This is a genomic window from Mycobacterium sp. DBP42 (genome assembly GCF_005924235.1).
Classification (GTDB): Bacteria; Actinomycetota; Actinomycetes; order Mycobacteriales; family Mycobacteriaceae; genus Mycobacterium; species Mycobacterium syngnathidarum.
This window is the reverse complement of the sequence record NZ_VCMY01000030.1, coordinates 1-57,671: the sequence shown is the minus strand read 5'-3', so window position 1 is coordinate 57,671 and position 57,671 is coordinate 1. Positions and strand designations below refer to the sequence as shown.

Sequence of the window (57,671 nt, the reverse complement as noted above, 5' to 3'; positions counted from 1 at the left end):
CGCCGATGCGATCGTGGCGCAGCTTCCGGGTGTGTTCAGCCCGGTCCCGTTGACGGCAGCGCAGATGGTGTGGCTGTGGAATCGCGGCATCTCGCGTGGCGGTGTGCCCGAGGTGTTTCCGCCGGCGGTCGCCTCGAATGTGTCCTCTCCGGCCGGGGCGTTCGGGATGGCCGAGTTCGACGAGGGCGAGCGTCGCCCAGATGTGAAGCGGTGGAAGCCGAGTAGTTTCGCGCCGCTGCTGAAGATTTCGCAGCCGGGGCGGCTGGGTGCGCAGATGTCGTGGCAGACGCTGCTGGCGGTTGAGAGTCTGCCCTTGGACGGACTGGAGTTCCCGGGCAGCGAGTTCTTCACGATCGCTGATCGGGCCAGCATCGAGCGCACGATCGACGGGAAGAAGGTTCACTTCCCCATCGACGACATCGACTGGGCGGTGCGGATCAGCCGGACCTCCCGTGAGGTGACGATCGCTCGCAATACCAAGAACTTGCGGCGGCTGTCCGAGCAGGTTGTCGAGCGTGATACCGAGGTGTCTTTTGCTCAGGACACCCTCGCCGAGCAGGTTCATCTACTCGGCGAGTACAACGCGCTGCTTGAACAGCGTGACGACGAGGTCGAGGTGTCGCTGTGCCCGATTTTCGTGGTCAGCGGCACGAATCGTGCGCAGTGCGAAGAACGAGCGTTGGCGCTGACCCGGGAGTTCGAGGCAAACCGGATCAAGCTGGTTGCGCCGCTGGGTGGTCAGCGTGAGCTGTGGGCGGCGATGAATCCCGGTGGTAGCACGCATCGGGTGGTGTCGGATTACGCGCACAACACGATCAGTGAGTACGCCGCGTCGTGTGTGCCGTGCGCGGCTGACTCGGTGGGCGATGCCCGGGGCCCAGTTATTGCGCTGAACTTGTCCGGCCGCCGCAATCAGCCGGTGTATTTCGAGTGGTGGCGTGAGGCGCTCAAGGACCGCAGCCCGTCAGTGGCGATCGCCGGTGAGCTGGGCGCGGGCAAGACGTGGCTGATCATGACGATGCTCTACCACTTGGTGGATATCGGTGGTCAGTTCTTGGCGATCGACCGGACGGACAGCGGTGAATATGCCAGGCCGGCCGCGCTGCTACCGACCGCTCAGATTGTCGACCTGATGGATCCCAGGGCGACCTTGGATCCGCTGCGGACGTTTCCGGCCCATCTTGGTGCCGACTCCGCGGTGGAGCTGTTGACCCCGCTGTTTGATTGCGAGGCCAACGATCCGATGGGAATGGCGCTGAGCGAGTTGCTGCGTCCGGAGTGGGGTGTGCGGTCCATCCCGGAGTTGCTGAAGGAATTGGAGAAGGGGATTGAGACCGGCCGCACGCCGGATGACAAGCCGTTGCCCTTGGGGTGGGAGGCGCTGCACCGTCACCTTTCTTACTGGCAGAACCGGCGCTACGCACGGGCTCTGTTCGATCCGAATTTGCCGCCCCTGGATCTCAAGGCCGAAGGCATCGTCATCCGGACGAATCGGGTTGAGGTTCCTACCGCTGAAGAAATCGCCGGCGGCGAGAAGCTCGGTCCGAGCAAGATTTTCGGTCGTGCCATCTATGGGTTGGCGCTTGAACTGGGCCGGCAGGCGTTCCAACTCGACAAGCCGCGGCCGGCGGCTGTGGCGATGGACGAGGCATACCACGTGACCTCGTCACCGACCGGACTGTCGCGGGTCACTCGCGTTGTTCGCGACGGCCGCAAGGACAACATTGCGATGCTGTTGGGTTCACATGACCCGTTGAATGACTATCCGCCGCAGACGGCCCTGGATCTGATCTCGATGCGGATCGTGATGCGCCACCGTACCGAGACGCTGGCCCAGCGGTCGCTGAAATGGCTGGGCATTGACCCTGAGACCAATCCGCACATTGTCCGGGACCTCACCGAGCGGACCTCCCCGGCGGGCCCTGACGGAAAGACCGTGAAAGGCCGCGAGGGCGAGGGCTACATGCGTGACGCGGCTGGAGGGATCGGTCGCATCAAGGTGCTCGGCCCGTCGGATCCGGCGCGGCAAGCGGCAATGCGGACCACTCCGGTCGACCACGCCGAGATCACCCATGGCGACTTCGCCGTCGCCTGAGTTCCCCTAACAGTCGAATTTTTGAGGAGCGCCTGCGATGAGGATGTCGATGAGGACGAGGCGGCGGCTAGCCGCGGTGTTCGGGGTGTGCCTGCTGGGCGGGCTCATTTTGGTGGCGGCAGCGTCGCAAGAATCGGTGGCTTGTGGGCAACCGGTGCAGACCGGGCCAGTGGCCAACGGACAGGCGGTCATCGCTGCGGGTATCTCCAGGAAGGTGCCCGAGCAGGGCATCGTCATCGGCCTGACGGCCGCGCTTGCCGAAAGCCGGATGCGCAATCTGGCGAACCCGAATGTGCCTGCGTCGCTGCTTTTTCCGAACGACGGAATCTCCGTTGAGCGGACTGCGGTGGGGATCTTGCAGCAGGAACAGGACTGGGGGTCGGCGGCAGAACGCATGAACCCGCGCATCGCGGCGGATCGGTTTTTCGCCGAGATGATGGCGGTGCCGGGATGGCAGTCGCTGCCGGCCGGACAGGCCGCTCAGATGGTGCAACGTTCGGCTTACCCGGGTCGGTATGCAGGTGCAGTCGCAGCCGAAGCTGACCAGTTCTACCGCGAGCACCTCGGGGAAGTCCTTGCCGGCCAGCCATGCACCGCAGGGCACACGCAGGTGGCGGCATGACAACGGCGATGTGGATCGCTGCACGCGAGGACCAACTGCTGTGGTGGCGTGACGAGATCCGCGACTGGACTCCCTGGTCGCCGGTGCGGTGGTGCTGGCGGCATCGCTGGATCACGGCGGTGCTGCTCGCGGCTGCGGCGCTGCTGTGGGGTGCAGCTGTGGCATGGGCCGACCCGGGAACGGGGTCGGCCGCAGGTGAGGGAAACCCGATGATCTCGTGGATGGGGATCACCGATTCCCAGGGAGCGCCGGTTTCCAAATACACCCTGACCCTCAACGAAGGATCGATCGCCAGACCGGACATGGTGCCGTTCGCAGTGCTCGCATCGTGGGCGTATGAAACCTATGTCTGCCTGATCGCCACCGCGTTGTGGCTGATCAAGTTCGTCTTGAGCTTCGAATGGCTGCAGATCTTCACCGACCCGTTTCAAACCATCGGTGACGGCATTACCGATGCGATGGACAAGTTCGGGCTGGCTCCGACCGCGCTGGCTGTGCTGGCGATCATCGTGGCTTGCACCGCGCTGGCCGGCAAGGTGGCCAAAGCGTTCTCCAACATTGCGTTGGGAATGCTGATGATCGGTGTCGCCGCAACGATTTTCGCCCATCCGCTCGGTGAACTGATCGGCCCGGACGGCATGTTGGCCAAGGGCCGCGACACTGGCCTTGAGATCGCCTCGTCGGTCTCAGGTGGAGCGCTGCACACCAAAGCCGGCGGCGCGGACACCGATGCCCTGGTCAGCAGTCTGGCCGACCGATTCCTGCGCAAACCGACCCAGATGATCAATTTCGGTGAGGTCAGCGACTCCATCTCCCGTAAATGCGAAGAGGCATGGACCAACGGCATCAAGAAGGGCCGCGGCGACGGACTCAAAGATGACATGAAGCAGTGCGACGACAAAGAAGGAAAACGGCTGCACGCCAAGGCTATGGCCAGCCCGGCCGCCATCCTGGTGAGCCTGAATGTGTTCGGCTGGGTCAGCCTGTTCCTGATCGCGTTCGCCTGCTACTTCGTCTGGCACGTCGTGCGCACCGCCGTACACGCGATGCTGTTCGCCGCGCTGGCCCCGCCGGCCTTCGCGATCGGGGTGGTCCCCGGCGGGCCCCAGACCTTCGCCTGGAAAACCATCTTGGACTGCGCGATGGCATACATCGCCATGATTGTCTACGTCGCGGGGTTCGGCGCCTACAACGTGATTTTGGACAACGTGTTCAAATCCACCAACAATCCAGCCAAAGCCATCTTCATCACGGCGCTGGTGCTGGCGTTCGCGTTCGCGTTCTTCGGTCCCTTGCGCCGCATGTTCGATAACACCCGCGACAAGATGGCCGCCAAACTCGGCGGGGCACCGGCAGCCGGCGGGCCATCGTTTAACCCCGGTCTACTGTCGAAAGCTGCCGACGTGTCGCGGCTGGCCGAAGACATGCGCCGACGATTCGGCAAGAGCGACAAGAACTCTGAGTCTGACGGTGATCCCGGCCGGCGCCCGGTCAAGATTGACGACGGCGCACCGTCGGGATCTGGCGCGACCGCTGGTGATGATGGTGGCTCGAAACCTGTGAGGGTCAGCGATGACTTCGTGACCCAGTCCGCTGGCACCGGCCCCACCGGATCAAGCCCCACCGGATCGAACTCGGCTCCAACTGGCGCACACGCGCCGGTCTCACAGCCCGTCGCGGACTCCCCCGGCAGTCACAAGCGCACCAGCGATCGGTTGGCCACGGCCATGCGGATCTACCAGGCCACGAGCGGAGGTTCTGGAAGCAGCAGCGTGGGGCCGCGTCACGCGATGTCTGAATCGGCGGCCTGACACGCCATGTGGGGAAAGGTCGCCCTACTGCTGTGGCAGCACCGGCACAAGCTGGTAGCCGCGGGTGCTGCGGTGATGCCGTTTGTGTTCACCGCAGCGCTGGTGCTGTTCACCGCGCTGACAGGGGCGGGGTCGACGCCGGCGGCGGCGGTGCTGACCCCGCAGTGCCAACAGCAGCTGCAGACCCAGGGCGTCAGCGCCGATCCAGGCGTGTCCTTTGGTGCGGGCCCGGTGGCCAACGGCAAAGCCGTCATCGCCACCGGCGCCCAGATGAAGATCCCGGAAAAGGGAATCATCATCGCATTGGCCACCGCGATGCAGGAGTCCAGCCTGCGCAACTTGGCCAACCCCAATGTGGCTGAGTCCATGTCGATTCCGCATGAAGGGGTCGGGCACGACCACCTGTCGGTGGGCATCTTTCAGCAGCAGCCCTGGTGGGGCACCATTCGCGATCTGATGACCCCAGGGGTCGCAGCCCGCAAATTCTACGATGCGTTGCTCAAGGTGGGCGGCTGGATCAATATGGCACCCACTGTTGCGGCGCAGTCAGTTCAGCGGTCGGCGTTTCCCGACGCCTACGCCGATGATGTGGCTGCCGCGACCGTGTTCTATCGCAACCACGTCCGCGAGGTCCTGGCCACCTCTGGGGCGCCCGCACCCCCGGCTTCGGTACAAGACGACAACGGCCGCGACGTGTGCGGGGCGCTTCTGGACCCCAACGCCGCGCCGCCGCTGGCCGAATCACGGCCAGGCACGGCGATGGGAGTGGCCGCGGCCCGGGCGGCAGAACGCCAAATCGGATTGCCCTACGTGTGGGGTGGGGGATCTCTGGATGGCCCCACCGGCGGTGGATTCGACTGCTCTGGCCTGGTGCGATACGCGATCTACCAGGCAAGCGGGCATCGGATCGTGCTGCCACGGGTCACCTGGGACATGGCGCGCGTGGGCCGGCTAGTGCCTCGCAACGCTGTGCAGCCCGGAGATCTGGTGTTTCTGAACCCCGAGCCCAATCCCCAGACCGGGGCCATCGGGCCTGGACACGTCCAGATGGTGGTCAACCCCACCACCGTGGTGGAAGCCAGCACTTTCGGTGTGCCGGTGAAGCTCACGCCGTTTCCCACCAACTACATGGCCATCAAACGGGTCCTCTGACGGAGAAAGAAAGAGAAGGGAGAACGGCGGTGCCGAATCTACAAACGCTGGCGACAGCGAACGTGAGCACCCTCGCCACGGATGCACAAGGGGCTGCTGTGGGCCTGTTGTACTTCGCCGCGGGAGTGCTGGCCGTGGCGGCGACATGCGTGTGGGCCGCCGCAATGTTGGTGCACCGGCACCGATCCCCAGAGGGGGACGGCCCGGGTGAACGGGGCTGGCGCACCACAGTTGAGAACGTCGCGACCATGTGGCTGGCGCTGAGACTGGGCGTGGCAGCTCTCGTGTTGGCGATGACGGCCATGTGCCTGCCAGCCCTGACAGATCCCACCTTCGTCCACGTCTGCGCATGCACACACACGGGAACGTTCTCATGAGCGCGCTGAGTGCGCTGAGGATGCGGTGGCGGCGTGCCCGTCGGGTATGGCGCAACATTCCCCTGCGGATGCGCATCGGTGTGCTGATCGGCCTGGTCGCCGTCGCCGGCCTGATCTGGCAGCACACCACCACTGTGCCGGCCTCGGAGCGGACCGAGTCGACAGCTACTGCCACATCGGAGCCCTCCGAACAGGCGCCGGCCAGTGCAGGTGCCGACGACTCTGTCCCCGCCGGAGGGCAGCCGCAGCAAGATCCCGCGGTTGCGTTGCCGCTGCCGGACACCTCGGTGGACGCTGCGCGTGCCACGGTGCAGCGTTTCGCCACCAATTTCGCTTCCCCCAACGGCGATTTCGATGATTGGTTCGGCCGGATTTCCCAGGATGTGGCGGCGCAGCTGCAGGAGCAATACCGACTCACTGACATTCGCAACGTGGCCCAGGCTGCGGTGACCTCGGTGACCGGTCCGGTCAACCAAACGCCCGGGGCGATGGCGTTCCGGGTGACCTATTCCGATGGAACACAGGTCGAAGTGCGAGTGGAAATGGGTGTGCAGGCTGAGGGGTGGAAAGTCATCAACGTCATCCCGGTCCCTGCTGAAGCCGCTCCGGCGCCCAGCGACCAGGATGGGCAGCAGCCTCCGGCCGCGGCCACCAGCGAGGGAGGTGGTCGGTGATGGCGGGGACCAAAACCAGCGGTGAGGGGAAGGCGCCTGCCGCAGCGGATCAAGCCGGGCGGGCCTATGCCACCCACACCACCGAACTCACCCGGCCCTACATCCCCGGGGAATCAGCCAGTGATCAGCGAGAAGCGGCCCAAGGATGGCGGTGGATCAGCCTGGCCGCGGTCGCGGCCGCGGCGTTGCTCATCTACACCCGGGTATGGCCGCTGATCTCCGGACAGATCTACCGGCCCTCGCCAGTGCGGGATCTGCTGCTGCCGCCGTCAGCGAACCCTCTCTACGTGGTGGCCGGAGTCGGTGTGGGGTGGGTGTGGCTGTTGTTCGTGATGGCCCCCTTGGCGCTGGGTGCATTCGCGGGTCTGTGGTGGGTCGCGCTGGTGTTCAACAACCATCGAGCCCGCGCCGGACACCTGGGCCATCTGCGGCCCGGCCAGAAATGGCAGGGAGAGAGCTACCCGGTGGGTCCGCTGATCCTGCTGGGTGCCGCGGCGGCCCTGGTCGCCGGTGGCAGCCTGCTGAGGTGGGCCGGCCCGGCGGCGGCCACGGTGGTTGGCGGCACCATCCTGCTGGGAGTTTTCCTTGTTCTGGGATGGGTGTGGGTGCAGTTGATCAGCTGGGCCCGCGCCCGGGGCGATGTGATCAGGCAGATCAACGAGATCACGTTTCTGGCGTCGCCGGCGCTGGGCTGGAACGATTTCCGGGCTGGGCGGGTGCGTGTTGTGAAGGCCAGCTGCCCCCGCGGTGCGGCGCCGTACCCGCGAGTGCTCAAGCTGCGCTACGGGCAGCATCCGCGCCGCATCGGCGAGGACCTCACTCGTGAGGCCGCCGAGATCCTCACGCAGGTGACCGGTCGAAACTACGTGTTCGACCACGATCCGCTGACTCGTACATTGACTGGGACCGAAACCGTGGCGGTTGAGCAGGCTGCTGAGCTGACTGCCGAGGCGGTGCTGGATCCGCTGGTGGCTCATTGGTTCGATGCCCCGTCAGCGGGCGCCAAGAAGGCCAGCATTGTCTCTGTCAGTGTGGCCGAACCGAAGATCGTGGTCGACGAAGACGGAAATCTGGTCGACGAGGACGCATTTCCTGTCGACGACGCGGATGCCGCGGCCGAGGAGAGCGCCAATGCTGCGCATACCGAGAACGACAAGATCGCTGCACGAATCACCAGTTTCACGGTGGAGTTCGCCTACAACACCAAGGTCGCCACGCCCTACCGGCAGGGAATGATCGAAGGGTCAGTGACCCATGCTCTGGGCGGATCGTGGAACGCTGACTGGAGTCTGCCGTCGCGGAGGGTGCAGTTCCGACGGTGCCCGGGGCTGGAGAAGTTGGTGGATCCTCCACTGGAATTCCCGGTCGTCAACCGGGCGGTGATCCGGTCTCTGTACAAGCAAGCCACCATCCCGTTCGCTGTCGATGCCTACGGCAATGTCATGGTGTGGGACTTCAAACAGAGTCCGCACATGTTGGTGGCCGGCCAGACCTCCAGCGGTAAGACCTCACTGCTGATGACGGTGGCCACCCAGTGTGCTCGGCGAGGTTTCAATGTCGTGTGGATCGACCCGAAGGGGTTCGACTCCCCCGGCATGCGGGACTGGCCGAACGTGTCGCTGGTGACTGCGGGCACTGACGAGGACGGCATGGTCGGACACACTGCGGCGCTGCGGTTCATCGCCGATACGATGCGCGAGCGGCTGGCGCTGGTGAAAATCAATCCCAATAGGGCCGACGACTTCGATCCGATCGTGGTGATCACCGACGAGTTCTCCAACCTCGTGGTGGCGCTGACGGAGTTCTATTCGACGTACCGGGCCAAGAACGAAAAGGGAGCCCCGCCCACGACAATCGACGTGGGCATCATCCTGCGCACCGCTCGTGCTGTGGGCATCCATATGGCGATCGGCATCCAACGTCCTGACACCATGTTCATTGGCGGTGAAGCGCGCGACAACACCGCGCTGAGGGTCGCCTTGGGCCGGCTGAGGTCCAAGGATGCCGCGATCATGATGTTCAACGATGCGGTTGCCGGAACCCGGGTTCAGCCGGGCATCAAGGGGCGTGGCACGCTGCAGCTGCCCGATGGGACATTCCGAGAGATCCAGACGTTCTACACGCCGAAAGTTCCTGCGACTCCTGAGCAGTGGTCGGCCCTGTCTGATCATGAACGGCACATCTTGGATTGCCTGCGCGATGTGGACAGCTTCTGGCAGCGTCGCGTGGTGGACAGTGCGCTACGCAACTACAACCCCGAAGACGACAAGCAGAAGGCAGCAATGTCATTCCGGGTGATCCGTGATTCGCCGATCGTGCCGGCGGCCGGCCGACCCGATCTGGACCCGCTCAGCGATGAGTATGTGATGCCCTTGGGTACGGTGCGCAGGCCCACGATGGATGACGATCATGACGATCACACGAGCGTCATGTTGAGCCCGGCCCGTGATGATCGTGGACGGCCGATTCTCAACCCGGATACGACACCGGTATCGGGTGCATTCGCCGGTCCTGTCGATGGGTTCGATGACGAGTACCTGCCGACAACCGAGGACGAGTACGGCGAATCGATGCCAGCGACAGCAAACGAGATCGGTCAGGGCGATTTGATCGAGGTTTCCGTTGACGGTGTCGATGTGTGGCGATACGTTCACGCTGAGCCATACCTCAGTGAGAACGAAGATGGTGAAGACCTACTGGTCATCCCCTATCGCAATCTCGAGGACGGCCAGGATATGGGTGACATTGAAGTCGACCCGTACGAAGTAATGCACGTCCGACAGCTGAACATGACCTGACCGCACCAGGAGGCGTGATGGCGCCGAGCACATACCCGGTAGGCGGGACCGCCAGCAAGACGGCCCCGTCTACCGGGCATGTGCACATGGTGCGGCCGGGAAACCGCGCCAGAACACCAGGCGCGACACCGTCGAAGTTCCCCGCTGGATTCGCGGCAACTGAGCATCCAATGAACCGACCTGAAGGAGACGCTATGGCAGGCAGGAAACGATCCGGGCGCGCAGCGGCCGAGGCCGCTTTTGCCGATCTGATGAAAGAGCACAGTCGACTGGTAGGCGACGTCGGTGCCACACATGAGGCGATGCTGTCGAAACTGGCCGAGGCCGCCGCCGAAGTGGAGCGCTACGAGAACGCGCGGGCGGCAGCGATCAAGGCGAGCGCAGTCACCGAGCGTCAGCTCGACGCGATGGGATACAAGAAGGCGCCGAAGGTGCCCGCGCTGAACATCGCGACCGGCCGCGATTCTGGCAAGAACACCAAGAACGGTGCGCCGCCGGCCGCACAGGAATCCGAGGCTTCTTCGGGTGATTCGAGTGAAGTCGAGCAGCCGCGCGAGCTGGCTGTCACCAGTGGTTTGTAGAGAGGACACTGATGAGCATCGAGAGCCTGGAGATGTTCTCCCAGGATATGCATAAGCAGTACCACGAATTGTTCGGAACCGAACCGGTCGACGGCACCGGTTTTCGGGACCTGGGGAACTATTCGCGCAACCTCGGTGGGCAAGCCAAGCAGTCGCGCGACGGGGTGATTGCTTTGGACTTCTCACCCGCAGTGAGTGGTCCGTTTGCGGCGTCGACCGGGCTGGATCATCTACCTCTGGACAACCTGGGTGGCGGGGCCGACAACGCCGGCGGGGCCACCGACACCAGTGCTCAGGTCAATGTCGACGGAGCCAATGATGTCGCGGGGAATTCACAAGCCGAAGCCGCCGAGATCGCGGCGGTGCCCGACCCTCAGTCCCCGGCTGGGCAGGCCGCGATCCTGGCGATCATCCAGAAGTACCAAGCCAAGTCCGTGGGCACAGTGGAAGAGTCGGCTGCCGCTACCCAGGCTGCGGGTGTCAAGGCAGCCGATGACAGTGGCGATGGCGGCGACGAGGATTCCAAAGGCAGCAGTGACAGTCATGATGACCACGGCTCAGACGACCTCGGCGGCGGGATGGGCGGCACCAGCCTGATGGACATTCTCGGGTCATTGCTTGGTGCGGGTGGCAGCGGGATGGGCGGGATGATGAACCCGATGAGCGGCGGCAGCAGTCCGTTGGGAAGTCAAGGCGCCAGCCCGTTTGGCTCCGATCCGTACGCGATGACCGGTGCGTCATCGCCGGCGGCGGCCAATCCGTTCGCCGACCCGTTCGCCAGCTCGCCCAGCGGCGGTGGGACGCCGGCGGTCAGCGCGGCCAGCTACAGCCCCGCTGCGGATCCGTTCGCGTCCGCTCCCGGCACGGGCAGCACAACGTCGCTGACCGATCCGTCGCTGACCGATCCCTCGGAGTCGGGATCCGGTGAAGGCTCCTCTGAGGAACATTCCGGATCCGCCAGCTCGGAAAGTTCGAGCGAATCGAGTGGATCGGGCAGTGAAGGAGCCGCCGCGGCATCCAGCGACAGCATCGACTTGTCCGCATTCGGGTTGAGCACCGACTCGGCATCGGGATAGGTCGAACGATTGAGGGTAGGGAGCCGGGGATGACCGCAGCTGTAGTGGGTGCAAATTCGTCGATCACCTCGTGGTGGTACGGACAGAATCGAGCCGCTGACACCACGCGGCGATTGGAGTCGGTGCTGGCACTGAATCCGTCGCCTGGACCGGTGGGAGCGGTTACGGTTCGCCAGGGCGAGCTGACCGCGGCCTTCCTGACCGGATTGAGCACCCCGCTGCCCCATCCCTGGCAGCCTGCCGGGCGACAGGCCAGCATTGCGTGGGAGGCAGTCGACCCCGGATCGGCGCCGGATCCCGAACACCCGGTGTATCTGGTGGTATTGGGCACTGGGGAGAACCCGTCGGCACTGTTCGTGCTGAACTTGGCGGCATTCTCGCGCATCCGCGTTCTGGGGGACAGCTCCACCGCTGGTGGGATCGTCAACCGGTGGGTGCTGGAGCTGCTGAGCACGCATCCCGGCACGACAATCGGCATCACCGACGATGTGTGGCCGGGCCCATTCACCAGCCGCGTGCGGCAGGTGAGTGCAGGCAACGTCCCCGATGTCGACGTGCTGTTTCTGGGAGCCGGGTACAGCTATGCCGATAGGTCCCAGATCGTCAGCTCGTCAACCAGCCGGATCGTGATCGATCTGGGCCAGGACGCCGCAGTCAGTGCGACGTGGACACTGACCTGCGGCGCTGACCTGCAAGGGGAACTCAGCAACGGGTCAGAACGCACGATGAAGGCCACCCTGATCGGTCTGTCCCCAAACTCTTTGGACCTGTGGCGCGGTCTGATGGACCCTGGTCGGCCGACACCGCAGCAACCAGCGGACCACGTCGAAGGCGCCGAGACCACCGGCACGGCTGTCCCGCCCCCCTGGGATACCGAATCCGACGACGCATTCGACTTCCCCGCGAACGATGACATGGCCGAATGGACGGCTCCCCCGTCCCCCGAGGACCTGCTGTTCGGGCAAGAATCCGACCACTCCACCAGCATCGGCACCGACGACGATTCCGACGTAGACCCACACATCGAGGAGAGCGCCGCCACGGTTCCTGCGGCGCAGGAACCGCAGACACCGCTCCCCGTGACACCCATCGTGTCCGCGCCGCCAGCCACCGACAACAGCGCCGACATGCTCATTGGTGCCGACGATGGCGATGAAGGCCCATCGGAATCCACCGGCGCCGGCAGCTCCGAAGCCGCCGAGGACCTCCCCGGGCCGCCTGCGGCTGCAGGAAGCGATCATGGCTCTGCCTCGACACCGACCATCTCGGTGAACACCACGGCGGTGCCTGCGCGCCTGGCCGTGATCTGGAATCGCATCCTCGGCCCGGTCACCTTGTGCCCCCCGCATGGAGGCCCAGAACACCCACGCGACAAAAGACTCAACGAGCTCACCGTGTTTCTGCAGACACAGCGAAATGTCAAGCGCAGCGAAATCGTGGACGCGATCTTCAGCGGAGTCGCCGAAGAACAGACAGTGACCGGGCAGTTGTCGATTCTGCGGAAACGTTTGGGCCGGGTACGTCCAGATGGTGACGTTGCATTCCCCACCCTGGCGGGCAGTTACTACCGGCTGCATCGTCAGGTGATATCAGACTGGATGGAGTTCGACCGGCTTATCGGAATCGACCCCGACCACACCGCCCAAACTGCACCGGCCGACCTGATCGCAGCGATGGAGCTGGTGACCGGCGCGCCCCTGGACGGGATCAAAGACACCGAATGGTCCTGGTCGAAATTTCTGCGTGACGATATGAAGACCCGGGTGCCCAACGGTGCACTCGCCCTAGCCAAGCGCTACTTCGACAACCACGACTACAGCGCCGCCCTCGGCGTGGCCCGCAAAGGTCTCTGGTACGACAGCGCACGCAACGACCTGTGGGCCGTGGCGCTGCGGTCGGCCGCCGCTGACCGCCAGGACGACACATTCCGGGAACTGCGATCCGATTACATCGCGAAAGTCCCAGAAGCGGAACGTAATTCAGAGGTGTTCGACCTCACGTAGATAGGGAGTCCCGATGTTTGAGATCACCGTGAAGCAATACCGAGACGACGATGACGACATCATCACTACCGCGTCCACCGACCCCGAAGCCGTGGAAGTTTCGGTGATGACCACCGGGCGAGTCATCGATGTCAATCTGCGGCCCGAAAGGGTCCGCCCATTGGGCGGGGAGGGGTTCGCGGAAGTGTTCGTTGCCTGCGCCCAGGCCGCGTACGGGAGTCGCTACGACTCGCTGCTTGCCGATCATCTGGTCGACTAACCCACAGCTGGCCACACATTTGCCGCACACTGGAAACCACGTAGGACCTCACGAAGGAGAAACCCCATGGCCACCACTTCCGCCGCCTCGGGCGCCCTCAATGTCAATCCAGCTGACCTGACCGCCGCGGCCGGAGGCTACGAGGAATTGGCGCAACGCGCGCAGATGATCTCGCCTCAGGCCGTCGATCTGGTTCAGAAGGTGATCGCCACCCACGGTCCGATGGGCTACTCGACGGCGATCGGCATCATCGCAGGGCTGCTCGCGAAAGTAGAGAAGGTCGAGGCTAAATCGGCAGATTTTGTGCTGTATGCGCAGCGGCTCACCGAGCACGGCGTCTCCTATCGCAGCGGTGACGGTGCGATGGCCGACGGCCTTTCCAGCATTCAGATTCCCTCGGTCTGACCAGCGCCGTACGTTTCACGGGGGAACCATCGCCATGCTCGACATCAACACCGACAGATTGCGTGCGGTAGCAGAATCAGTGCGCAATGCCGCAGCAATGCTCAACGTCGACCTTCCCAGCGCCGAGGTGCAGGCGTGCGGTGGCGATGAGACATCGCACGCCATCATGGGCAACCTCAACACCCGCCAACGGTGGCTGACAGATCAGCTGAAGGCTGGCCACGGACAATCCCTCAATGCCGCCGACGGTGTCGAGGGCACCGCAGTGTCCTACGAATCCGAAGACAGCGCGATCGCCGAGAAATTCGGCGGTGACGGATCGACGGCGCGAGCAGTGTCCAGTGAAGGATCAACCGCCGCCCCCGCGGTCTCGGCAGCCCCGGCGATGAATGCGATCCCGGACATCAGCGATCGCGACGGGGAATCTCTGGCGACGCAACTGGAAGCCGGCGCTGGGCCAGGTCCGGCGTCCATCGCGGCTGGCCGCTGGTTCACCGTGGCCGGCCAAGCCAACGCCGCGGCGCTGCACTACTCCGAAGCTCAAGGCCACTTGATGGCCAGTGGAGAATCCGGGGCGCATCATGGCCTGCTGACCAAACTGGTGAAGGCGCAGGCATGGTCGGAAACGATGTCCGCACACTCCCTGTCCCTGTCCGATAGCTATGCCACTGCGGCCAGCGCGCACACCGCCGTCCAGGAAACGGTGGGGACCTCGATAGGGTGGCGGACGCTCAAGACCGCCTATGACGAAGCGCAAGCCGAAAACAAGGCTACTTTCGGGGCTGCGCAGCCTCGCGTGGATGGCCTGGCCAACGCCTTGAACGTCAAGCAACAGACCGCCGAGAGCGGGATGAAAGGGTTGCAGACAACCGGAGAAGCGCTCAGTACGGTACCGGCAGGTGCGCCCGATCCGAACCTGGACCCGAACGGGAAGAGCAATCCGGCTGACGCGGGTGGCCCCGAGGACCCGATGCGCGACAAGAAGCACGACGATGCGAAAGAGCCAACCGGGGAAGGCTCATCTGGCCTGCTCGGCTCCGTCATGGGTGCGCTTGGTCCCGTTGCTCAAACCGCCAGCCAGGCCAACCCGCTCAAATCCGTTGGTCAAGCCGTGCAACAGGTCGGTCAACAAGTCGGCCAGCAGGTTGGTCAACTGAGCAAAGCCGCGCACCCGGGGGCTGCACCGTTGAAACCCGCGGCCCTGGGAGCCCCCCATGCCGGTATCGGCAAGGGAGGCAAAGGTATTGGAGGAGGAAGCGGCATCAAAGGTGGGGTGGGCATCAGTCCCTCGATGCGGCCGGCCGCTCTGAGCAGTCCGACCGCCACGCCCGCTAGCGCGCCCGCAGTCACCGCCAAGGCTGACTCCTTGCGCGGCGGAACCACCCCCAGCGCAACCGGCGGCATGGGCATGATGCCCATGGGTGCACGGCCCACCGGCGACAAATCGGCGGCAGTGACGTCCAAGTACCCCGAACAGCCCGCACCAGAAATCAAAGGCACGGGCCGGGCCGGGGTCGTCGGAAACACCACGCCGGCCACACCTGAGCCGGTCGTCAATCCCGAGGCAGCCGCCAAACGGCGCGATCGCATCGCGCAGCGCAAAAAGGACATCGCCGATTCCTCAGGGTCGTAGCGTCGGTTCGTGCCAGTTGGGTGTCCGAATTGTGTGTCACTCTGACGACATGAGCGCACCGCCATCGACACCGTTTGCCTATACCGTCTGCTCTGCGGCTGTGAGGTAACCCCACCATGGACATCCCCAACCATCCCCTCGTCGACGCCTCGATAGGTAAGGGCCGGGACTTCATCAGCCGCCTGGACCATTCCCAGCACGCCATCGAGACCACCAAGGTGGTAGCGGAGTGCCCCGACGGCGACAACACGATCGTGTTCGACGGTGCCGCCATGGTGGTCGAGGCCACCTTCACCGACGACGTGTTCGACCGCTACCCACGCGACGAGCTCGCCGACTTGCTGCTGGACATGTGCGATGACGGCTACGAAAAGGTGAAGCGTCGCTCAGATTCGGCTGTGGACTACGCAGAAGGACTACCGACGGAACTCCATGACTGACATCGACAGTGAGGCTCGCCGACTCTTCTCCACCAGCTGCGCCGCGCTAGGGGCTGAGGTGTTCGGCCGCCACCAGGTGGCCGACAACGCAGTCGCGCGCAACGGCTTTGCGCGGCTGGCGGCCGAACTTCCGGACCACTGCGACGCATGGCGTGGATTGATCGCCGCCGGCGTGAATGACCGAAACACTCTGGAGAGCGCCTACCGCACGATCGGTTCCTACGGCGAACTGATGTCGTTGAGCGAAGTGGACTCCGACGGCCTGGATTTCGACTTCGATACCGGCCTGTATGTGAATCTGCATGCAGCAGGGGTCGACGGACTGCGCATGGCTGTGGCGGCCGCGAGGGCCGCGGACAAGGACTTCCAGGGCGCCCGGGATCTCGTTGATGACCGGATGCTGGATGCGTATCCGCTGGCTGCGGGCTGGATTCTGGCCGTGATCTACTTTCGCGCGCTGCGCTGGCCCGATGTGCGCCGAGTCCTGGCACCATTGACCACGCTGTCACACTCGGATCAGCCTCTACGCCAGGCTGTCGAGGTCGCCTACTGGACAGCAGGCGCACATCTGGGCATGTGGGATGACGCGCTGATCCACCTGGAATCCCAGGGCAATGGACCTCTCAACTTCGCAAGCGCTGACGCGTTGATGACCGCGGGTCTGTGTGCGCGGCTGCTCAGTGAAACTGATGACCCCGAGATGCGCGCTGAGCGGCTTCGCCACGCCAACCGGCTCTTGAACAGCGCATACTCTGTGCCCGGGATCAACGAGGCGATGCGATCACGTATCAACGACGCTATTCGTGATCCTGACTTCGGGATCTTCACTACCACGGCGGCGCGTATCGACGCGCGCACTGACTACTGGGACGCGGCCACCGAACCCGATGAGCGTGAACATTTCCGGGCATTGGGAGCCGATCGGCGTGCCGAACTGAAGACCGAAGCGTTAGCTGAACTGGACGAGTTCGTCGGAATGACAGAAGTCAAGGCCGAACTCATGCGTCTGAGCTCGACGGCCCGGGCCGCTCGTCGCCGTGAGGAATTGGGTCTCAAGGTGCGCCGTAAACCCTTGCATACAGGCATCAAAGGCCCGCCTGGGGTTGGCAAGAGCACGATCGCGCGTGTTGCTGGCAAGCTGCTGTGTGCAGCGGAGGTCCTGCCCGGTGACGCTTTCATCGAGGTGACCCGAGCCGACCTGGTCGACGACAAGATCGGTGGGACTGAAGTCAAGACCCGCAGAGTGCTGAATCAGGTTCTCGCCAAAGGTGGTGGCGTCCTGTTCATCGATGAGGCATACACGCTGACCAACTCCGGATCCAAGAATGACTTTGGTCCCAAGGCGGTCGAGGAATTGCTGACCGCGATGATCGACTACCAGGACAAGCTCATGGTGATCGTGGCCGGCTACGTGAGAGAGATCGACGAGTTCTACGGGTCCAACCCGGGGATCTTCTCCCGGATCGGGCGTGAATTCGTTCTGCCCTCCTACAGTTTGGACCAAATGGTGGAGATCGCCGAACGCGCGGCGGCCAAGGGCGACAGTGTGATTGCTGATGTCAGACCTCTACGCGAGGTGTTCACCACGCTGGCGCACGCACAGGCATACGACAAGAACGATGTGATGCGGCCGGCCCTCGATGTTGCCGGCAATGGGCGCTTCGCCCACAACTTGATCGGATTCGCCGAGGAGGAACGCGAATACCGGCTCGACATGGCAGGTCGACTCGAGGAAGCCACCCGCGAGGAGATGCAGACCTTGACCGTCGAGGATCTCCAGTCGGCCATTACCCGCCAGCTCGCCAGGATCGACCTGGTGCCCGTGGCCGGCAGTGACATCGAGGAGGTGCGCTGATGACGATGCCCACCATGCCGCCGACGCGGCGCGGCTTCAAATCAAAGAGCCCGATTGAGGCGCGGAACCGGCCATGGGGTGTGGTCACCAAACACCAGGTCAGTGGTTGGCGATTCCTCTTGCGGCGGATCAGCAATGGTGTCGCGCTGCGTGATACCCGAATGCTGGCCGATCCCCTGCGCCGACAGGGACGGGCGCTGGCAGTGGGCGGCGTGTTTGGTGTGGTGGTGCTGTGCGGTGGAGCATTTCTCCTGCACATGTGGAGACCCGCCGGACTCACCGGCAATCACCCGATCCTGGCGGAGCGGTCGACCAACGCGCTCTACGTGATGATCAACGAGCAGCTGCATCCCGTATTGAACTTGTCCAGCGCACGGCTGATCGTCGGGAAACCCGAGGAACCGACAGTGGTCAAAGCCGGTGAAATCGACAAGTTTCCGCTCGGCAATAGCGTGGGTATCGAAGGCGCACCCGCCCGGATGGTGCAAAGCCCGGTCCGCGATGCCAAGTGGATGGTCTGCGACGCTGCTGGCGGGCCCGACGCGGGCACCACAGTTATTGCCGGCGCCGACCCCGTCGGCGGGCCCGGGCACGCCTCGGTGATGTCGGAGGACGCGGCAATCCTGGCCAGTGCCGACGGTGGAGAAACCACGTGGCTGATCTGGGGTGGCAAGCGCAGCGAAATCGATATGAATACCCCCGCGGTGACCGCGGCGGTCGGGATCAACGCCGATACCCCCGGCCCACGGCCGATCAACCGTCAACTGCTCAATTTGATTCCTCCGACGCGGCCGCTGGTGGTGCCGTTCGTTGCCAACGCCGGCGATCCTCCGCGGTTCATCTGGCCTGCGCCAGGTCCTGTCCCGGTCATCGGGTCGGTAGTGGTCGATCACGAAAACAACCAGTCGCGCTACTACGCGGTCACAGCTGAAGGGCTGCAACCGATTACCCCTGTTGTTGCAGCGATGCTGCGGGCCAGTAACGCTCACGGATTGGTGGATCCGCCGGTCCTGACTCCCGATCAGGTTGCCAAAGCGCCGACGGCTCGCCCTATCGCGGTGGACGGCTATCCGTCAACCGCGCTGAAGGTGATCGATCCGAACACCGACCCTGTGGCCTGCGGGCAGTGGGCCAAACTCGACGGAGCGCCGACATCGAGTCTGAGGTTGCTGTCGGGGCAGAGCTTGCCGGTGGCCGATGATGCCCAACCTCTGTCGCTGACGCATCCGGGTCCGATGACGGCTTCCCGGGTGATCATGCCCAAGGGATCGGGGTTCTTCGTTCAGGTGACCGGTCAGCAGCCTGAGTCGACCACCAAAGAAGCGCTGTTCTGGCTGTCAGACCTCGGCGAACGGTTCGGATTGGAATCGGGCCCCAACGAGACAACGGCGCCATCGGCGGCGTTGGGAATGACTGCCGGCCCGCTGCCCGTGCCTTGGTCGGTGCTGAGCTTGTTTTCAGCCGGCCCCACCCTGTCCAAATCCGACGCGCTCGTTTCCCACTAGAAAGTCGAGCTACCAGTGATGAGTGCCAACACATCGGAGAACCCCCGAAGCGATGTCGAGGAGTTGAGCAGCTGATGCGCAAGCGATGGGAACAGCGGCGCCGCATCGACGTGCCCGACGCTATCAAGAAGGTCTTCAAGTTCGATCCGCCGCCGGAACTGCCGCGGGCGATCGAGCGCAACTGGATCCAAAAGGCTCTCCCTTACATCATCGGGGTGGCTGTGGTGGGCATCGTGGTCCTGATGTTTGCCACCGGCTTCCGCCAGCTCAACCCGATGTACATGGTGATGATGCTGGTAATGGCCACCGCCGCGGTCGGATCAGTGGGTGCCGCCGGCGGTGGGCCGGCGCAAATGTCCACCAACGAAGTGGATTCCGAGCGCGGCGAGTACCTGAGGTATCTGTCGGAGAGCCGTGTGACGATCGGCGAATCCGCCGCGTCGCAGCTGGCTAATGCGGAGTGGTCTCACCCAGATCCGGGAGAACTCGATGCCTACGTCGGCTCGCGAAGGATGTGGGAACGCGGCGCTGCAGACAAGGACTACCTGAAGATTCGAATCGGGCGTGATGAGGTCAGACTCATCAGCACAGTGGGCGTTAAGAGTCATGAATCGCAGCTGGATCTAGAACCGGTCGCCAAAACTGCCCTCGAACACCTACGCCAAGTCCAGCAGTCCATTCCCCATTGCCCCAAGGCGGTGGATCTGGCTCAGTTCGGCCGGATAGCGGTCTATGGGGACCGTGACTTATTCGAAGGAGCTGTGCGGGCATGGGTGAGCCAGTACGTGACCTGGCACCCTCCCGTTAACACCGTGCTGGCGGTGGCCTCCCCCCGCCTGGAAGAGCTCTGGGGATGGACAAAATGGTTGCAGCACACTGAAAGTAACAAGGTCGATGGTATCGGTCCGGCCCGCTACCTGAGCCGCTCGCTGCGTGACCTGCACGCGAAGTTGGACACCGTGCTGGCCGGCCGGGAATCACTGCTTACCGTCTCGGGCGGCCGGGAGGTCGTCACCGGCGAAGCAACCAAGTCCACGAACCGCAAGCATCTGCTAGTCATCGTCGATGATCCAGGTGCAGAGGTGTCGGTGATGCGCAAACTGGAGGAACTCGACGGCGTCACGGTGGTCTCCTACCGCGACGGCGCTGGACCCGGCCGCGAACACGAATCGCACGATCGGGAACTGCTGCTGCGCCTGGACTCGACGACGAGCGGCGCTCATATGCGGGCATGGCGGAAATTCCGATGGGAGCTCACCCCGGAGGCTGACGGGGCCTGCGAGGAACCAGATCTTCTGACACTGCCGATTGCCGAGCATCTGGCCCGACAAATCTCAGGGCATGACGGCGGTATGTCAACCAGCCAAGACGTTGCCTCTGCAGCAGCACAGACACAGCTATCGCTGCTGAACATCGACAATGCTGCGGCGCTTGACATCAAGACGCTGTGGGCGCCGCGCCGGCACGAGGACTACCTGAGGGTTCCGCTGGGCTTGGCCCCTGACGGCGCTCCGGTGTGGATCGACTTCAAAGATGAGGCAGAAGGCGGCATGGGCCCCCACGGCCTGTGCATCGGGATGACCGGCGCCGGGAAATCCACCACCCTCATCGGTGCGCTTCTGTCGCTCATGCTGACGCACACGCCCGACGACGTTGTATTGCTCCTGAGCGACTTCAAAGGCGAGGCCGGCTTCGACACGTTGGCCGACTTCCCGCACGTGCTATCGGTGATTTCGAACCTGTCAGGCAAAACGTCGCTAGTCGACCGCTTCGGCGACATCTTGCGGGGGCTCATGGATCGCCGCGAGGCCACGTTCAAAGAGGCAGGCCGTCGGGTGCAGGGATCGGCGTTCGCGAGCCTGAGCGAGTACAACCAAGCCCGCGCCGAAGGCCATGATCTTCCCCCCATCCCCACCATCATGGTCGTCGTCGACGAATTCTCGCTGATGATCGACGAACGCGCCGAGATCGTTGAACCGCTCGACACGGTTGGCCGCAAAGGCCGCACGCTAGGGATGCACCTCTTGCTGGCCAGTCAGACCCTCGACATCGGCAAGATCAAATCCATCGACAAGAACATCCAGTACCGGATCGGGATGAAGGTGTCCAGCCCGTCGATTTCGCGGCAGATCATCGGCACCGAGGACGCCTACAACATCGAGGCGGGCCGAAATTTCAAAGGCACTGGATACCTTGTGCGAGCCCCCGGTGCCCAACCGGTCCGTTTCCGCGGATTCAACCCGCCCAAACGCTACGAACCCCCGCGGATCGTTGTTCACCGTCGCATCAAGCGCGCCGATAAGTACCAGGCAGTGTCGCGGACGGTCGTTAACGGTGCGCCTGTCGTCGTGAGTGGATTGAGCGGAGAACTCGCTGTCATCGAGAAGAACTACCCACCATCGCTGTGGACGTTGGAGAAGTACGACCTGCGGGTGCGCAGATTCACCGCCGAGCGGGTCGAACCCGAAGACGGGGATGAAATCGAAGAAACCGAGGTATCCGAGACGAAGATCGAGGGTGCGCCGCGGTCGTTGGCTCTCACCGTCGGCGCTCAACTGCTCAGCCATTGGGGAGAGCAGTCAGAGCAGCTGTGGTCGCCGCCGCTGGACGAGCCGATTTCGCTGGGCGCGGTGTTGTCTGAGTCCGCTGCCGGGCCTGACCGCTCGCGTTTCCCGTGGTGGCCGTTGGGCAAGATTGACCAGCCGCGACGACTTTCCCACGACCTGCTGACCTACTCCATCGAAGATGGCAGTGTGCTGATCCTCGGCGGTCAGCAGTCGGGCCTGTCGACGGCGTTGCAGACCTTCGTGTTGTCAGCGGCCTCCCGCTACTCCAGTCGCGACGTGGGGTTCTACGCGCTGGCCTACGGTGGCCCCCCACTGGCTAGTCTGCGGCAGCTCCCCCACGTCGGCGCGGTGGCCGGCGCGGACGATATTCCGCTCATCCAGCGGACGCTTCGCGATCTGGATGCGCTTGTCGTCCGGCGTCGCCGCCAGTTCAAAGAACTCGATATCAACTCCGATGCCGAGTACCGCAGATTGCGCGCCCAGGCGGATCAGCGGCTCGACGATGGCTACCCCACAGACATTTTCGTCATCGTCGATGGATGGGAAGAATTTCTCAAAGACAACAAAACGCCGATGGACAGCAAGAACCCGTTGCGCGACAACATCATCCGATTGGCCAACGCGGGTCATGGCGTCCATGTGGTGATCACTGCCCAAGACTCCGTTGGAGCTAGCGATGTGCAAGGAGCAACAAAAACGAGGTGGGAACTCAAGCTGCCCCCCATGACATATTCGTCGGTGAGGCCTTCGGTCGAAGATGGCATGCGCCGTCCCCAAGACAAGATCCCCGCCGGACAACCCGGGCGAGGCATCACTGCGAGCGGAGACAGCCAGGGCGACACGATCCGATTCGCTGTGGGGACCATGGACGCGGAGGTCAGCGTCGAGGATCTCGATCTGAAAGTGCGTGAGGTCGTCGCAGCAATCGCGGCTGCCCACAACGGGGATCCAGTCCCGCGTCCGGAGCTGCTGCCGGCAGTCGTTGCCCCCGAGGCAATCGGTCAGGAGCGGCTCGGTGGCGAACAGATCGCGATTGGTCTGCGCGATACCGGTCAACCGTTAGTGGTGGATTTCGACAGGCATCCGCTGCTGGCAATCTACGGTGACGCCAAGCGAGGCAAGAAGACAACGCTTCGGCATCTGATCGAGGTGCTCGCTGATCGTCGCGAAACTCCCGAGCAGATCAACGTCATGGTCTTCGACTACAAGGAAGCAATGCGCGATGCTCTGCCGCACCTGGTCGAGGGGAAGGACTTCTATACCAGCGACCCTGCAGCGATGGCGATCGCCATCTTGCAACTGAACGCGGTTCTGGCCCAGCGCAGGGCACCGAAAGGTCTCACATGGTCCGAGCTGGAGTCGTGGAAGTTTCAGGGGGCACCGATTTACTTGCTCATCCCTGATCTGGATGTTGTCCCTGACCATGTCGACGTGCCCACTGAAGATCTTGTCGCGGTCGGTGCCATACCGGCTGAAGGCGCTGGCGGCGTGCCCCACCCCCCGGTCATGCAGCTGCCGGTACTGGCTCCGCTCATTCAGCACATGGCCAAGGCTCGTGAGATCGGGCTGCGGGTGATCATGACCAATAAGGCGGCGCTGTCCATCGGCGTTGAGATGAAGGAACGCACGGTCGCCGGGCAGATGGGTGCGCAGCCCTCACACCGGATCCTGATGGGGTCGCGCAACACCCAAGACAAGATCGGCGGCCGCAAGTTCGAGAACCTGCAACCCGGTCGGGGGTACGTCTTGCCGCCGCCGGATGCACCGGACAACGAGGGCGTGGTGCAGTTGGCAGTTCCGCACAACCATGTGTTACGACCATGTTAAAAGACCACGGCAGCGCTGTAAGAAGTTGTAATACGCGTGCTGCAATTGCTGGCAATCGAGGGTTTGCTGACGGTAGTTTGTGCTCAGCACTGAAATGGGGAAAGGGGATTGTTTCCCATGTTGGATGTCACTCCTGAAGCACTGGTAGCAGCCGAGGCCCAGGTCACGGCCATCACGGCGCGCATGGTGGCGGCCAATGCCGCCCACGCCGTCGCCTGCGCCATGATCTTGCCGCCGGGATCGGATGCTCCGTCGGTCCGGACAGCGCTGTGTCTGCAAGGCGGGGCAGGCGCGCACCAGGTGTCGGCGGCGATGGGCAACGAAGAGCTGGGTCGGTCTGCAATCGGTATCGGCGAGAGCAGCGCCAGCTACGCGGTAGGCGACACGCAGTTGGCGACGGCATTCGGAGCTGTCGCCGTCTGATCGGCAACGACGGAGTCTTGCATCCATGATCCCGCTGCCACCGATCTACATTGCTGCACCGCCGGAGGTCCACTCCACGCTGCTGAATTTCGGCGGCACTCCGGCGGGTATCGCCTTGGCGGGCACGTCCTGGGCTGATCTTGCCGCCCAGTATCAAGGCGCCGCGGCCGAGCTGGCTTCCACGATCGGCACAATCCAGGCCAGCTACAGGGGGCCGTCAGCTGAACAGTTCGTTGCCGCCCACCAGCCGTATCTGGGGTGGCTCGAACTTGCCGCGGTCAAAGCGGTCCTGGCCGCCGAGGCGCACGGTGACGTGGTGGCTTCCTACGAATCGGCGGTTGCGGCGATGCCGACACTGGGCGAGCTGGTCACCAATCACGTCGTCCACGGCGTTCTGGTCGGCACAAACTTCTTCGGTTGCAACACGGTTCCCATCGGTGTCAATGAGGGTGACTACACCCGGATGTGGATCCAGGCCGCAAATGTCATGACCGGCTGGGACAGTGCATCGGCACTCTCAGTGGACCTGATTCCACCGACGACAACGTCACCGGTGCTACTCGTCCCGGGAGTGGGTGAGTCGGGTAACGCGGCAGCCACCGCCGCTGGATTCACCACCGTTGCCGAGGGGCAAGGCGCCGGACTGATGCTCGATACCGCCGACATGCTGAGCACCAAACTGGCTGCCGGCAAGATCGCCAGCAGTCCGGCGACGGCAGCCGACGGTATTCCTGGTTCAGCGCACGAGGAACAGGCCAGCGGACACAAGGACGAGCTGGCCCAACAACTCAAGCCTGAGAGCATGGGCAGTTCCCTGTTGAGCAGCGCGACTTCAGTTGGCCCGCAGGCTGCCCAAGCGGCGACCTCGGTGACTCAGGGCGCGGGGCCCCAACAGCTGGTATCCACCGCGCCGCAACTGCTCGGCTCTGCTCCGCAGGCGTTGGGCCAGCTGCTCACCAATTTCTCCGGGGAAGGCCTCGCCCAGAATGGGTCGAACGCCATGCCAGTGGGGTTTGCCGGAACCGGGGCGATCCGTGGGGCCAACCCCGCGGGACTGACGAGTTTGGCCGGCGGAGCGTTCGGGAGCAGTACAGGACGTCCGATGATGCCGTCGACATGGGGTGCGTCGCCTACCACGGCCACCGAAAACCTGGGGTCCACACGCACACTCGCCCCGGTCGGGGCAACGCTGCCGGGCGGGGCGGCAACATCGAGTGGATCTGGTGCCGGTGGCGCAATGATGGGTGCCGGTGCCCGCAACCAGCGGTCGGGCCGGTCCCGGCAGGTCACCACCTACGACAGCGACAGCGCTATCGACGAAGACGAGGACGCCGAGATGAGGGGGCGTTCGCCATGATCCATTAGCACCACTGCTGACGCGTATCTGATTTTCATCACAAGCCAACTGCAACAACATATTTCTGCGAGAAAGGATTCGAATCGTGGCTAGTTTTCTCGATACGAACGCCGCGCAACTGGTGAGCTCTTCGTCCGGAATGGGCGATGCATCCGCAAATATGCGTGGCACGATCGCCCAGGCCGAAGCCAACGCTCAAGCCGCCATGGGGTTCCACATGGGCGAGTCTTCAGCGGCTTTCCAGGCCGCCCATGCCCGCTTCGTCGAAGCGGCCGGCAAGACCAACATGCTGCTGGATGTGGCCGCGGCCCAGGTGCACGAAGGAGCCACCTCCTACGTCACCGGCGATTCTGAGATGGCCGACGGCGTGTCCAGCGCGTCCGGCATCATCCCGACCTAACCCGGGACACCGACCAGCATCAGGAGGACAGACGTATGAGCCAGATCATGTTCAACTACCCGGCGATGATGGGGCATGCCGAAGGCATGCACGGCGGTGCCGCCCAGCTCGCTACGGCCGCAGCAGCGGTGTCGGCCGAGCAGTCGGCGCTGCAAGCCGGCTGGCAAGGCGACACCGGCACGACCTATCAGGCGTGGCAGACCCAGTGGAACTCCACCACCGAAGAGCTGATCAACGCCTACCGGGCAATGAGCGACGCCTATCAGCAAGGCACCGGTCAAATGCTGGCCCGCGACGCCGCAGAAGGCGCCAAGTGGGCCTAGATGCTCTAGCCTGACCGAAAACGTGTGGGCGGCACCTGATTACAGGTGCCGCCCACACGGCGTTGATGCCCCATGGTTCAGACGCGGACGTTGAGCCACACACCTCGCGCCTGCTGTTCGATGTCACGCAACTGCGCAGGCCCGGGTTCACGCTGCGTGCGAGTCCGAAACGCCTCCAGCAGGCGGCCCAGCCGCATAGGAGCACTCTCACGCAACTGCGGGGTGATCACGTGGAACCATTCCGGATCGTTGGGAACTTGGGTGATCACAACGGCGGTGGAGGGCGGCGGGCCAGACTGAGGGGTGCGCAGGGTCACCAAGATGGCACCGCCGCTGGGCGGTTCGACGCTGCCATCAGCCACCACGATGGCTCCGTCGGGCGGGGCGGGCAGTTCGGCGCCGGGCTGGCCGACGGCGATACCGATCTGTTGGGGCGCGGCGTAGTTGGCCAGCCGCTCCCACTGCGCGGGCCGGTTGGTGTAGACAGCCACCGGCAGCCCTGAAAGAGCCAGTCGGCCAACAATGCGCAGGTGGAACTGAGTAGTTCCGGTCACCGTGATACGTACCGATTCAGCTGATGCCAGGGCCAGATAATTCGGGCGGCGCTGTGGATCGGATCCCAACGGTATGCCTGACTCGGTGGTGCGCCACGGGACCGTGTCGAGCCCGACATCAGACAGCGGTGCGGTGGGCAGGTCCAGGTTTGGATGTCCGCCCACAGACAGGGCATCCGCGGCTGTGTGGTGTAGGCCGTGGAACCCGGTCAGCCCAGGCAAGAGGTGACGGCCCGGGCGAGCGGCCGTCAGGACTCCGACTGCAGCGCTGACTGCTGCACCCTGAGAGCCCCGTGAACGGACGGACAGGCTGACCCAGGTGGTCTTGGCAGTGACCATCGGGAGCGCGTCAAGAACGGACTTGAGCGACTCTGGATCGATCGCGTAGACGGCGCGGAAACCATCGGCGTACTCCGCCCCGGTCCAGCACTCGCGGCGCAAGTGTCCACCGGCGGTGACGAATCGCGGCAGCTGCGCAGGATCGTCGCACAGCGTTGCCTTCCACCCCTGCTCACGAAGCTCGGAGGAAAATCGGCGGGCCGTGACGTCGGCGAGCTCAGCGATCGACGTCCGAGCCTGCAGCGCCGCGTCCTCGTGGTCGTCGAAGCCACGGCGACCACGGCGGCCAGCGGCGATCGCGGCCACATTGCTTGGTGCGCTGAGAGTCATCGTCAACCAGGTGTCGCGGCGCTGAGGGGTCTGTGGGGTCAGCAGGGGCGCGACATCATTACGCAAACTCGAGTTCGGCGGAGTTCGGGTTACCGCACAGACCGTGAGGTCATCGACACGGATGGAATACCGATCCAGCCACGCAGTGATGAACGCCCACGGCAACTGGTCGCCGTTGGTCGCGGCGGTGGTCAAAGAGTGAGGTTGAGGGCTCAAATGGACCACGATGGTGGCCGTCTCGGAGGGAGACCCTGACGCCACATCGGGCATTGAATGACGTTGCGGTTCCGGCGGCCGGCCAGTGCCGGCTACAGGCCGGCGAGCCCGTCGAGTGCGCAGCGCCATCGGTACCCAGCGAGTGACAATGGTGGACAGGTGCTGTCCGTGCCAGCTACCGACAAACGCCACGACGATGGCCACGGCAACGAGCAGATGCCACCACTGCGGATGGCTGTGCCGTGGAATCAGGACCGCCCACGCCAGCAGCAGTGTGCTGGCCATCAACGACATCCGCAGCCAGCCTGGGCGGGCAGGAGAAATGCGTGGCGGGGAATCAAGAGTTGTCGTCACGGCGCATTCCAATCAGAGTGACTGCGGTGACCGCAGCCGCGATAGCCAGAATTCCGACGCCGAAGGCCACAAAACGGGGCCAACGATTGTCCGGTGGCGCCGGCGCGGGCGGGGCTACGTGCACCACCGGCGCATTCGACGGTTTGACCTCACTGTCGGGGATATCCCAAGTCAAGGCCGCAACAGGGTCGATGACGCCAGCGCCGACCAGGTTGGACGGGGATCGGGCAGCGTTATGGGCTGAAGCGACGAGCCTGTTGATCACCTGGTGGGCCGACAAGTTCGGGTATTTCGACCGGATCAAGGCCGCGACACCCGACACGTAGGCCGCTGCGAACGAGGTTCCGTTGATGGGCACCATGGGCTGCTGCTGGGACGGCTGCCCATTGACCAAGCCTGAATTCGGACCGTTGCCCAGTGAGGTGATCTGCTCCCCCGGCGCGGCGATCCCTACCCACGGGCCGGCCATAGTGAAACCAGACGGCTGCCCAGAAGGGTCTAAGCTGCCCACCGACAGCACGTAGGGCTGCCAGTAGCTGGGTGTGGAAATCACGGTTGCCCCAGCCCAATTGCGTGAGTCATCAGGATTTTTCGGGTCCGACAACGGGTTGCTCTCACACATACCCTCACGGTTGTTGCCGGCCGCAGCCACAACCACAATGTCTTTGTCCAGCGCGGCGTAGCGCACCGCGGCGCCCAACGGTGCCTGGTCGACGTTCTTGTAGGTCGCGAAGCAATCGACAATGGACAGGTTGATCACCTTGACTCCAGGCATATCGGCGGCCAGGCGCACAGCGCGCGCAGCAGTCAGGATGTCGCCGGCTGTCTTGATCAACGTCGGATCATCCCCAGAAGGGACTTTGGGGGCCCATTGGGCCGAGGTCTGCCGGATGGAGATTAGATCGGCCTCCGGTGCAACTCCGGCGAAACCATCAGGACCCGGTGCGGCGCCGATAATTCCGGCGACCACGGTGCCGTGGCCGTCGCAGTCGGTGAGTCCATTGGCAGGCGGGTCAATGAAATCCCCACCCCCGGTGAGATGAGGTAGCCGGGGCTGCGGGGTTACCCCGGAATCGATGATCGCGACGGTGACGTTCGCGCCGCGGGATGCCTTCCACGCCTCGGCAAGATTGAGCATGGCCTGGCTGGGCGGAACGGCGGCCGGGTCGAAACCGGGCAAGACACCGTTGAATGAGCACGGACTGTTCTGCCGCATGCCTTCGGGCTCGTTGGGTCCGGGTGGGCCGGCCGGCGGCAGAGCCGCAGGATCAACGACAGGTTGCGGTGCGGCGCTGGCGATCGGTGGAGGGCTGCACAGGCACAGGAATACCCCGACGCAGAGCAGGGCGCTGATCCGGCGAATCATATGCTCCCCCAGTTCCGCAGCATGCTGACGATTCCGGTGAGCCAAAGCACCGCCGGCAAAATGGTGAATAGCAAGAAATTTTCGAGCAGATCGAGATAGCGACGCTGAGGGATCGTCCCGTCCTTGCCGCCGATGGTGGCAGCTGCGATCAGAAGAATCGTCAAGGCTATGAGCACCCCAGCGGCCCCCATTCCCGCCCCGCGATAGCCGGTTGCCGTGAAGGACACAGCCAGAGCCACCGTGGTCACCAGCGGTGCGGCCACAAACCACAGTGCCGCCGTGGCCGAGTCCCAGATCCTGGCCTTGAGGAGGTTGACGATCGCGGTGACAGTGACCAGCCACCACGCTGCCAGCGTGTCGATGAAGCTGATCGTCGCCGGTTGGTCGGGGAGCCAGAGCACTAGCACTGACCCGACCGCAGCCAGAATGACCGACGCAGCGACGTATCCGTTCTGGTATGCGTGACTGACCGCGACCTTGCGGGGCAGCGCTTCGAGCGCCGAGCGAGAAGGGCGCTCAGGTGTGCGCTCCCCCGGTGCGGGCACGTTGGGTAGCGGATAGCGCGCGGAAATCGCTGCGGCGATCGGAGCCCTATGCGCGACGTAGAGCGACAGTGCGATGACGCCGCTGCCCAGGGCCACATACGGCAAGTGGATTAGCCCGCGCAGGGCCGCCGCGAGGAGCACGATAGCGCTGACCACGATGATCGTGGTGTGTACCGCCACCCACTGGCTGGTTGTCACGACGATCAGAACCGACCACGCCAAGACGAGCGAAGTCGCCAAGAACACTGCTGGTGTAGCGCCGGAGTCGGGCCAGGCTGCGCTGATCGCCGTCGCTGAGGCCAGTCCGAGCGGCAGCGACGTGAGTACCCCGAGGCGCCCAGCGATCGCGGTCTTGCCCTGCCGCGTGCTGATGGCGGTGGCGGTGGCGAACACCAGAGCAACAGCGGCCAGGATGGCCACTGGCCACCACAGCTGTTCCCGATGCCAGTCGTAGGCAGCGAGGCCGGCGATGAATACCCCCACCGCTATGAACGTCACCTGGGCGGCAGTGGCCAGCATCCGACGTTGAAACTTGCTGAACTGTGCGGCCGAATGGATGGCCGCGGCATCAGCGATATCCTCGACCACTGGAGGGGCCGCCGGCCCCGGAGGCAGCATGCGCAACCGCAGTGAATTGCCCTCGACGACCCCCAGGGATTCCAAGGTGGCGTCTGGACTGAACGGGGTTCCCACGATGGGGCCGAGAGAGTACGGCCGGATCGGCCGGCCATCGGCAGGCTCCGTGTCGGTGGTCGCGAGCTCGGCGTCTTCGTCGTCGGTTTGGCCCGAATCGAGCTCGGCGCGAATTTGCGGAATGAGCTGGCGGATGGGAAGACGGGCCGGCAACGCGAGGTCGGCGGCAGCGTCGTCACCGACAATGTAGACGCGTATAAGCCCTGTTACGGTCACAGGATCCACGATCAGAAACTCCCCGGGTTGTGGCTGCCATGGGAGGCATGCCGTAGCGGATAGTGATCGGCGATGTACCCGGCCACCTCCAGGAAGGCTTCGGAGGTGGCCTTCTTGAGAGAAGCGAATTCGATCGCTGCACCTTCGGCCAAATGCGGGTCGAAAGGCACGTTGACCACCTGAGTGCCACGCTCACGGAAGTATCTGCCGTACACGTCCAGGTCTACCAACGGAGACCCCGGGTAAGGCGCATTGAGCACCACCACCGTGCGGGTAAGCAACTGGCCGAAACCATGAGCCTGCAACCACGCCAACGTGTTTCGGGCACCGCGGACACCGGTCATGTTCTGTGCGGCAACGATGACCAGCCCCCCAACATCGGAAGCGACGGTACTGAACAGCGGCGTGGTCACCGAGGTCCCGCAGTCACACAGAATTACGTTGTAATGGCGCTCCAAGATGCGCATCGCGGCTTGGTAGTCCTTACCGCTGAGCACATAATCCGAGTTTGGATCATTCTGCGAAGACAGCGCTTCGAGACGATCAACATTCTGTACGGTGTGAGCGCGCACATCGGCGTAGCTCTGGATGTTCACCCGTTGCGCGAGATACTGAATGTTGGCGGTCGGCCCGCCGGCATCGTGAAAGCGATCGGAGAGGTCACCGAGGTCAGCGTCAAGGTCGGTCGCAATCACACGGTCACCGCGAGTTCTTGCGATCGCTGACCCCACACCGACAGTGGTTGTGGTCTTGCCGACACCGCCTTTCACGCTCAGGACCGCGATCTTATGCACGCCGCCAAGCGGACTGCGGATCTTCTCCAAACGTTGGGCGGCTGACTCTTCCTTGGGGCCAGGGCCAGGCTTGACCAATCCCCCACTCATCAACCTGACTGTTTTGCGCCAGCCCTTCTGTGCGACGTGCTTAGCCGGCGGCTCGATCGTGTCTTGGCGTATGTCGCCGAACGCCGCATCGGGCCCGAACAGTGATTGATCGTTGCCAGTGGGTCCGGTCGGCTGAGGGGCTGGCTGAGAAGGGGTAGGAGCCGCCCGCCAGGTTGGGAAGACGGTGGTCTCCTCGTGCGGATCATAGACAGGTTGGGCTCGTTGCTGATCGATGTACTGAGACGATTCGACCGGCGGCGGAAACGAAGACTGCGGATCCGGTTGGCCTTGACGCGGCGGCAGAGGGGGCCGATATGGCGACCGCTCCGATTCCGGTGAAAACCCCTGGGGGCCGCTGTTGGGCAGCGGCGGAGGTTGATAGCCCTGTTGCGGCGGTCCGGTGCGGCGCTGCTGGTCGCCGGACGTCGCAGAAGGCTGGCGCTCCCCCGGCCTGGCCGTATCCGAAGGCCCGGCGTGTGGGGGTGTAGCGGAGCTTGCCTCATCGACAACCACGCGCTGCGGACCGGTGTTGTCGAGGTCATCGGATACCGGAGGCTCCATATACGGGAGGCCTTCCTCATGGTTGTCAGGGCCGTTGGGGCCCCCAGGCGTCGGGAAATGCCCTGCGCCCGGCTGCTCGTTGCGGTGACGGCCAAAGTCATCTGGATAGGTCATAGTTGCTTACCTGTGCTTTCCGGTTAGGTGGCGAAGGAGTCGTCGGGAAACCAGCCCCCTGACGGCAAACGAGCTGTGAGATCACGCAAAGCGACGGCGATCGCAAACGGATCGGCAGGCGCGAACACCGATTCGCCACCTGAACGAGGCTCCCCCGCCGGTGGGGATACAAGGATGCTTCCCACCGCTGTGGTGTAGATGTTGACTGACACATCGGTTTGATGACGAGAACCGTTGATGCCTTCGTGCGCGGTGATCTCCACGTATTGGCGGTCGCCTTGCAGAACCAGATCCATGATCTGCGCGTCCGACTCAGGAACATCCATCTCGGTCAGCAGCGCCACTACATCGGCACCCTTAGCCGCCTGCTTATCAAGTGCCACACCGGCATCCATCGACAGGGTGAACTCGTTGAAGTCGGCTGGCTGGGATTCAGGCAGGCCGGCGGTGAGGATCGGGACCAGGGCCTCGGTGTAGTCAACCTGCATCGGAGTGAGGGTGATCATCTGCGCGTAGCGCAACGCAACCACAGCCTCGTGACGGTTGGCGCCGCGGGCCAAAACTCCGCGGCCGATACGTTCAGAATCCAAAATCGTGAGCCACTCCAGCCACTGCTCGGCGCGACACACGGTGCGCACCGCTGCCGCGACGGCAGGATGAACACGACCATGCTCATCCATTACGGCTGCGCGGCTGCCAGCTGCTGGAGTGCTCAACTCGTCGCGCATGCGGCTATTGAACTGATCAGCGTCGGCCGGGTCGTAATAGGGCGCGGTAATGGCGAGCTTCCACGGGAAGGCGCCCGCCTGAAGATGTTCGGCTAGGAACCAAGCCTGCTCAGCGGTGATCTCGACAGCGTCGGAGTAGTTACTGGACATGGTCAAACCTACTGCTAGTGCTCATCATTGGACTGTGATGCCTCGTCCTCGTCGGGGTCGTCGAGCCCGCCCTCAGAAGGAGTGCGAGCTTTCTCCAGTTCCTCCAGCATCGGATCGAGTGAACGCTCGATGATGAGCGACATCGGTGCCCCCCACCGCTGATGCTGCTTCTTGAGGCGTTTGAAGGTCCGGCCGCTGAGCCGGATGGTGGTAGGAACCGTGGGAGCCTCGTCGAGGCCCGCGGAAAGTTCCCTAACTAGGGCCTTCGCCGCGTCTTGAGCTGCTGATCCCATGACGTACGTCCTTCCATTGCAGGGGTTCCTACCCGTGCACCGGCAGTAGAGCACAGGATTCGGACACCGAGATGCACACCGCGTCTCTGCATTACATAGTGCATCGAGTCGATGCTGGGCTGTATGAAATGCCAGCAGCGCATGGTGTGTGAGCTCATTCTGTAAGTAGATGCGCAGAGGGCATAAAGATGTCAGGAAGTGAACACGTACAGCACGATGCCATAGGCGCATACATATGTATGCGCCTATGGCATCGGAACAGATGTCTTGCTCCATGAAGTGCTCGGACGGTGACGGCTAGCTTTTTTGGGCGTGAATTGGGGTCCGATCGGATGAATTTGAGCGCAACACACGGGTCGATGGCATATCGATGTCCGACTCCCCTGCCATGATGAGTGCGGGCCGGCCGCCGCTCCCCCCGGATGTTCGACTTTCCGCCCAGATCGAGTGCCGCGGATTGATCCACCCCGCTAAACGTCACGTGACAGAAGGTTCGACGTGTTGGTCGCCAGGACGATGCACACAGATTCTGACAGCGGGGGCATTCCTTCTTATGCACCGTGCATGAAACGGGGTCAGCCCCGTCGTCCGACCCGGCCATCATCCCGGCGGCTGCGGGCGGGGCCGAAGTGCACGCAATCGGGGCGTGGCACTTGCGCCAGGGCCAATGCTGAAATACATTAAATACAGTTATTACAGTAGAGAGGAGAACTCGTGCCGAAAGCAGTGCCCACCAAGACGGCTCGTCGTCCGTCGCTAGGAAAACCCGGCGGAAGCCGCAAGATCCCCAACCGGTACATGAACCTCGCCGGCGGCGACGATGTCCAGCCGCCGGCGGTGATTGGCGGCAGCGCCGCCGCGGAGGAGAGTGATTCCGCGGGCTTCGTCGGAGCCATTGCAGCCGGCGTGGAAGACGCCACCCGGGTCGTCCGGCTGGCGGTAGGGGAGATCGCCCCGCATCCTTTCAACGACCCGGAGCGGTCAGCTCCCCAGCCGGGTAATGAGAAGTGGGAAGAGCTTGTCAACGGTGTGCGGAAGAACGGCGTGTTACTGCCGACACTCGTTGTTCCTCGGTCGGAGTTCCTCGCAGCACGCCCCGCGATGGTCAACCAGATTCCGGCGGACGCAAGCTATGTCCTGATCTACGGCCATCGCCGGCGAGCCGCGGCGCTCGAAGCCGGTCGCGAGACGATTCCCGCCGTTGTCGATGCCTCGATTATGGTCGACGACGGCGACCTGGACGCCATGGCCGCCGAGAACCTCGGGCGTGAAGACCTCTCCAGCAGCGCCAAGGCCGCGCTCTTCGCGCGATACGCCGACATGGGTTTGAGGCAAGAACAGATCTCCGAAAGGCTGGGTGTCCACCAGTCGACCGTCTCCCGGTACCTGGCGAGGTATCTCATGGTTTCCGAGCTACTGGCGACGCTGGACAACCGCGACCCCAACTCGCCTCGTCTCAAGCAGACCGAGGCGAGCACCATCGTCGGTGCGCTGCCCTATGGCCCGATCCGCAGCTGGCAGACGAACCCGGAACCTGACGACGTACAGAACAGCGAGACGCGGCGCCAGGAGCAGCTCGCGGCATTAGAGCTCGTCCAGAAGCGAGGGATGACGGGTAGCGCCGCCGCGAAATGGGTCGTCACAGCACGCACGGCTCGCGCGCAGGCGGCCGAGTGGGGTGTCCCGATCGTCGATGATCCGAGGGAGGAGCTGGGGGAGCGGTTCTACGAATACCGCGTTCCCAGCTTCGACGAGCAACCTGGGCTGATCGCCGCACTGGATCCCGCCCTGGCGACTTTGGTGTTGTACCGGCGCCCGGATTCTGAGGTTGCACCTGACGCCTCAGTAGGGACTCACGTCGACCCAGCAGATCCGGCGGGCGACCTCGACGGTGAGCCAGAGCCAGGCGCAGACCCCAGTCAGTCAACCGACGGTGGGAACAGCGTCCCCGGGGAGAGTGCATCAGTAGCGCCGGGGCAGGGTAGTGATGAGGAGGATGAAGAAGCCGCGGTGGCCGCTGCCCAGCGGCGGTCCGAGATTGCGGCGGCTGCCGCTGCGCAGGCCCACCGTCGGCGCTCCTGCGCAGCGCTGATCAACGTCAACATGACGAACACGGATCTGACACGAATTCTTGTCGGGCAGTACCTCTCCGGAGTTGCGGCACGAGCTGGCACCTCAGCCGTGGCGGCGCTCCTGGACGACTGGGATTCCAGCGTTGATGGCAACAGCGACAAAGCCCGCGCAACCAAGGCCTGGCATATCGCCGTGGCTGCTGCCGAACTGCACACCACCGAGCTGAAAGACAAAGCCTGGGATGCCGCTGCCGTCGCCCACGTGCGACTGCTCGTGGATCGGGTCGGTTATCAGCCCACCTCCTGGGAGCAAACGCAACTCGATCTGGTGCCGTGATGCACCGTGCATTCGCCGGCAATGGCGATCTGGCACAACACCCCGTTATGCACGGTGCATGACGGGCGACGTCCCCTCCGTTTCATGCACCGTGCATAAAACGATCCCGAAATCTCGCACATCCCACTGACGAAGGAGCCCGAAGTGACCACCTACACGTTCGCCAATATGGCCGGAAGTGTCGGAAAGACCACGACAGTCGTGAACCTCTCCATCCCACTGGCCGCCGAAGGCCTGCGGGTCAGAGTCATTGACCTCGACCCGCAGGCGAACCTCAGCACCCTACTGGGCTATCCCGCCACGAACGGAATCACCAGCGCGGACGTCCTGCGTCAGAACGCGTCCATCGCGGAGGCTGAACGCCCGGCCCGGCTGCGGGCCTACATCAGTGACGAGACCGGCCAACCCGTCTACACCGGTGATCCTGACTACGAGATCGCCAATCTGACGATCGTGCCAGCCGCACGAAACACCCTCGACAAGGTGACAGTCGAGTTGACCGGCGCAGGTATTGGCGGCTTCACGCGGCTCTATGACGCGCTCACCGAGGCGGAACCTGTCGATGTCACCTTCATCGACTGCCCCGGAACGGGTAATGCGCTCGTGACCAATGCCTTGATCGCGACGTCGGTCGATGAAGACAAATCGGAGAGTTCCTGGGGCGTGATCAGCTGCATCAAACCGGCCGGCAAGGAGGCCGAGGGTCTTGAGACTCTCATGGCGGCAATCGCTGAGATCAAGAAAACGGTCCGGCTTGACATCCCTCTGCAAGCGATCGTGCCGTGCGCAGTGTCATCGCGCGCAATGATCCACAGCGAGCAGCTCAGCGAACTGCAGACGGTTTTCGGGGATAAGCTGACACCCAGCGTGCGTCACCGAACGATCGTCGATGAGGCATACACCAAGTACGTGCCGGTGCCGTTCGTCGGACACCGCGCCAAAGAGATCAATGAGGATTACGCCAAAGTGCTCCAGCGTTTGAAAGACCTCGGGCTATTCCGGGGTGCCGTGGTAGATGCCTAGTTCCGGTGATCCAACCGGGAAGTACTCCACGGCCAACATTCCCGTAGACCTCCACCGGCGGGCCCGCGCGGCGGTACGGATCGTGCGGCGCGCAACTGGGCGCCACTACACCATCGCGCAATTCTTCCGCGAGGCCATCACCAGGCAGCTGGAAGAAATCGCGCGCGAATACAACCAAGGGCGCGAGATCCTGCCCGACTGCGAACCGCTGGATGCTGGTCGGCCTGACGGACCCCACAACGCATAGAGAGCGTTACCGAACCGTTATCGACCGGGTGTCGTGAAACGGCGCTGCCAACCCTAATTGGAGGGCGGAAAGAAACTGGCGGCGTGTTTCAGGCCCAGGCGGCGGGGGCGGAAAGCGGGGCATCTCTATGGCTTCTCCATTGGCAGTCACGGTCGGGCATGCCCGTTCCGGACCAGTCAAGGTGGTCTTGACGGCGCAAAGGCCACACATGCGATGGGCGGGAGGCCACAGAACAGGCAAGACCACGCAGCTGCGATCGGCGGTCGTTCAGCTCGCCCAGCAGATACCCGCAACAGCGTGCCTGCGGCTTGTACTGTTCGCGGCTGACAGTGCTTCCATCCCTGAGCTGGACAACGTTGACGGGGTGGCGGTAGTGCCGATCGGGCATGCCACCTCTCACATGGTGGCCCGGATCCGTGACGAGATCGCGCAGCGCACATCATCGCCGGGAAAGGTGTGGCCGCCCTTGGTCATTGCTGTCGATGACATTGATCGCTTCACGGACAGACCCGGGAGCATCAGCGACCCGTGGCGTCGTGCAGGAGCGGTGCACACTCTCCTCAAAGATCTCGAAGGACACAGCGGCGAAATGCCGAGCGGAGTGCACCTTCTGCTCACATCACCACGACTCAGCGACTTCCATATGTTCACCTGGCCAGAATCGTGTCACACCCCCTACACCACCATCATCCTGCCGCTGGAAACCTGTGACGCAGCCACACACGCACCGCTGATGACGGCGCTGAGATACTGCGGTGAGCTGAACGAGAGCGATAAACAGCCCGATGGCACCGTCCGACGGCTGGCGTACCGGGTGGCCGGCGCCCGCGCCATACGGTTCACACTCACCCCAGAATCAGAACCTGTGCCACCCCAAGAAAACCTGGACCTTGTCGGTGGCAGCGACGTCCGCGTCCACGGGCATCCGGTCACTCGGGACGGGGCCATGGCGGCGGCCGCCGCGCGTGGGTGGCGGATCGCTGAGGATGCCTTCGGCAGCGCCGATAGATGTGTCCTCATATCCGAAGTGACGCACAGCTGTGTCGAGCTGCGATGGACTTGGCACCCAACCTCAATTGGGCGTCGGCTGATCGACTACGCGTGTGTGGGATCAACAACCGAGTCCGTGTACAGGTTCATGATCGACGGGGACGCACTCACGGCTCGGGAGCAAATGGCGTGGCTCCTCGGCGTTTTCACCTGCCTTGGCTATCCCTGGGGCCAGATCGAGGACAACGTAGCGGGGGAGCGGGAGAGCGGAGAAACGCCGTCAAGCGCGCGCAGACGACTGAGGATGAGGTGGCACGTCGGTGTCCGAAAGTGAAGTGATACTGACGCACATGGACCGCCCCGCAACATCGTCGGATCCGAACCCGACCGATGCATCAGTAGACAACGTCGATGCGCCGGCCTTCACCCAAGAGGCCGATACGCCGCTCAGCGCCGCAGTCATTCGTTACGCCTACGGGGTCCACGAACTCTGCCATGCGCTCCCGCAGAACGACGTCATCGACATCTCAGCACTTCCCGCTGATCTCGTGACCAAAGCTATCGCGCACGGGGATGATCTCCACAGCGCGGACATATCGGTGAATCTGAACTTGACCGACAAGCCAGGTGTCATAGGAGCGGTGGCCCGCGCGGCTGCGGCTCTGAGTCCCCTTAGAGCGCGCGCTGCTGCGATTCTGCTCAGCGCACTTGCCGGCCTGGAATGGGCGCTGGTGATCGCCAACGCCCCGACAGCAGTGGCTCTGGGGGCACCTGTCGCGCTGGGGGTCGCAGCTCTGGGAACCGCCGCGGCGGCGAAAAGGCCGTTGGGGCAGCGGACTATCTATACCGACACCGAAGTTCGACAGCTTAACGACGCCACCGTCATCTGGCCGATCATGAGCGAAGAACTCGAAGCGTACCCGAACAGCGTTGTGCTACGACGGGAATGGGAACAGCGTGTGGTACTTGGTGGCCCGTATGAACGGGTTGCGGAGTCGTCGGGTCGAGCTGCAGTGGTGTGGCGTGAACCCCGGCTTGTCGCCGTGGCCAACCTGATCGCACGGGACATCGAGGCCAGCCCGGCCTGGGCCAGTGAACTTTTCGATGTCCACCGTGTACGGATCGACCTGGACCAGACCCTATCCGACATCCAATTCCGCGCCTATCGGATTTGGAAGACCCACGCCAACCTGGTCCCACCACCGACTTCTAGACCAGATGATGTGATCACCCGACGCAACGATGAGATCACGCTCCACGCTGAAAAAGCCTGGGCCACATTGACCGAACTGGTCCGGCAACTCTACGAGTACAAACAACAGCTTGCGCCGATCGACAGCATGGTCCGCGAAATCGCTGCACTGCGCCTGAGCACTTCGCGGGTCACAGATGAAGCGGTCCGCCAGTTGATGGTTGACGCGGCTGGCAACACCGTCAAGGCCGGTGATGTCGCAGCTGCAACAGTCGAACTTAGTGAACTGAATGCCAATCTCACTGCGCGACTGGACTTTCTCCGGCAAGCACTCACCGAGCCCGTAAACATCCTGCCCATCACCGCACAGTCATCACAGCCCCGCAAAACCGTGGAGACTCAGAGGTGACCAGCACCGACAAGCCGTTCCCCGCCGACACAGACCTGATCTACGGCGTCAGCGATCACGACAGTAGCCACCACATTCTCACTCGCGCAGCAGCTGACGCAGGGATGAATGCCTCTGCTATCTGTGGCCACCCCACCACGGTCGCGTCAGCCTGGGGACCCTACAACACCGCAGCGCCACACCCCGGCCGATGCCACGAGTGTCGGTGGATCCTAGCGATCCAGCGTGACACCATCGCAGCTGAAATCGCCACGTACACCCCCGATCCGGTCGATTCGGCCGTCATCACAGCGATTCTCGGCAGCCCTCTCATCGGCGTCGACGTGCTGACCGCGATCGCGGACTCCTCTGTCAAGGTCCACCATGACAGAAACCTGAACCCGTCGCGGCTCTCTCAGCTCCTGTCCCATGCCAGTCGGCACCAGCCCACCGTGACGCTCTGCGAAGAATGCGTCGAGATCGGCATCGTCAACGCGCACGGGTTCGGCTCCATCTGTCCGGAACAGAGCGTGATCTGCCACAGCTGCACACCACACGCGGTTGAGGCATGGGCAGGGGAGAGGGAGGGAACGGTGCTGACGGAATGCACTGTGGCAGCACCCTGCTCGGTGCTTTCCACTCTGGCCAGACATTACGGCGTCGCGCTCGGGACGGCGTCGACCAGGTCCGCCAATACGCGATCCCAGCTGCTGCTGGAGAACAGGTAACCCTGCAAATGCCCTTTCAGCCTCTGACTATCGACACGGCCGACCTGACCCTGGACCGGCTCGACGACTTCGTGTGTCGGGCACGCGGCGCTGGGGCCATCGGAGACAACCCCGTCCTTATCGATGCCTTCGACAACAACGGCAATGTTCTTGATCCCCAGTCCATCACGATAGAGGTCGACTACTGATGCGGGTCCGTGGTGGTTCTGGGTTCTGGTCGGCAAGTTCAATAGCCGCTAATCCGATGGCGGACCTGCATGGGCTCGCTCCCGCCACCGTGGGCCGTTTCGTCACGATACAAAACGGATCATCCGTACCCCCCAAGTGCCAGGCACGGATCCCTGGAATGAACCAACCGGAGCAGCGGCAGCAGCAGCAAAACCGATGACGACGACTACCACCACCGCGGCAGCTGAGACGCCGCCCGCTCCGCCGAGCGGATCCCGCCTTCGGACAGTACTGGCGGTGTCCGCCATACCAACAGCGTGTGTAGTGATACCGACAGCCATTGTCCTTGCCGAGCTGAGCAGACCGCCCCGACGCGACGTCCCCGGCTGGCTTCACGTCACAGCTACCGACCTCACCCAGCTGACCTTCGAGATCCAGGCCGCACTGGTCGGAATGATTCTTGTGCTTGGCGCTCACGCGGTTCTTTTGGCCAAGCAGCACGCGATCGCTCACGCCGCGAAGGCCCTTTCCATCGGGGTGTACCTCGTCACTTGCACGCTGTTCCTTTCCCCTCCCATTCTCGCTGGTACACACAGCTTGCCGACCTTCGACGGGGATCCCATCCCCTACAGCACAGACTTCGACTACAACGCGTACTTGCCCGACCTTCTACCGGCCGTCGTCGCACCTGCGGTGTGGGCATTGGCCGCGGCCATTCCTCTCGGCCTCGCCCTGTCAACGGTGGATAGATTCTGCAGTCGTCGTCGGCAATCCGCGCAATCCGCGGGGACTCTATCGACTGGTCACCCCGTCCCCGCCCCACTCCAATGTCGAGCTACTACCGGCGACATCTCCGAGCCGTCATCGTGGCAAAGGATGAAGACGATGCGCAAGCAATACTTGCGTCTATGTCAAGTAACGCTTGCCAGAACGGGGCGCGGCGACTAGCATTGCTTGCGTGCGAAAGGCTCACGGGGACTAGGCATGACGGCCATCGACCCCACGCTGGCGTTGATTCAATCCGCGGCCGAGTTGGGCGCGGAGCTGTTCGCTCTCAAGATGGCCAACTCTTCTCTGGACGCCGCGATCGATGTGTGGACAAGGCGAGTCGCTCAACGCAAATACACACCGACTGAACGCTCGCGACTACTCAAGGCCGTGGAGCGGGGGACCGCGCGGGAAACCAAAGAGATCCAGCTGACCCGAGCCGCACTGTTGCGTGCGGTAGGACTAGAAGAGGGCCAGGCGGCGGCAGCCGCCGCGGCAGCGGGGGCCACCACCGCGGAGATCGGCGCTGTACTCGGGATCTCGCGCCAGGGTGCGAGTTTGAAAATTCGGTCCTACCGAGATCGCAGTGACGACGGGTCGCAACAAGGAGGGGCATCATGACCGCGAAGGCCTCCGTATCGCTCGATCGGCACGTCGTGATTCTGAACGCGGCAGGGACGTTCACGCCCAACGGATTCCGCCTCACTGGCCCGGTGACGTCTGTGGACAAGCTGGAAACGCTGATCACCTACGTCGTCGGCAAGACCCTGCTGCGACCATTGCCCGCCAGTAGTGGCGTCGACCCGGCCCCGTCGCGACTATGGTTCGTCGGTGACGGTGGCCGGCTGCTTGTCGGCGCGACCGACGAAGCATCAGCAGAGGACGTTGCGGCGCAAGTCGGTCCGACCTTGGCACCGCTAATCAGTCGGGGCTGGGAACTCAAAGGAGCCCCTGAGGGGCGGTTCGTTCTCACCGGCAGCGTCGCGCATCCTGAAGACGGTCCGCAACACGTCAGCGTGGAAGTCGTGGTCGAAGCCCGGCCGTGGATAGGTGGCGGCGCCATCATCGACGACCATGTCGAACTCGGCCGCCGGCTGACCGCGTGGCACGCTGCACTGGGAGTGCTGCCAGCCAGCAGCGCCCACGGCTCCGGAGCGGTACTCCTCGACACCATCCGGGCTACCCGGATCGCTCGTCCTGCCAAGAGCGACAGATCGGGGGACAAGAAGCCTCCGGCGGTGTTGACCGAGAACGGTGAGCTCATCTCCGGGGTGAACGCCGAGTTGCGGATCCAGCCAGCCTGGGCTGGCACACCGACCGTCGTCCAACAGCAGCAGCTCGATCACGCTGTTGACCTGGCGCTGTTGGAACAGAAATACCCCCACCTCGCCTCCGCCGGCATGATCAGCCTGGGATACGGCCGCCCGCAGCGGCTTCGAGGACATCAGGCCGCCGACGCGGCCGCTGCCGCCAAACGTCCGTTCGGGATGTGGCGGGCCCTGCTACCGGCCGCCGAGAAGATCGACCAGCCTGCGTGGCTTCCCGCCCCCCACCCACAGATCCGAGCAGGCGAAGCGACCCGGACCTGGGTGAGTACCGAAGATCTGGACAACCTCGCTAAAGACGTCAAGTACGGCGGCGCCAACCTGAGCATGGATAGCCTCGACATCGACGCGGCAGTCGTGTGGCAGCACCAGGGCCGGCTGCTGGAAACCTGGACGGAGCGACTGCGTGACGATGCACTCGTGGCCTTCGCCGGCCAACCCGCACTGTGCGCTCTGGTCGAAGAAGTAGCCCGTGAATACACCACAGCGATGGGTGATCCGAACGTCTGGGACCACGAGGAATGGAGACACCACTACCAACCCGCGATCGCCGCGGCGATCGCCGCACACATCCGATTTCGGTTCCGGCGGGTGGCGATGCGGCTTTCCCGCGAATATCGGGCCATACCGCTCTACGTGCACGGCTTCTCTTCGGTCTATGCGTTGGGCATCGATGCCGACACCGAGCAACCGGTTGACCTGTCCGACAAGCACACCCAGCTCGGCAGGGTCGAAATCACGCGTCGCATCGCGCTGGCAGATGAGACAGTCCTCGCGCTCGTGCTGGCCGAAACACCCGAGCAGATCGCCAACGTCCTGACCACGTCCCTCGACGTTCCCGCCGCCCACGACGAACTCGCCCTCGTTCCGGTCGCCACCGACCCCAGTGACGAGTGCACCGACACCGGCCCGCAGGACAAGGCGCAGACCGGCGCTGCGGGCGGGCCTGCAGAACACGCCGACAAGCCCGGCCACGCCGAGCCCGGCGCCGCAGCTGCCGCATCCCAACCGGTCGCGCCCGTCTCGTCGAAGGCGGGCAGATCCTCCACACGCGCAAAGAGCAAGCCGGCCACGGTCAAAGGGGGCGCTCCGGCGGCCGCGGTCTTGCACACCGACGGACTGTGGCTGCCCGACGGCACCTGCATCACTCCCGCAAAACTAGGTGAGCTGACCCACGTCGGGCACGTCGCCAAACTAGCCGATACCTACAACATCGGCTACCCGCTATCGGAGGACTACGCTGAGCCAGGCCAGATCTGGGTGACCGAAGCTGCATGCAGACAGTTCGGGATCGACGTAGCGGAGTTGGCCGAAGCGCGGGCAAGGGACCGGGTGAGCCTGCTGCACGAGATGACTGAGAATATCCCGTTCGTCACCGCCGCCGTGGCTGACGGGTGGCGCCTTGGCGGCGACAAAAACGTTGCGCGCCTGGGTGCCTGGACACGGGTCTACCGCGACGACTCGGACAAGACCGCAGTCCAGGTCGTGCTGATCGCCGGCCTGGACACGGCGTTGACTGCCGAGGAGTCGATCGATGATGAAGACACCGAAGATGATGTCGATACGAGTATTGGAATGCCTATTTTGGCGGGGAGGCCGACCCCAGCGCAGGTTGCTCACCGCCTGCAGTTACTTGCTGACGCGCTCGGGTTCCCGTACAAAATCAGCGACGGGGTGACGGCCCTGGACCTACTAGATCAGGCTCGTCCTCGACCATCAAAGGATGGGAAGGGCTGGAACGTCAAGGACTGGAAAGGGATCGTTCTGGCGCCATCGACCACCGAACTGCCTTACGGCATCGGCGATGTGGAACGGGACTTCAACGTGTGGTGCCGGATCCCAACGGCCGAAGAGATGCGAGCGCTGTACGTGCATGCCTACGACCGGGGCGGCTCCTACTTCGCGGGTCTGGGCTCGCTGCAGCTTCCTATCGGCGATGCAGTCCACTATTCAGGTGGGACCAAATTCGATCCCAATCTGCCGGGATTCTGGTTGGTGGAGGTTCCTGAGAACGACAACCGCTTCATGCCACACCTGCTCAACCCTGGTGGCTACCAGTTCACCGAGCCCAGATGGGTGAGCACGTCCCGCATCGAAATGGCCTTCAAACTCGGCTACGAACTGGACATCCAGGGCGCCCTCGTCTGGCCACGCCACGGCCGTATTTTCCGGCTTTGGTGCGATCGGTTCTCGCATGCCAGCGTCACCCTCGACATCGACGATCCCGACGCCCAAGCGGTGCGCAACCAAACGAAAATTATCCGCGTCCGAGGCTTCGGCATCATGAAAGCCACCTATATGAAGGACCGACAGGGCTACCACCCGGCGCGATGGTACTTGGGTATCGGGAAGGCCAGCGCCACCATCGCCTACCGCATCAACGACATCGGCCAGAAGACCGGCCGCTGGCCGGTTGCTGCTGATCACGACACACTGATCTACGTCTCCAATGACCCCAACCCCGAGACGGCGTGGCCAGGAGGGCCCGCGACGTGGGGGCGCTCATTCGGCAAGTACAAGCACGAAGGCTCCTCCCTGCTGGCCGATCACCTCGAGTTCCTTGACGGCAACACCTATCGCGGCAAGAAACACCTGACCTCACCTGGCCAATGGCGCGAACTGCTGCCGACCCTGTCCAAGGGAGACCAGTGATGGCACCTCGACAGCGACGCAAGATCAATATCGGTCGCCTCGTCAGGCACGGCTCCCCAGTCAACCGAGACGTCAATATCGACGAGGCCGCCAAAGAACTCCGTGTTTCGAAAACCGCTGTACGCCAGGCGATACAACAAGAAACCGCCAAGATGAGCAACGCCTTCTATCGTGGTATTTCGGGGCAGCGTGAGGCCGACGTCGCAGAACGCACCAACGCCAAGGGCATGCTTCAGGCCGTCTACGGGAAAGGACCACGGGGAGGGGCTGTCAACACAAAAGCTGCCTCCGAGGCGCTGGGCGTTTCGGCCGAGACGGTGCGTCGGTGGGCCCGAGGCAGCCAACAACCATCACCAGATCATCTGAAAGCACTGCAAACCGCAGCGCGGAAAGCCTCAAGCACCAAAGCTGGCCGCTGCGCCGCCACCGACCAGTTCCGCAGCAGTGAACACGGGCGCAAAGCCTTAGCAAATGGCGCCAGAATTCATACCAGTGGCTACCAGGGGCCAGTCAACTACGCCGACGAAAGGGACCGCGACTGCGGCTCCGAGCCACTCACCGCCGCCGAGATCGAAGAACTGCTGCGCGCCTACGAGGACGGCGGAGACAAGGGCCTGCTCGACTATCTAACTGGAATAATGGACACGAGATACCTCCACGAACCGTGGGAATTCGCAACCATCAGCGACTTCCGCATCGGTGACCAGCGATGAGCACCACTGCGATCGTTGTCGAACCGGTGCCCGGCCCGCGGTGGACGCGTAAACGGTTCAACACCATGCTCGCCGACTGCTACGGCACCACGATTACCGGTGACATTAATGCCGAAGCGGTCGCCGAATATGCCGGCGTCACACCAGCAACTGTGCGTCGCTGGATCGGCGGCGACAGTGCCGCCGCCAGCCGCCACACCGCCGCCCCATCTGCCCGAATTGCCCAACTGCAGCGCGGTCCGGACAGTGTTGAAAACATCAACCACGGGGGCTACCAGCGCGCGCAACTGGCCTTGGCCAATCTCGATGACGACACCTACATCTTGCCCGCTTGGCGAGAAAGCGGCTGGCTCAACGAGCATGCCGTGGTCATCGTCGAAGTCAACAACAAACCGTGGCGGCAAGTGATCATCACCAAAGCCAACCGGCGAGCCCTGACCGAAATCCGTCGTCGATCGGTGATCGTCACCAGCCTCACCCTGCCTACCCGGTTTCACGCCCAGGTCCTCGCCCACGCCGTGATGCTTCGGCAGCAGGCCTGGCGGGTACACCCCAGCTCCGAACAACTCAGCAAGGGCCGCACTCAGGTATGGATGGCCGATGCCCCGGCGGTGCCGTTGGGATCTTTAGCTGACCAGATCGGGGTGGGCCCTGGCGCCAGCACGATCATTGAATGATCGTGCGTTCCAACCGTTCTGCCTGCTTTGCCGTCGCCGGGCCGTGGCCTGGCAATCCGCCGCTCACGGTGCCTGGCTCGTAGCCGTCGCGTTCACCGGATGTGGCAGCACGTTTCGTGCTGTGGATCTCGTAAAGAGTGATGCCGAAGCGACCGGATCCCTGGCAGTGGTGAGCGCCCCGGCTATGTGGGGGGGCCTTGTTTTCACTAAAATCGATGTGGCACATCGGACAGAATGTTGACCGGGCGAAGTAGTCGACGACACTGACGCCGGAGGGCTTCTTTCGAAGCGGATCGGCGGTGTTCTTCCGGGCTTTCTTGGGCTTCTTCTTGGTAGGACTCTGAGCCGGAGCGGGAGGATTGTGCTCAAGACCTATCTGGTCCAAGGCGCGATATTCAGCGGGGTATCGTTTGCGGTCGGCAGTAACCAGCTGCCGAAGATGATGCTGAGTCGCACCGTATTTCGCGCGATACCGAGAAAACAAGTGATCGATCCGGGCTTTGCGGTTCGGTCCCACCAGCGCCGACTTGTAGGACTCGAGGAGAGCATTTGCCTGCTCTTGAGTCAGCGTTTGTGGTGGCGGTTTGACAGAACGTTGCCGGGATGATTCCGGCGACAAATCCAGGTAGTCGGGCAAGGTGTCGTCCATCAGCAGGCGTAGGCACCGGTAAGAAATCCCGTAGGTCTGCATGTACCGTCTGCATGTAGTAGCCAGTCGCGCGTGCGATACGGACAACGCATCGCTGATGCCTTTGCGGATCGTGGCCTTTTGTCCGGCCGATAACTGCCGGAGTTGTTGAGCGGGACCCAGCTCGTCGGACATGGACGCACGATAACCAAGGACTCCGACAGATGAAACCCGTCCGGGAGCGCGTGCAAGCAAGGTGGAGGGCCTGGCGACTGGTTACCGGGTGGGAGGGTACGTGACGGTTCGGCTGATGGGGTGGAGATAGGGAGGCCGGATGGCGGCCAGTCCTGTCGGGCCGCTGTGATGAATATTCGTCCGGTAGCAGCGCACCGGAATAGTCCGTCCGAGGACGCCAGGTTCGTGTTCGTGCCCAGCAGCCCACCAATCACGATCAGGGTCGGTGGTGATATTCCACCGGGAGACAACGCCTTCCCCGACACCGCGGTGCTTGCCGATACATGACAGGGAGGACAGTAGGTCGCCTATCTGGTCCGGGTCGCCGACTGCGCGCCAGGTGAGGGTGGTGACGGGGTGGGCGATGACGGGGATGAGTCGGTGTTGATAGCGGCCGCTGCGGTCGGAAACCACCTGGCTACCGCCTTCGGGAGTGAGAGTTTGCAGGCGATGCCTGTTGGTGCGCGATAGCCGCCAACGAATATCGGGATCGTCATAGGTTCTGGGGTGGAGGTCGGAGAAGGTCGCCATCCAGTGCCAGTCGGGGTCTGTTTCAGGATCACCGCAGCGTGCCAGGGGAAGGTCGAGCTGCTCGGGTGACTGCTCATGGTGGTAGGTGAGGAAGGTGCCAGCCTCGCGGGCAGCCCACTTGCGCCGGTGCCACAGCACCGAGGCCAGGAGGCCGTCGAGCGCGATTCCCCACGGCCTCGACAGCACTACCCCGTGCGGTGTCGTGGCGGTGACGCGGAGCGGAATCATCATGGGGTCAGGTGAGCTCAGAGAGGACTTGGATCGCTTCGTCACGGTGTGTGGCGAGGTCGGCGGCCCAGTCGACATCTGCGCCTGGCATTTCGCCGGATTCCACGGTGGCACTGACGGTGGCGGTGACTCGGCCATGGCCGGCAGCGATCCGCCCGCCGAGATGGCCGCGGAGGGCGAACGTGTCGAGGATGTCGCGGAGGAAGGCCAACTGGCTGGGGGTGGCGTTATTGATGGTCACCTCGGTCTGGAGCCGGGTGCCGGCGGGCAATGTCTCCATGCCGTACTGCCCGAGCGGGCTGGTCTTGTCGTTGGAATCGGTGTGCGGTGCGGAGCGGCCCGCTCGGCGGTGATCAGAGAGATGACTGAACGATTCGTCGGCCATCGCTGAGATGTAGGGCAGGGGAGTGCCGTGTGGCGGGCGTTTCAGAATGTGGACGAGTTCAGCGAATTCGGGAAGTACCTTGTCGACGATCGTCAGGCCGGACAAAACGCGGCCGGATGCGTTGCCGCCGAAAACAGCTACTTGCGGCAGAAGCTGTTTTAGCCGCCGCTCTCCCTCATCGGTCATGGGGCGTGCCGATTTGGCCAGCCGCCCGCCGTTGGTGAGCAAGTGCGCTGCGGGTATCGGCAGGATGCCCTCATAATCCAGGATCTCAGCGGTGAACTGCTCGCCTATGCGCCTGAGAACACCGCGGAAACCCGACCCGGACACGATGGGAACCTGAATCGGTCGGTCGTCGACAGTGATGATCTTTTCCCGGCGGAACAAGCTGAAGTTGTCGGAGCCCTCCGCGCCGTAATTCTCCCGGTGCACGATCGAGGACTGTGCCACGATGTCGATGTCGAATCGAACATTATTGAGCGGCACGGGGTTCACCTCTCTCGATATCGAGATTAACGACTTGGCGTTGCGCGGCAACTGCTTCCGCGATGATCCGTACTCGCAAAATAAGGGCCGGGAGATGCTCACGAAACTCGGTGATCACCGGGATCGGTGGTTCACCGAGGAGGATCGCCAGTTCGAGACGTCGATCCTGCTGCCGGGGTGAAGCGGCCCCGAGCCTGACGGACGCTTCTGACCACCAGCCATCAAGGGAATCGTGTCGATAGGCGGCGTGCCGGACACGTCCGGGCAACTGTTTATCCCAGTACGTTTTGCGGCTGTCGGCGACCCAGCTTTTCTCCCAGTCGATCGCGTAATGCAGCAACAGCAGGAGCCGTTCAGCGGTGTCTGCTGGGGCGGGTCGGTCGGGCTCGTCGAGGACTTGCTTGCGGTGAGGGGGAAGTTCGGGGACCAGCGCTTGCCATCGCTGGGTTGGCATGAGCTCGGCCATAGAGGCCAGCGTATCGACGTCCTGAGCGTCGGCACGGGACCTCACGGTGCTGGTGCTGCAGGGAGTTTAGCGATGAGAGCCCTGGTGGCAGCCCACACCGGTGGGGTCGATCGCCAAGGCCCCAGGCGTGACCAGGCGGCGAGAATGGGTTCCCACTGTTGTCTTGGATGGGACGTGAGGAGCGCTGGTGGGGGTGCGGGGTCACAGAGCCGCTTCCATGGGCGCAGTGCCGGCGTGGTTGTCTGCTGGAGAGCCCGTAGCAGGGACCAAAGCCAGGCGGCATCGTTGAGGCGTTGCGCTGCGGCCGCGTCCCAGAGCATGACGAAATTGTCGGTGGCTAGGTGACCCCATTCAGCGGTCGGCAGGATGTGACGGCCCCGGCGAGCACCGCCAGTCGGCACCACGGCAGCCTGGGCGCGGGTGAGCGAGCCGGCTGTCAGCACGTGGCATAGGGCCGAGCCGTCGTCGCAGTACTCCGTGACGTGGGTGGTCGTAATCAACATGGCTGGCTGGCGCGTCGGAGGGCGGCTGTAGGACCAGGCACACGGTACGCACAGCTTTCGGGATCCGAATTGCCACGTATCGAACCCGGTGAATTTCTCGCTGATGATGCGGCTACTGAGCACGGTGGGGCCATCGGTGCCGCAGCGACCACACCGGCCCGGCACCGGTGCTGGTGCCTCGACATCGGGCCGGCCCGCAGCGACCCAGGCCGCCGCAGCAGGGTCGGACAACATAGTGGCGCCCACAATAACGCCGAGCCCGACCGACCAATAGGTCAGTTGATATCGTGGTAGCTACGACATTCATACAAGGGTTGGGTGATGGTTCACCCGGGCGGTCCCGCAGCAGCTGGAAACAGCGTGCGGGGCCGCACCTCGTTCCCGAGCGTTTTCCGTTGACCTAAAGCTCCTGGGCTGCGAATGTGCTGGTTGAGACAACTGCCTCTATCAGGAGTGCGATAGCGCGTGGGTGCCAAAACGAACCGGCCCAACCAAGAACCGGTGGTTGACGTCGAGGGCGGCACGATCACCGACCGTGACGTCAAAGCGGCCAGGGAGGTCGCCGAAGACGTTATGAGCGAGCGTGCTTTCCAGCGCCTAAGCCACAGGATCGATGACGCCCTGCGCGATGATGACACAACTCTGACCCGGGCGACACGAGATCGGGACAGGGCGACTCCGCGTGATGTCAGTCACGTTGAGTCTTCACGGTTGCGCGCAGACCTGCCGGCGCAAGGGGAATTCCGCGAAGCGCTGAGCGGACGTCAACGCAAACTTCGCTCTGCCACCAAGAATCAGGTCATGACTCGTGCGCACGCGTCCCAGCATCGGGCCGTGCGAACCATGCTCGGCGACGAGAGTCCCCGGCAATGGCGTCGGATCAACCGAGAACTGCACCGCGCATCCGGCGACGTCCATGAACTCGCTGACGAAGACCGGGTCACCGTACAGCGACTCGACCGGACGATTCAGTCCTACGAGCGACTCAACGACCGCACCCACAAGGTATACGTGGCGGTGGAGCTGCCGGACACACACCGAAATGTCCGCACACTCGAAGACCTACCGTCCTCGTTCCATCCCGGCTCTCTCGTGGCGTTCGACCAATTCACCATGGGCAAGCACAACATCCACGAAACACCTGGTCATGACAGCAACCGACATGTGGTCTTCGAAATCGTCACCAGCAGAGGCATGTACCTTGGCCGGTCCGACTCCGTAGAGGACACCACCCACATCCTGCCGCGCGGCATGATCTTCGAATCAACGGCGGCCAGCCACGCGCCCTACGAAACCGCTGACGGCGGATTCGACGAACGCATCATCGTGCAACTCAAGGAGTGGTGATGACAGACGACTGGATCGTGCACCCGAACCGATTCGAGATTGGCCGTGATGCTCCCGGCCGCAACGGCCACTTCCGGACAGTGAAGCGGCGCCCCACCATCACTAAGTCAACGTGCATAGCGCGAGTAACGTTGCCGCGCAGTATGTCCCACTTGGCTGACGAGGACGGAACTATCACCTTCGCGGGTCTCGACTGGTGGTTCGTGGTTGGCGTGGCCCGCACATTTGCCCGAGACCATCTCGATGGGGAGGTGTTGGCGCCATTCGGATTCAAGCGGCGAGGCACCTGGTGGTGGTGGGACGACACAATGACCGACGAGTCGATCCTCGATGCGCCTGAGGCTGCCGAACACGTCCGTGAGTACATTCTGGCGCTGTTCCCCTCCGCGACAGTCGACCTGACCGACCAGCGGTGACAGGCACATCGGCCGCCGCGGCGTCCATGGACATGCAGACTCTTCGGGCGATCGCCGCGCGCCGCCGCGGCCCGAAGACCTACGCGCACCTGCTCGACCGTATCGGGGCCCATCTCGACGAATACGACGGGTTCGTGGCCTGGAGCGGAGGTAAAGACAGCACAGTGGTCGTCGACCTCGCGCGCCAGGTCGACCCACACATTCCCGTCGTGTTCTACGACTCAGGGCTACAGTTTCCTGAAACCCTCCACTATCTAGAGGATCTGGCGGCTGCGTGGGGGCTGAACTTCCACGTGATCGCAGCAGTGCCGGACCTGCTGACGTTGCTGATCGCCGGAGGCGGCTTCGATCACGCTGCCCCTGATCGAACCTTGAAAGGCAGTCTGGCCGACATCATGATCACCGGTCCGGCGCGCCAAGCACACCAGCGATTCGGTCAGGGGTCACTGTGGGGTGTGCGGTCCGAGGAATCGACTGCACGGCGCAGCCTCTATCGCAGTCGTCTAGCGGTTGAAACCGCGGCCCACGCTGAACGAGACCGCGAGAAGGTGCGCGCTGAATACGGAGGGCTCGTCCGTCGTCTGGACGGTACGGTCACTCTCGGGCCAATCTGGGACTGGCAACGGGCACAGGTGTTCGAGTACCTCGCCGGCCGCGACGTCAGGCTCAATCCGCTGTACGAGAAGCTGGCGGCACTCGGGGCGCCTGAGCATCGTATCCGCGTCGATTCGATCCTGGACGCTAGCAAGCTCGCCAACGGGCACGTGGCATGGCTGCAGAAAGGCTGGCCGCATCTGTTCGACAGGTTGGTCTCAGCATTGCCGCGGCTTTGGGAATGGACATGAGGGTGCGGATTCCGCTGTTAGCATTGAGGTAGTGGGCAAGCCGCACCAGGCGGGCCCGAGGCCTTCACTTTTGGAGGGAAGTGCGACTATGAGTCCTGGATTGGCAGAGGTACTGCCTGCGGCGGGATGCAGGGAGGTCGATATCGACGAGCCGCTGCCCCCGCCGTATCGGGAATGGGATCTGACCACCCGCCGTAGTGCCTTGAGTCTGTGGCCGGAGGACCTCGCGCCGCTCTTTGGGATCAACGTCGCCCGATATCGCGTGCAAGAACCCGGTGAGTGGAGCTTCAGCCCCGAACTCGCCACCGAATTGATCGCGCGTAAAGCAGTCGAAGAGTTGATCGCGATGGAAGCCTGGGTGTCCGGCGAGACCGACAGACTGATCGCCGCAGCACCGGCAGAGGGCACCGTGGTACTCGATGCGGTGCTCGACCAGGACCTGTTCACCTTGGACTACCCCGAGGCGCACACCTACCGGCGCAGGGCCGCCTACCCGGTGACGCTTCAGCACGTTGCAGTCGGCCGCGCCGCGGCCGAGCTGACCCGCCGGGACCGCGACGTAGAAGTCTTTCGCGGTGACCGGCACTTCGACCTGACCGCCGGCCGACTGGCGATCGGGCTCGGAAAGAAGGAAACCGCACATCTGTTGGGGCTCAACGTCAAAACCTTTCAAACGTCGGAGCGCGGAACCAAGCCGCCGTCCGGCGCGACGCTCGACGAACTGCAATCCATCGACGACTTCATCACCGCGGCCGCCGGCAGCCTTCAGATCAGCGGCGAAGGCTCCGTGAGCATCATCCGGATTCTCGACGACCAAGCGCAGTTCGAGACGGCCTACCCGAAAGCCTGCGCGCGGCGAAGCGGCACGCCATATCCGGTCAGAGTTTTGCGCGTGGCAGCCGTCCGGCGAGCACACGCCCTGGAGCAAGTCGGCCAGTCGGTACGATTCGCCACCGCAGCAGAGTCAACTACCTGATCAGCCCAGATACGGACAGTCGCGGAGACTTGGCACTGAGACCCTGAGACCAGGTAGCAAGGAAACGCCCGGCCCACGTAGGGGTCAGTCAGTGCACTGCGTTGTATGCGGCCTCGATCGCAGCCGGAATCCTGCCGCGCTTAGACACCCTTAGGGCCGTTGGCTGCGGCCCATTCCCGGATCACCCGGGTGCGTTCGGGACCCGAGGGTGCTGCGCTGGTGGCCTTGGAGCTTATCTCGTGCGCTCATATTGAGAATCGCTGCGCGCAACCTCCTGGCGTGAGGAAACCGTCGCGGCCTAACTCAACCAGGCGCCCGGCGAGCCGGGAAAACTGTCCAACGTTATCCCCTGGCCCACCTACCACCACCCCACCCGATACGAGGGTGGGGTGGTGGTAGGTGGGCAAAACCCTTTGTGCTGCAGGGGAATTACCCGGAATTTGTCGGTGGTAATCGATAGAATGGGGCTGTAAGGCAAGCCGCCCAGGCAGGCCTGTTCTAGAGGGAAGGCGTCATTTCTCATGCCATCAACCACGCTCATCACCACCCATTACTGCGATTGCTGTGGGGGTGAAGTCGACACGAATTACGGCTATTTCTGTGACAGCTGCGCAGTGTGGCGCTGCGACAATTGCGGCCCGTGCGGCAGTGACAATGACCGGGATTGCCGTGTCCGCGCGTATGACTACCGACCGAGCCGGTTTCGGCCGAAAGGCAACTACCGCACAGAGACACTGTTCGGTATTGAACTCGAAGTCGGTGGCCGGAAGTCGTCCATCGCCGATGCGGTGGCCGACTTCGACGATTCCGAACGCCACCTCTATATGAAAGAGGACGGGTCGATTCGGGGTGTCGAAATCGTCACACACCCGATGACGCTGGCATGGGCGCGGCAGTTCCCGTTCTCGGAACTGCTGTGTTCCCTGCGAGATACCGGGTGCTACGTCAACGACGGGTACGGATTGCATGTTCACGTGTCCCGCAACGCGTTTCAGCGGGACGGCAAGCAGTCTGCGGCGCATCAGATGATGTGGCTGTTGTTCATGTACCGCAACGTGGTCGAACTCGAAAAGTTGGCGCGCCGGTCGTCGGAGCGTTGGGCGGGGTTCCACAAACCGCTGCCGGGTGAATTGGCGCGCAAGGCGAAGACGATCCGCCGCGATGACCGCTATGTCGCGGTGAATTGCAACAACGCCAAGACATTCGAGCTGAGGTTCTTCAAGTCCACGCTGGACGAGCAGGAATTTTACGCGGCGCTGGAATTCGCCGATGCGAGTGTGCGGTACACGAGGGCAATCACGATCCAGGACGTGGTTCGCGGCAAAGCAATCACCTGGGCGCATTTCACGAAATGGGTGAAGCGTCATAACTACCGGTACCTCGCCGCCGAAATCAGCCGATAGCCCACCTATTCACACACTTTTACGAAAGACACCTACCATGTGCATTTTGAGCTATTTGCCGCCGGAAACACCCGTCGATGTGGACGGCCTGTTCAATGGCGGGCTACACAATCCGGACGGCCACGGTTGGGCACTTGTGGCTGACGATTCGATTATCGCGGGCAAGTCGCTGGACCTGGCCGACGCGCTCGACGCGTTCGTGACGGCCCGAGAGCGCTACCCAGAGGGTCCGGCCCTGTTCCACAGTCGGTGGGCCACCCACGGAAGTGTGAGCGTGGGCAACGTGCACCCGTTCCCAGTGGGTGGGTCACCACAGACAGTGGTGGCGCACAACGGGATCTTGCCCAAGGCCGTGCATCCAGGGCCGGGGGACGATCGATCGGACACACGAAAGTTCGCCGATGAGATCCTGCCTACGCGGTTTCGTCGGCTCGACAAGATCGGGGTGCAACGGGCGCTGTCGCAGTGGTGTGGCAAGTCCAACAAACTGGTGATCCTGACGGTGGACGACCGGTATCGATGCAGTTCGTACCTCGTGAATGAGGCTGCCGGGCAGTGGGACACCGGGACGGGCATTTGGCACAGCAACAGCGACTACTTGTATGCGCCGAAGTGGCCGATGCCTGTGGGTGCTGTGACGGCACGGTTGGACTACTTCGGATGCGCGGTATGCGGCGACGGGTTCGTTGACCGTGACGGCTACTGCATGGACTGCCGGTCATGTCAGGACTGCTTAGAGCACGTTCGGGACTGCATGTGCTGGTGCCGGACGTATATGGCGATGGGGCAGTGGGACAAGTTGTCCGGATAGCCGTGGTGAAGAGCGGCCTGGTTCCGAGTGACCACGGAACCAGGCCGCTGGCCGGCCGCGGTCTACCTCCACCCCACCCGATACATGGGTGGGGTGGAGGTAGACCGAAAGATGATGGCTACCTGCGTATTTAGAGGGGGTTTTGTGTCGGTGGCGATCCGTAAAATCGCGGATGTAGGGCAAGCCAACCGTGGCGGGCCTCAAAACCCGGGAGGGATGTGTCATGAAAAAGGTTCGGATGCTGGGCAATCTGGTGTGCAATATTGTGGCGGTACTGGGATTTACTCCGGTGGAATCGCTGGTGTTGGTCGTGATCCGCGCGGGTGGGCTGGATGCTGTGATGCGGGTGGATCTGTGCGATGCCGTGGCGGATGGAGCTGCGGGGAGGTTGGCCGAACTGGTGGCCTGCCAGGATGCCGATGCCGATGGCGCGGTGGCGGTGATCGTGTCGGAGGAAGGGGTGATGCGCTCAGCGTGCAGTGAGCAGCTGCGGGGGATGGTTTGCGAAGCGGCGTCGGAGTTGGAGCGACGTGGAAGCCAGCTGTTCGAGGTGATCGTGGTCGATCGGATCGCGGCGGGTGGACGCTGGTTCTGCCTCGATGACAGTGCAACTGGTGGTGTGCTCGATGACCCTGCGTCCTCGGTGCTGGCGGCGGCGGTAGTGGCAGAAGGGCGACGTATGTTTGGCTGCCGTGCAGAGCTGGAGGAGCTGGTGGCCGTTGACAACGCGCGACTTGCTGCGGTCGCGCCGCTGGTGGGTGAGGCCGAACCTGTCGAGGATGTCGTGGCTGCAGTGCGGTTGGCCGTGGATGCGATGCGTCAGACGGCAAGCGGAGGGCAGCTACCAGATGTGGTGCTGGCTGGGGTCGGCTGGTCATTGGGTGACGTACGGGTGCGCGATGCGCTGTTCAACATGGGCGGGCTAGAGGAGATGATGGCGGCTGAGCAGTTGTGGACGCGGTTGGCGCGGGTATTGCCTGCGCCGTTCCGGGCTGAAGCGTTGACGCTGCTAGCAATGTCGTGTTTCCTGCGCGGTGAGGGGCCGGTGGCCGGTATCGCGCTGGAGGCGGCGCTGGCGGAGAATCCTGAGCACCGTATGGCCGGCATGCTCGATACCGCCTTGCAAAGCGGTATGCGGCCCGAGCAGTTGCGAGGGCTGATCGCGGGGATCCGGCCGGCAGTGAGCGTGTAGCGGATCTGTGCATTGCGGCGTAATTGTGTGGGTGGTGGTCGGTTTGTTCCGGAGTGGGTGATTCGGGTATGGCTGGGTAGGTGGTTGGGTGTTGGCGCGTGAGCGCCGTTGTGGTGGATTGTGTTGTGGTGCAGTGGTGTTGGTTGTTTTGGTGTATGATGAGGGTATGGTGTTGGTAGGCAAGGGGTTTGGTGTTTACCGCGAAAGCGGTTGTAGCACAATGGAAAATGGGAGAGATGCAGGTGTGGTTACGGTCATCGCGCCGCGTCAGCGGCGAGAGTTGCGGGTCGCCGGCGCGGCGCAAACCGATTCGAGTCAACCGCGTAAGCGGTTGGCGGGTAACATGATTCGACCGGGCTTGCCCGGTCGCTAATCCGGAGGCGGCAGGGCCGCCTCGGAAAACAACCTGTCTCT

General features: G+C 63.4%; 49 protein-coding genes (1 of these 49 running past the window's edge). 39 read left to right on the top strand and 10 right to left on the bottom strand.

Annotation, left to right across the window (positions count from 1 at the left end; all coding sequences use genetic code 11):
• From E0T84_RS22705 to E0T84_RS22605, 21 genes are all read left to right on the top strand, one after another.
• On the top strand, window positions 1-2,095 hold the 3' portion of the coding sequence (locus E0T84_RS22705) for an ATP-binding protein (protein WP_138745613.1). 461 nt of this gene lie to the left of the window's left edge; only the last 2,095 of its 2,556 coding nucleotides appear in the window; its start codon lies off the left edge, out of view; the stop codon is at window positions 2,093-2,095.
• A gap of 49 nt (window positions 2,096-2,144) precedes the next feature.
• A complete protein-coding gene (locus tag E0T84_RS22700) occupies window positions 2,145-2,717 on the top strand; it encodes a hypothetical protein (RefSeq protein WP_138745612.1) in 573 nt (190 codons plus the stop codon).
• Complete coding sequence (locus tag E0T84_RS22695; RefSeq protein ID WP_138745611.1) at window positions 2,714-4,528, top strand: hypothetical protein; 1,815 nt, start codon at window positions 2,714-2,716, stop codon at window positions 4,526-4,528. Before E0T84_RS22700 ends, E0T84_RS22695 begins: the two co-directional genes overlap by 4 nt.
• 6 nt (window positions 4,529-4,534) lie before the next feature.
• Entirely contained in the window at window positions 4,535-5,680 is a 1,146-nt protein-coding gene (locus tag E0T84_RS22690) for a C40 family peptidase (RefSeq protein WP_138745610.1), read from the top strand.
• Window positions 5,681-5,709: 29 nt separating this feature from the next.
• Complete coding sequence (locus E0T84_RS22685; RefSeq protein ID WP_138745609.1) at window positions 5,710-6,057, top strand: hypothetical protein; 348 nt, start codon at window positions 5,710-5,712, stop codon at window positions 6,055-6,057.
• Window positions 6,054-6,731: a hypothetical protein gene (locus tag E0T84_RS22680; protein WP_138745608.1), complete on the top strand. Its 678-nt coding sequence runs from the start codon at window positions 6,054-6,056 to the stop codon at window positions 6,729-6,731. Before E0T84_RS22685 ends, E0T84_RS22680 begins: the two co-directional genes overlap by 4 nt.
• The gene (locus E0T84_RS22675; RefSeq protein WP_138745607.1) at window positions 6,731-9,529 is read left to right on the top strand and encodes an FtsK/SpoIIIE domain-containing protein; all 2,799 of its coding nucleotides are present in this window, start codon (window positions 6,731-6,733) and stop codon (window positions 9,527-9,529) included. The genes E0T84_RS22680 and E0T84_RS22675 overlap by 1 nt, the downstream gene beginning before the upstream one ends.
• A 194-nt stretch (window positions 9,530-9,723) precedes the next feature.
• A complete protein-coding gene (locus E0T84_RS22670; protein ID WP_138745606.1) occupies window positions 9,724-10,110 on the top strand; it encodes a hypothetical protein in 387 nt (128 codons plus the stop codon).
• An 11-nt stretch (window positions 10,111-10,121) separates the two neighbouring features.
• The gene (locus E0T84_RS22665; RefSeq protein ID WP_249383717.1) at window positions 10,122-11,186 is read left to right on the top strand and encodes a hypothetical protein; all 1,065 of its coding nucleotides are present in this window, start codon (window positions 10,122-10,124) and stop codon (window positions 11,184-11,186) included.
• A gap of 29 nt (window positions 11,187-11,215) precedes the next feature.
• Window positions 11,216-13,189, top strand: coding sequence for a bacterial transcriptional activator domain-containing protein (locus E0T84_RS22660; protein ID WP_138745605.1), 1,974 nt, complete (start codon window positions 11,216-11,218; stop codon window positions 13,187-13,189).
• A gap of 13 nt (window positions 13,190-13,202) precedes the next feature.
• Window positions 13,203-13,448 carry a hypothetical protein gene (locus tag E0T84_RS22655; protein WP_138745604.1) on the top strand — a complete coding sequence of 82 codons (246 nt, stop codon included), beginning with the start codon at window positions 13,203-13,205 and terminating at the stop codon, window positions 13,446-13,448.
• Window positions 13,449-13,514: 66 nt separating this feature from the next.
• Window positions 13,515-13,853 carry a type VII secretion target gene (locus E0T84_RS22650; protein ID WP_138745603.1) on the top strand — a complete coding sequence of 113 codons (339 nt, stop codon included), beginning with the start codon at window positions 13,515-13,517 and terminating at the stop codon, window positions 13,851-13,853.
• 34 nt (window positions 13,854-13,887) lie between these two features.
• Window positions 13,888-15,486 (top strand): Fis family transcriptional regulator, encoded by a 1,599-nt coding sequence (locus E0T84_RS22645; RefSeq protein WP_138745602.1) that lies wholly within the window; start codon window positions 13,888-13,890, stop codon window positions 15,484-15,486.
• A 116-nt stretch (window positions 15,487-15,602) separates the two neighbouring features.
• Window positions 15,603-15,926, top strand: coding sequence for a YbaB/EbfC family nucleoid-associated protein (locus E0T84_RS22640; protein ID WP_212757727.1), 324 nt, complete (start codon window positions 15,603-15,605; stop codon window positions 15,924-15,926).
• Window positions 15,919-17,781, top strand: a complete 1,863-nt coding sequence (locus E0T84_RS22635; protein ID WP_138745601.1) for an AAA family ATPase — start codon at window positions 15,919-15,921, stop codon at window positions 17,779-17,781. Before E0T84_RS22640 ends, E0T84_RS22635 begins: the two co-directional genes overlap by 8 nt.
• On the top strand, window positions 17,781-19,286 hold the full coding sequence (eccB, locus tag E0T84_RS22630; protein ID WP_138745600.1) for a type VII secretion protein EccB: 1,506 nt from the start codon (window positions 17,781-17,783) through the stop codon (window positions 19,284-19,286). The genes E0T84_RS22635 and eccB overlap by 1 nt, the downstream gene beginning before the upstream one ends.
• A gap of 74 nt (window positions 19,287-19,360) precedes the next feature.
• A complete protein-coding gene (gene eccCa, locus E0T84_RS22625; RefSeq protein ID WP_138745599.1) occupies window positions 19,361-23,680 on the top strand; it encodes a type VII secretion protein EccCa in 4,320 nt (1,439 codons plus the stop codon).
• Window positions 23,681-23,797: 117 nt separating this feature from the next.
• On the top strand, window positions 23,798-24,103 hold the full coding sequence (locus tag E0T84_RS22620; RefSeq protein WP_138745598.1) for a PE family protein: 306 nt from the start codon (window positions 23,798-23,800) through the stop codon (window positions 24,101-24,103).
• Between the two features lie 25 nt (window positions 24,104-24,128).
• A complete protein-coding gene (locus tag E0T84_RS22615) occupies window positions 24,129-25,460 on the top strand; it encodes a PPE family protein (protein WP_138745597.1) in 1,332 nt (443 codons plus the stop codon).
• Between the two features lie 139 nt (window positions 25,461-25,599).
• On the top strand, window positions 25,600-25,860 hold the full coding sequence (locus tag E0T84_RS22610; RefSeq protein WP_138745637.1) for a type VII secretion protein EsxS: 261 nt from the start codon (window positions 25,600-25,602) through the stop codon (window positions 25,858-25,860).
• Between the two features lie 35 nt (window positions 25,861-25,895).
• Window positions 25,896-26,183: a WXG100 family type VII secretion target gene (locus E0T84_RS22605; protein ID WP_138745596.1), complete on the top strand. Its 288-nt coding sequence runs from the start codon at window positions 25,896-25,898 to the stop codon at window positions 26,181-26,183.
• A gap of 77 nt (window positions 26,184-26,260) precedes the next feature.
• Here the strand turns inward: E0T84_RS22605 and E0T84_RS22600 are convergent, their stop codons facing one another.
• From E0T84_RS22600 to E0T84_RS22575, 6 genes are all read right to left on the bottom strand, one after another.
• Complete coding sequence (locus E0T84_RS22600) at window positions 26,261-27,976, bottom strand: hypothetical protein (RefSeq protein ID WP_138745595.1); 1,716 nt, start codon at window positions 27,974-27,976, stop codon at window positions 26,261-26,263.
• Window positions 27,960-29,342, bottom strand: coding sequence for a type VII secretion-associated serine protease mycosin (gene mycP, locus E0T84_RS22595; protein WP_138745594.1), 1,383 nt, complete (start codon window positions 29,340-29,342; stop codon window positions 27,960-27,962). Before mycP ends, E0T84_RS22600 begins: the two co-directional genes overlap by 17 nt.
• Window positions 29,339-30,796: a type VII secretion integral membrane protein EccD gene (gene eccD / locus E0T84_RS22590; RefSeq protein WP_249383716.1), complete on the bottom strand. Its 1,458-nt coding sequence runs from the start codon at window positions 30,794-30,796 to the stop codon at window positions 29,339-29,341. The genes mycP and eccD overlap by 4 nt, the downstream gene beginning before the upstream one ends.
• Window positions 30,797-30,807: 11 nt before the next feature.
• Window positions 30,808-32,193: a MinD/ParA family protein gene (locus E0T84_RS22585; RefSeq protein ID WP_171055145.1), complete on the bottom strand. Its 1,386-nt coding sequence runs from the start codon at window positions 32,191-32,193 to the stop codon at window positions 30,808-30,810.
• 185 nt (window positions 32,194-32,378) lie between these two features.
• Complete coding sequence (locus E0T84_RS22580) at window positions 32,379-33,233, bottom strand: ESX secretion-associated protein EspG (RefSeq protein WP_138745591.1); 855 nt, start codon at window positions 33,231-33,233, stop codon at window positions 32,379-32,381.
• 14 nt (window positions 33,234-33,247) lie between these two features.
• A complete protein-coding gene (locus E0T84_RS22575) occupies window positions 33,248-33,526 on the bottom strand; it encodes a hypothetical protein (RefSeq protein WP_138745590.1) in 279 nt (92 codons plus the stop codon).
• A 714-nt stretch (window positions 33,527-34,240) separates the two neighbouring features.
• Here E0T84_RS22575 and E0T84_RS22570 point away from each other — a divergent pair.
• From E0T84_RS22570 to E0T84_RS22520, 11 genes are all read left to right on the top strand, one after another.
• Window positions 34,241-35,935, top strand: coding sequence for a ParB N-terminal domain-containing protein (locus tag E0T84_RS22570; protein ID WP_249383715.1), 1,695 nt, complete (start codon window positions 34,241-34,243; stop codon window positions 35,933-35,935).
• A 144-nt stretch (window positions 35,936-36,079) separates the two neighbouring features.
• Entirely contained in the window at window positions 36,080-36,958 is an 879-nt protein-coding gene (locus E0T84_RS22565; protein ID WP_138745589.1) for a ParA family protein, read from the top strand.
• Window positions 36,951-37,205 carry a 50S ribosomal protein L7ae gene (locus tag E0T84_RS22560; protein WP_171055144.1) on the top strand — a complete coding sequence of 85 codons (255 nt, stop codon included), beginning with the start codon at window positions 36,951-36,953 and terminating at the stop codon, window positions 37,203-37,205. Before E0T84_RS22565 ends, E0T84_RS22560 begins: the two co-directional genes overlap by 8 nt.
• 364 nt (window positions 37,206-37,569) lie before the next feature.
• On the top strand, window positions 37,570-38,529 hold the full coding sequence (locus E0T84_RS22555; RefSeq protein WP_138745588.1) for a hypothetical protein: 960 nt from the start codon (window positions 37,570-37,572) through the stop codon (window positions 38,527-38,529).
• Window positions 38,516-39,796, top strand: a complete 1,281-nt coding sequence (locus E0T84_RS22550; RefSeq protein ID WP_171055142.1) for a hypothetical protein — start codon at window positions 38,516-38,518, stop codon at window positions 39,794-39,796. Before E0T84_RS22555 ends, E0T84_RS22550 begins: the two co-directional genes overlap by 14 nt.
• Window positions 39,793-40,503, top strand: a complete 711-nt coding sequence (locus tag E0T84_RS22545; protein WP_138745586.1) for a hypothetical protein — start codon at window positions 39,793-39,795, stop codon at window positions 40,501-40,503. The genes E0T84_RS22550 and E0T84_RS22545 overlap by 4 nt, the downstream gene beginning before the upstream one ends.
• Before the next feature lie 8 nt (window positions 40,504-40,511).
• A complete protein-coding gene (locus tag E0T84_RS22540; RefSeq protein ID WP_138745585.1) occupies window positions 40,512-40,691 on the top strand; it encodes a hypothetical protein in 180 nt (59 codons plus the stop codon).
• Between the two features lie 964 nt (window positions 40,692-41,655).
• On the top strand, window positions 41,656-42,060 hold the full coding sequence (locus E0T84_RS22535; protein WP_138745584.1) for a Fis family transcriptional regulator: 405 nt from the start codon (window positions 41,656-41,658) through the stop codon (window positions 42,058-42,060).
• Entirely contained in the window at window positions 42,057-45,416 is a 3,360-nt protein-coding gene (locus E0T84_RS22530) for a hypothetical protein (protein WP_138745583.1), read from the top strand. Before E0T84_RS22535 ends, E0T84_RS22530 begins: the two co-directional genes overlap by 4 nt.
• Window positions 45,416-46,129 carry a DNA-binding transcriptional regulator gene (locus tag E0T84_RS22525; protein WP_138745582.1) on the top strand — a complete coding sequence of 238 codons (714 nt, stop codon included), beginning with the start codon at window positions 45,416-45,418 and terminating at the stop codon, window positions 46,127-46,129. Before E0T84_RS22530 ends, E0T84_RS22525 begins: the two co-directional genes overlap by 1 nt.
• Window positions 46,126-46,806, top strand: a complete 681-nt coding sequence (locus E0T84_RS22520; RefSeq protein ID WP_138745581.1) for a hypothetical protein — start codon at window positions 46,126-46,128, stop codon at window positions 46,804-46,806. The genes E0T84_RS22525 and E0T84_RS22520 overlap by 4 nt, the downstream gene beginning before the upstream one ends.
• On the opposite strand, the gene E0T84_RS22515 is transcribed toward E0T84_RS22520, so the two are convergent.
• From E0T84_RS22515 to E0T84_RS22500, 4 genes are all read right to left on the bottom strand, one after another.
• Window positions 46,796-47,629, bottom strand: coding sequence for a hypothetical protein (locus E0T84_RS22515; protein WP_138745580.1), 834 nt, complete (start codon window positions 47,627-47,629; stop codon window positions 46,796-46,798). The two genes, E0T84_RS22520 and E0T84_RS22515, sit on opposite strands and share 11 nt — an antisense overlap.
• 81 nt (window positions 47,630-47,710) lie before the next feature.
• Window positions 47,711-48,427 (bottom strand): hypothetical protein, encoded by a 717-nt coding sequence (locus E0T84_RS22510; RefSeq protein ID WP_138745634.1) that lies wholly within the window; start codon window positions 48,425-48,427, stop codon window positions 47,711-47,713.
• Window positions 48,428-48,434: 7 nt separating this feature from the next.
• Window positions 48,435-49,298, bottom strand: coding sequence for an RAMP superfamily CRISPR-associated protein (locus tag E0T84_RS22505; RefSeq protein WP_138745633.1), 864 nt, complete (start codon window positions 49,296-49,298; stop codon window positions 48,435-48,437).
• A complete protein-coding gene (locus tag E0T84_RS22500; RefSeq protein ID WP_138745579.1) occupies window positions 49,285-49,764 on the bottom strand; it encodes a hypothetical protein in 480 nt (159 codons plus the stop codon). The genes E0T84_RS22505 and E0T84_RS22500 overlap by 14 nt, the downstream gene beginning before the upstream one ends.
• Before the next feature lie 1,304 nt (window positions 49,765-51,068).
• Here E0T84_RS22500 and E0T84_RS32405 point away from each other — a divergent pair.
• From E0T84_RS32405 to E0T84_RS22460, 7 genes are all read left to right on the top strand, one after another.
• Window positions 51,069-51,614, top strand: a complete 546-nt coding sequence (locus tag E0T84_RS32405) for a hypothetical protein (protein ID WP_249383714.1) — start codon at window positions 51,069-51,071, stop codon at window positions 51,612-51,614.
• Window positions 51,615-51,766: 152 nt separating this feature from the next.
• A complete protein-coding gene (locus tag E0T84_RS32765; RefSeq protein WP_371726223.1) occupies window positions 51,767-52,030 on the top strand; it encodes a hypothetical protein in 264 nt (87 codons plus the stop codon).
• Window positions 52,031-52,056: 26 nt separating this feature from the next.
• Window positions 52,057-52,875, top strand: a complete 819-nt coding sequence (locus E0T84_RS22480; RefSeq protein WP_138745632.1) for a phosphoadenosine phosphosulfate reductase family protein — start codon at window positions 52,057-52,059, stop codon at window positions 52,873-52,875.
• A gap of 88 nt (window positions 52,876-52,963) precedes the next feature.
• A complete protein-coding gene (locus tag E0T84_RS22475; RefSeq protein WP_138745575.1) occupies window positions 52,964-53,851 on the top strand; it encodes a hypothetical protein in 888 nt (295 codons plus the stop codon).
• 521 nt (window positions 53,852-54,372) lie between these two features.
• A complete protein-coding gene (locus E0T84_RS22470) occupies window positions 54,373-55,254 on the top strand; it encodes an amidoligase enzyme (RefSeq protein ID WP_138745574.1) in 882 nt (293 codons plus the stop codon).
• Between the two features lie 37 nt (window positions 55,255-55,291).
• Window positions 55,292-56,065, top strand: a complete 774-nt coding sequence (locus E0T84_RS22465; protein WP_138745573.1) for a glucosamine 6-phosphate synthetase — start codon at window positions 55,292-55,294, stop codon at window positions 56,063-56,065.
• A gap of 223 nt (window positions 56,066-56,288) precedes the next feature.
• Window positions 56,289-57,257, top strand: a complete 969-nt coding sequence (locus E0T84_RS22460) for a DUF4192 domain-containing protein (protein WP_138745572.1) — start codon at window positions 56,289-56,291, stop codon at window positions 57,255-57,257.
• Window positions 57,258-57,671 lie beyond the last annotated feature (414 nt).

What these genes read in the sequence shown, in the direction of transcription:
- E0T84_RS22700 (WP_138745612.1), top strand. Translation starts at nt 2,145, where the DNA reads ATGAGGACGAGGCGGCGGCTAGCCGCGGTGTTCGGGGTGTGCCTGCTG.
- E0T84_RS22695 (WP_138745611.1), top strand. Translation starts at nt 2,714, where the DNA reads ATGACAACGGCGATGTGGATCGCTGCACGCGAGGACCAACTGCTGTGG.
- E0T84_RS22690 (WP_138745610.1), top strand. Translation starts at nt 4,535, where the DNA reads ATGTGGGGAAAGGTCGCCCTACTGCTGTGGCAGCACCGGCACAAGCTG.
- E0T84_RS22680 (WP_138745608.1), top strand. Translation starts at nt 6,054, where the DNA reads ATGAGCGCGCTGAGTGCGCTGAGGATGCGGTGGCGGCGTGCCCGTCGG.
- E0T84_RS22675 (WP_138745607.1), top strand. Translation starts at nt 6,731, where the DNA reads ATGGCGGGGACCAAAACCAGCGGTGAGGGGAAGGCGCCTGCCGCAGCG.
- E0T84_RS22670 (WP_138745606.1), top strand. Translation starts at nt 9,724, where the DNA reads ATGGCAGGCAGGAAACGATCCGGGCGCGCAGCGGCCGAGGCCGCTTTT.
- E0T84_RS22665 (WP_249383717.1), top strand. Translation starts at nt 10,122, where the DNA reads ATGAGCATCGAGAGCCTGGAGATGTTCTCCCAGGATATGCATAAGCAG.
- E0T84_RS22660 (WP_138745605.1), top strand. Translation starts at nt 11,216, where the DNA reads ATGACCGCAGCTGTAGTGGGTGCAAATTCGTCGATCACCTCGTGGTGG.
- E0T84_RS22655 (WP_138745604.1), top strand. Translation starts at nt 13,203, where the DNA reads ATGTTTGAGATCACCGTGAAGCAATACCGAGACGACGATGACGACATC.
- E0T84_RS22650 (WP_138745603.1), top strand. Translation starts at nt 13,515, where the DNA reads ATGGCCACCACTTCCGCCGCCTCGGGCGCCCTCAATGTCAATCCAGCT.
- E0T84_RS22645 (WP_138745602.1), top strand. Translation starts at nt 13,888, where the DNA reads ATGCTCGACATCAACACCGACAGATTGCGTGCGGTAGCAGAATCAGTG.
- E0T84_RS22640 (WP_212757727.1), top strand. Translation starts at nt 15,603, where the DNA reads ATGGACATCCCCAACCATCCCCTCGTCGACGCCTCGATAGGTAAGGGC.
- E0T84_RS22635 (WP_138745601.1), top strand. Translation starts at nt 15,919, where the DNA reads ATGACTGACATCGACAGTGAGGCTCGCCGACTCTTCTCCACCAGCTGC.
- eccB (WP_138745600.1), top strand. Translation starts at nt 17,781, where the DNA reads ATGACGATGCCCACCATGCCGCCGACGCGGCGCGGCTTCAAATCAAAG.
- eccCa (WP_138745599.1), top strand. Translation starts at nt 19,361, where the DNA reads ATGCGCAAGCGATGGGAACAGCGGCGCCGCATCGACGTGCCCGACGCT.
- E0T84_RS22620 (WP_138745598.1), top strand. Translation starts at nt 23,798, where the DNA reads ATGTTGGATGTCACTCCTGAAGCACTGGTAGCAGCCGAGGCCCAGGTC.
- E0T84_RS22615 (WP_138745597.1), top strand. Translation starts at nt 24,129, where the DNA reads ATGATCCCGCTGCCACCGATCTACATTGCTGCACCGCCGGAGGTCCAC.
- E0T84_RS22610 (WP_138745637.1), top strand. Translation starts at nt 25,600, where the DNA reads ATGGGCGATGCATCCGCAAATATGCGTGGCACGATCGCCCAGGCCGAA.
- E0T84_RS22605 (WP_138745596.1), top strand. Translation starts at nt 25,896, where the DNA reads ATGAGCCAGATCATGTTCAACTACCCGGCGATGATGGGGCATGCCGAA.
- mycP (WP_138745594.1), bottom strand. Translation starts at nt 29,342, where the DNA reads ATGATTCGCCGGATCAGCGCCCTGCTCTGCGTCGGGGTATTCCTGTGC.
- E0T84_RS22580 (WP_138745591.1), bottom strand. Translation starts at nt 33,233, where the DNA reads ATGTCCAGTAACTACTCCGACGCTGTCGAGATCACCGCTGAGCAGGCT.
- E0T84_RS22575 (WP_138745590.1), bottom strand. Translation starts at nt 33,526, where the DNA reads ATGGGATCAGCAGCTCAAGACGCGGCGAAGGCCCTAGTTAGGGAACTT.
- E0T84_RS22560 (WP_171055144.1), top strand. Translation starts at nt 36,951, where the DNA reads ATGCCTAGTTCCGGTGATCCAACCGGGAAGTACTCCACGGCCAACATT.
- E0T84_RS22540 (WP_138745585.1), top strand. Translation starts at nt 40,512, where the DNA reads ATGCCCTTTCAGCCTCTGACTATCGACACGGCCGACCTGACCCTGGAC.
- E0T84_RS22535 (WP_138745584.1), top strand. Translation starts at nt 41,656, where the DNA reads ATGACGGCCATCGACCCCACGCTGGCGTTGATTCAATCCGCGGCCGAG.
- E0T84_RS22530 (WP_138745583.1), top strand. Translation starts at nt 42,057, where the DNA reads ATGACCGCGAAGGCCTCCGTATCGCTCGATCGGCACGTCGTGATTCTG.
- E0T84_RS22525 (WP_138745582.1), top strand. Translation starts at nt 45,416, where the DNA reads ATGGCACCTCGACAGCGACGCAAGATCAATATCGGTCGCCTCGTCAGG.
- E0T84_RS22520 (WP_138745581.1), top strand. Translation starts at nt 46,126, where the DNA reads ATGAGCACCACTGCGATCGTTGTCGAACCGGTGCCCGGCCCGCGGTGG.
- E0T84_RS22515 (WP_138745580.1), bottom strand. Translation starts at nt 47,629, where the DNA reads ATGTCCGACGAGCTGGGTCCCGCTCAACAACTCCGGCAGTTATCGGCC.
- E0T84_RS22510 (WP_138745634.1), bottom strand. Translation starts at nt 48,427, where the DNA reads ATGATTCCGCTCCGCGTCACCGCCACGACACCGCACGGGGTAGTGCTG.
- E0T84_RS22500 (WP_138745579.1), bottom strand. Translation starts at nt 49,764, where the DNA reads ATGGCCGAGCTCATGCCAACCCAGCGATGGCAAGCGCTGGTCCCCGAA.
- E0T84_RS32405 (WP_249383714.1), top strand. Translation starts at nt 51,069, where the DNA reads ATGACTCGTGCGCACGCGTCCCAGCATCGGGCCGTGCGAACCATGCTC.
- E0T84_RS22480 (WP_138745632.1), top strand. Translation starts at nt 52,057, where the DNA reads ATGGACATGCAGACTCTTCGGGCGATCGCCGCGCGCCGCCGCGGCCCG.
- E0T84_RS22475 (WP_138745575.1), top strand. Translation starts at nt 52,964, where the DNA reads ATGAGTCCTGGATTGGCAGAGGTACTGCCTGCGGCGGGATGCAGGGAG.
- E0T84_RS22470 (WP_138745574.1), top strand. Translation starts at nt 54,373, where the DNA reads ATGCCATCAACCACGCTCATCACCACCCATTACTGCGATTGCTGTGGG.
- E0T84_RS22465 (WP_138745573.1), top strand. Translation starts at nt 55,292, where the DNA reads ATGTGCATTTTGAGCTATTTGCCGCCGGAAACACCCGTCGATGTGGAC.
- E0T84_RS22460 (WP_138745572.1), top strand. Translation starts at nt 56,289, where the DNA reads ATGAAAAAGGTTCGGATGCTGGGCAATCTGGTGTGCAATATTGTGGCG.